Genomic DNA, 55,538 nt, shown 5'->3' with positions numbered 1-55,538 from the left:
ATTCTCGGCCTGCCGCGCCGGGCTGGAGAAGCGCGGATCCTGCGACAGGTCGGGCAATTCCAGCGCCGCGCAGATATCCTGCAGCGGATTGGCCTTGAAGGCACCGACGATGACCACCGCTCCATCCGTGGTGGCAAAGACGCCGGTCAGCGGCATGCCGCCCCAGTTCAGTTCACGATTGCGCTGCAGCCACATGGCCGCTTCCTGCATCTGCATCGCCAGCATCGAGTCATACAGCGAGACTTCCACCTGCTGACCCATGCCGGTCTTCTCGCGCTGCAGCAGCGCCAGCAGAATGGCCTGCACCAGATGCATGCCGGCGCTGTAATCGGCCAGCGCCGTCGAATAGATCGTCAGCGGCTGCTCCGGATCGGGACGGCGCGCCATCACGCCGCTCAGGGCCTGGGCCAGGATATCCTGGCCGCCTTTGTGCGAGAGCGGGCCGCTCTGGCCAAAGCCCGAACCGAAGGCGCAGATGATGCGCGGATTCAGGCTGCGCAGATCCTCGTATCCGAAGCCCATGCGCTCCATGACGCCCGCGCGGAAATTGTTGACCACGATATCCGCATCACGCACCAGGTCGCGCACAATCTGCCGGCCATCTTCGCTGCGCAGATCGATAGCAATGCTGCGCTTGTTACGGTTCAAACTGCGGAACACCGGATTATCCAGTCCGTCCGGGTCGCCTGAAATGGCGGTGCGCGACAGGTCCCCGGAACCGGGACGCTCGATCTTGATGACATCAGCACCGTAATCGGCCAGCACCTGGGTCGCACAGGGCCCCAGCATCACCTGGGTGAAGTCGATAACCTTGATGCCGGAAAGCGGCTGCGGCGCAGTGCCTGTTTTCTGCGTAGACGTCATGTCAGGCGGCCTCTCCCAAAGTCGCATTCTCTGCCGGCCGGTCTCCCGGATCGGCACCCTGTTCGCGCAGCTTGCGCTGCAGCTTGGCGACATCCACCGCCGCAACGTCGACACCGGCCTCAACAGCCAACGCTGCCGCAATACCCGTTGCCTCGCCCATGGCCATGCAGGGCGGGATTTCGCGGGAAACCTTCTGCGCCGAAGAACTGGCCGAATAATGCCGGCCGGCGACAAGCAGGCCCTGCGTTTCCTTGGGCAGCAGGGCACGATACGGCGTGTAATAGTCGCGCCCACGCGCCACGCTGTCGGTGAAGTGCCGGCGCTCGGCGATGTCTTCCTTCGTCACAACGTAGGCGCCTTCCAGCAACCGCGTCTGGCGTATGCCCAACTGCGGCGCGACATCGACAACAACGCAGCGCTCGAAGCCGGGCAGATTCTGGCGGATATAGGATACCAGGGCAGCAATGCGATCACGGCCCATGAAGTCGGCGCGCGTCATGTCTTCGACCTTCAACCCGTCGAGACTGGGCATATGCGGACAGTTGCACCAGACGATGCCGGGCAGCGGCGTCTTGAGCCACCATTTATCCCAGGAACCGCCCATGATCCGCTTGGCCTCGCGGTCGATCAGGGCAAATTTCTCGGGCTCCTCGAACTCGAAGCGCTCCGCCGCCTCGGTATCCACGCCACCAAGGCGGAAAACCGTCGTTGTGATATAGGAACCACTGATGAAGCCGGCACCGGCCGAGGCTGCCACATCGAGGTCACCGGTGGCATCGATCACCACGGTACCCAGCACGGCTTCCGGCCCCGATTTGGTCTGGCTGATCACACCACGGATGCGATTGCCGTCCATGATCGCCTGAGAGAACCAGGAATGCAGACGCAACTGAATACCGGTCTCGCGTACCAGATCGTTCGAGACGCGCTTCCAGCCATCAGGATCGAAAGCCGTGGCGTAACAGATCGGCTGCGGTTTGACATGGGCATGGAAGTTAAAGACGCCCCAGCGCGACCATTTGCGCCACAAGCCCCAGTCGGCGCGCCATTCGGATTCCGGCGGCGTAACGGCAAGACCGAGCGCCTCCATCCGGGCAATGAATTCGCTGCAGATGCCAAGGACCGATTTCTCGTTGCCATTACACATATCGTCGAGGACGAGAACCATGCCACCCGACGCCAGACCGCCCAGATACGGATAGCGTTCGAGCAGGATCACCGACAGGCCGTTGCGTGCTCCCGCCACGGCCGCCGCCAGACCAGCCGGACCGCCACCGACCACGACCAGATCGGCGCGGGCCACAACAGGAACCGATTGGCCGGCCTGCTCGACATGGCTTTCACTCATCATGTCTTCACTCCATTGCATGGGAAACGATCACGGCGTTTTGTCGACGCTCCAGCGCACAACACGGCGCTCGATCATCACAATTGCGCCGAAGAACAGCGCCGAAAATGTCGACCCGACCACAATGGTCGCGTAAAGCAGCGGCGAATCGAAACTGTAGGTCGCCTGGATGATCAGGGCGCCGATTCCGACGGTGCTCCCGATCCATTCACCGACGATAGCGCCGATCACGGCCGTGCTGGCCGCGATGCGCAACGCCGAAAACAGATAGGGCAATGCATTCAGAACACGCAGGCGGAAGAAGATTTCCCGCGGCGTGGCTGACAGGACCTTCATCAGCTCCATCTGCTGCGGATTGATGTCACGCAGACCGCGGGTCATGTTGACCAGTGTCGGGAAAAAGCAGATCAACGCCGCAATGGCGATCTTCGGCTCCATACCGTTGCCCAGAAGCAGAACCAGGATCGGCGCCTTGGCGACCACAGGAATGGTGTTGACCATGACCGCAACCGGGAAAAACGCCTCCTCCACGGTCTGCTTGTGAACGAAAACGGTCGCAATGATGATGGCGACCGTATTGCCCAGCAGAAACCCCAGGAACGCTTCTATGGCGGTCGGCAGCAGATTGCTCATCAGCATGTCGAACCGCGAAACCAGCACCTTGGCCACCGCGATCGGCGACGGCGCGATATAAGGCTTGATCTCGAAAATCTCGACCACCTGCCACCACAGCAGCAGCAGAGCGAGCACGGCAACCAATGGCAACAGGCGTTTGCGCCAGGCCAGTCGGTTCTGCTGCTTGAGGAAGTTCGCCTTTTCAACAGCATCGTCATCGAATGCGGACGATACGGCTGGCGCCACGGCAACCATGCGAGTCATCAGCAGCTCTCCAGTACGCGGCGCAAATAACTGGCCAGCTCAACGAAGCGAGGCATCTCGCGCACGGCCAGACTGCGGTTCTGCGGCAGATCGATGGAAACCAGCTCGCGAATCCGGCCCGGCCGCGCCGCCATCATCAGGACCTGCTCACCCAGAAACACCGCTTCATAGATGCTGTGGGTCACGAACAGGATGGTCGTACCGGTGCTGCGCCAGACCGACAGCAGTTCCTCATTCAGGCGATCCCGCGTGATCTCGTCCAGGGCCCCGAATGGCTCGTCCATCATCAGGAGTTTCGGACCGGTAATGAGAGCACGGGCGATGGCGACCCGCTGACGCATGCCGCCGGACAGTTCATGCGGATAGGCGCCTTCCCAGCCGGCAAGACCGACAAGCTCCAGCAGTTCCCTTGCCGAGCGCGGCCCTGGACGCGCCTTGCCGCCGCCAACCTCCAGCGGCAATTCGACATTCTGCAAAGCCGTCCGCCAGGGCAGCAGCGCCGCATCCTGGAAGACGAAGCCGATCTCACGATTGCGGCGCGCTTCGGCCGGCGCAGCCCCCAGTACACTCAACTGGCCGGCTGTCGGAGCGATCAGATCCGCGATCACCCGTAAGAGTGTCGATTTGCCGCAACCGGAGGGCCCCAGCAGGGTGAGAAAGCGCCCGACCGGCACCGTGAGGTCTATATTGTCGAGCGCGGTGACCGTACCGCGCTCGGTGGTAAAACGCACAGTGATGCCCTGGCAGGAAACCGCCGGCCTGACGGCCGGTTCGGCACTGGAAACGGGCGGCATTGCCGCCATTGCCATGACGCTCACCGTATCACCCGATCTTCGGACGCTTGTCGCGGGTTGCATCCAGAATCGTGGTGGTGGCGACCTTGTCCAGGCTCGGTGCGCCGGCCGAGAACTGCTTCAGGTCGTCATAGAGAGCGATCTGGCTTTTCCAGACATCCATATCCATGGCGCCCCAGCCATTGGCCTTGGTGTAGCCGGTGAAAGCGAATTTCACCATAATATAGGCAGCTTCGATTTCGTCGCTCTTCGTCAGATTCGGGAATTCCTTGAGCAGCAGATCGACCGACTTCTCCGGATTCTCGTAGGCGTATTTCCAGCCCTTGGCCGTGGCACGGACAAATCCGGTTAACAGATCGGCTTTACGATCCACGGTTTCCTTGGTGGCATAATACGGCAGGGCATAAAGCTTCACACCGTTGTCCCAGAGGCGAAGATCGACGCGTTCGTTCCCCAGTACACGCAAGGCCGACGTATTGGTCTGCCAGCCGGCAAAGGCATCCACCTGCCCGGTCATCAGCGGTGTCATGTCGGCACCGACAATCACCACTTCCACCTGATTTTCTGGAATCCCGTTCTTGCGCAGCAGGCCGCTCAGCAGCGGGCGGCCAGTTGCCTGGATACCGACCTTCTTACCGATCATGTCTTTCGGCGAGGTGATCGGCTTTTTCTTCAGCGAGAAGAAGGTATAGGGATGCTCCTGGGCGCCAACGGCGAAGCATTGCACCGGAATGGCCTGAGAGGCTGCCAGCATCAGTGACGGGCTGGAGGAAACCTGGCCGATCTCGTAACGGCCAGACGCCACGACCGCAACACCATCGATGCTGGGACCGCCGGGCTGGATCAGCAGGTTAAGTTTTTCTTCCTCATAATACCCAAGGTGCTTGGCCACCACCTCGCCAAGCTGGTTGCCGCCGCCGATCCAGCCGAGCTGCATGTTAATCGTGGTGGTCTTGGCCTGGGTGTAGCCGATCCGCGGCAACAGGCCGGCAGCCAAGCCGGCGCCGGCCGCCGCCAGCATCTGCCGGCGGTTCATCGCTGCCGTCGCACGGCGCGCAGAAAATTTCGTCATGGTCCCCGTCTCCCTGTCTGGCAGCCCGTCGCCATACGGCAACGCCAGCCGCGCGCATCGTCGTCGCACGTTTCTCGGTCCGGGCCAGGCTTGGTGTTTTATTGGCGAGATCGGGTTTGCCGCCCCGGTTGAGCAAAAGCCTAGGCCTGTCAGAGCGCTCTCGAAAAGAAGAGATTTTAGCTCGTAGTGATGCTATTTTGGCATCACTGAAACCTGCCCTGTTTATGCCATGCATGCTGCAATTTTACGCTACTTCGACCAGGTGGTCCGCCACGGCTCCATCCGCAAGGCGGCCGAAGCCCTCAATGTCGCCTCCTCGGCCGTCAACCGGCAGATTCTGAAGCTTGAGGAGGAGCTTGGAACCCCGCTGTTCGAACGGCAGCGCAATGGCGTCAAGCTGACTGCCGCCGGCGACATCCTGTTGCGCCATGTCCATGAAACCATGGGCAACTTCAGCCGGGTGCGCGACGAGATCGACAGCCTGGGCGGCCGCGTGATCGGTGGTGTGCATCTACTGGCCCTGGAATCGCTGATGGTCGGCCTGGTCCCGGACGTGGTGAAGAGCGTTTCGGCCAAGCACCCCGGCATCACCTTTTCCGCCATCGGCCGCGATACGGCCGACATCACCACCGAGCTGCGGGCCGGCCGCACCGATATCGGCCTGCTGTTCATCGACCGCCGTCTGGCCGGCATCGAGATCGCGGCAGAATTCCCGGTCTCCTTCGGCGCCGTGATGACGCCGAAGCATCCCCTGGCCAAGCGCCGTCATCTCAATGTGGCCGATTGCGCCGCCTATCCGGTGGTGATGCCGGATTACAAATCGATGCTGGAGCCGGTGATTGAGTCGGAATTTCCCCATAGCGGTGCGACCTTCGACTGCCGGGTGATCTCCAACTCCTTCCCCTTCATGGGCAATATCCTGCGGGCCGGTCTGGGCATCGGCTTTTTCTCACCGATCGGTTTCCTCGACGACATCAAGACCGGCCGCCTGGTGCATATCCCCTTCAACGACCCATTGCTAGCGCGGACAGCCATCGGCGCCGTGGTCCTGAAGAATCGTCCCTTGTCTGCACCGGCGGCCATTGTGCTGGATCATATCCGCGAACATTTCCGGCAGTTGTCCCAGGAACTCAGCCGCCTGCCAAAACCCGGCAGCGTAAAACGGCGATCCTGAACCACCGGCAATATGGCTTGGCAGATTGCACAGGCCTGCATAGCATCGCCTCACACTCAGACGAGGCAAGCATGGATATCGACAGACTCCTGGATCAGGCCATCGCCGTTGCCCGCCACAGCCCTAATCGGCCACGCAAGGTCGGCGCCATCATCGTGCTGGCCGATGGTGAAACCCGGATCGAGGCCTGCAACGACTTTCCACAAGGGGTGCGCGACCTGGAAGAACGTCATGGCGAGGAACGTCTGATCTGGATGGAGCATGCCGAGCGCAACGCCATCTTCGCAGCCGTGCGGCGGGGGCTGAGCACCGATGGCGCCTCGCTGCTGTCGACCTATTTCCCCTGTGCCGACTGCGCCCGGGCCATCGTCCAGTCCGGCATTCGCCGGCTGTATACCCTGCCCGCTGATCTGGAAGACCCCGTCTGGGGGGCCACCTTTCTGCGCTCTCAGGTCATTCTGGCCGAGGGCGGCGTGGAGATTGTCCACATCGACCGTGACCTGAAAACCGTACATGCCCAGACATTGGGCAAGATGGCCTGACGACCGTCAGCCGGCTTTTTTGACCGGGCTGGCGTCAGGTTCGGCAATATCGCCCACCACACGGACGCGGACGCGCATGGCATTCCCCGGCAGGTAGGCGATCGGCAGATCCTCGATCTCGACCAGCTTCAGGGTGCGACCATCGGCGCCGCCATGGACCGCTTTCTCTTCGGCCAGGCCCCGGGCCCGTGACAGAGCCTCGTCGCGGCTCAGGCCGCTGAACACCTGGTCGATCTCGCCCGATACCTGCGCAATGGCGGCGCCCACGGCATTGGCGACCGAGGAATGCTCCACATGCAGCACCTTGCCCACACCGGCGAGCTTTTCCGGAATCAGGAAAGCGCCACCACCGGCCGCGATCAGGGTGACATCATCGGCCTGGGTCTTCATCCGATCGACGCCCTCTTCGAGCATCTCGGTCATACGCTTCAGGGCGCTATCGACCAGGCTGCGCGACAGGTGCTTCACCCGCCCCTTGTCGCCCAGATCGATCAATCCGGCAGCGACACCGATATCCGTGCTGGTCAGCGTCTTGCCGCCGAAGACCAGCGCCTCCTGCGGCAGTTTGTAACCGACGCTGCGCGGTCCAACCGTCAACGGATTCTCGGTGATCAATGTGCCGCCGCCAAGACCGAGCGAGAGCAGATCGGGCATGCGGAACAGCGTACGCACACCACCGATTTCCACCACATTGTTGGCTTCGCGCGGGAAACCGTGTACCAGGCAGCCGATATCGCTGGTGGTGCCGCCGACATCGATCACCATGGCGTCTTCCACCCGGGTGAGAAAAGCGGCGCCACGCATCGAATTGGTCGGGCCGGAAGCAAAGCTGTAGACTGGGAATTCAGCTGCCACATCCGCCAGCATCACAGTGCCGTCATTCTGGGTCAGATAGAACGGCGCGCGAATGCCGGCACCGGCCAACGCAGCCTTGAAAGCATCGGTGGTCTTGCGGCCGAGCTCAACCAGACAGGCATTGAGCAGAGTCACGTTTTCGCGTTCCAGTAGACCGATACGGCCGAGCGTATGCGACAAGGTGATGGAGGCTTCGGGATAGACTTCCCGCACGACCTCGGCCGCCCGCAGCTCATGCTCGGCGGTCAATGGCGAGAAGGTAGCGGAAATACCGATGGAACGAATGCCCGCATCGCGGATACGGCGTGCCGCATCGCGTACCGCATCCTCGTCCAGCGGCATGAACATGCGGCCATCGTATTCATGGCCGCCCTCGACCATGAAGATCATCGGATCGACGGTTTCACGCAAATCCTGCGGCCAGTCGATCATCGGTTCCAGCGATTGCGAAGCCGGCAAACTGATCCGGATGGCAGCCACGCGGATCAGGTCGCGCCGTTGCACCACCGCATTGACGAAATGCGTGGTGCCGATCATCACGGCCTCGATGCCGGCGATGCGGTCGCCAGCCTTCTGCAGCAACTGCTTCAGGCTCTGCACAACGCCGGACATGACATCCTGGGTCGTTCCCGTCTTGATGGCGGCAACGACCGTGCTGTTCTCAACCAGAACAGCGTCCGTGTTGGTGCCGCCCACATCAATGCCAATGCGTTTCATGCTGCAAATACCGATTTGAATTCGAGATCGTAACCGAAGGCCCGCGGCCCCACATGCTGCAGGCCCTTGCCGGTGGTCAGCACTGCCGGGGCCGGCAGGGCGATCACAGTGACGCGTTGGCCATAGCGCAGGGTCTCGGTGCCGATGGCGTCACCCGACACCGTGTCCAGCACGCAGATCAAGTCCGGCGTCATCACCACCGCTTCACCATTCACGGCGCCGACGGTGAATTCGTTCTGGAAGTCCAGCACCATGCTTTTGCCGCGATTGGCGTCCAGGCCCTCGATAGTGGCCTTGCCGCGCAGGAAGCCTTCCGTGGCCCGGCGCTGCACGTCGGAAATCTTGCCCTTGAAGACTTCCTTGCCGCCTTCCAGCGCCAGCACGGCAGCAATCGGATCGCTATGCGCCTTGCGCGCCTTCAGAACGGCCTCGCCGATCCGGATCGCCTTGGTCGTGGTGTAGTGGATGCCCCACTGCTTGACTTCCTTGCCGCTGCGCGGCGCCTTGCAGGTGGAGGCAATCGACCCGACCTCGACGCAGATCTTGCGGCTGATCCGCTCCATCCATTTCCAGGTCGTCACCTTGGTGACGAAGGTTTCATGGCCGCGCACATCGCAAAGGCTGAGCGGGTACATCGGCAGGTCGCCAATGGCAAAGCTGGTCATCTGGGCTTCCGGATAGGCCCGGCCCATGGCATCGGCATCCACCACCGGCACCCGCATCTGGGCCGCCACCAGCAGGGGCTGCAACCCGTTGCCGCCGCCGATCTCCACGCTCATTACGGCGCGGAATTTCTTGCCGAGATATTCTTCCATCATCTCGACGGCACGGGCAGCCGTCGCCGGATCGTTCAGCCGTTCCTGCCCCACCAGCGGCGCGCCCATATTGGACACCACGGCCACCAGATCGTCGTCTTTCAGGTCCATCGGGTCCATCAGTGAAACGCGATGACCCTGGGCATATAGCTTGCGCAGGTTCAGGTAGTTGAGATACGGGCTGCCGCCACCGCCGGTCCCCAGAATCCAGGCACCGATGGCCAGTGGTTCGATCTCATGCTCGCCGATTTCGCGCATCATGCGCCCCCAATCCTTATCCCGACTTCTGCCGAATCCAATGGTGGCCACGCTACGCCGCAAATCCCGTACTCGGGTATCAGGATCGATACTTAGTAAAGGCTTGTCCCCCCAGCGCAGAGGGGCTTAGATGACAGTATGATTGCTGAGCGCGGGACGGCATTTTTGCCCACGAATTCATCATTGCTTCGCCGTGTGGCCAGCCTGACCGTCGGCCAGACGCCGCGGGCCGATGTGCTGCCCGACATTATGGCCCATATGCCGATTCCGCTGGAAGTCGAGGAGTTTGGCGCGCTCGACGGCCTCAGCGAGGCCGAAATCGCCGACCTTACCCCCCGTGCCGACGAATACTGCCTGGTCACCCGCCTGCGTGACGGGCGCGAGGTGCTGGTCTCCAAGCCCCGGATCACCGAGCGACTGGAAACGATCTGCCGCTCGCTCGACAGCACGCGCTTCGATCTGGTGGTGATCCTGTCGACCGGCCTGTTCAAGGAATTCGAAAGTCCCTGCCCCATGGTGAACGCCCAGCGCGCCATGGAGGCCTCTATCGATGCCATTGCAGCGGCCGGCCAGACCGTGGGGGTGATCTACCCGACGCACCGGCAGATCGCCGAGAATGCCGGCTATTCGGTACCCGGCCTGTCGCTGCGCTTCAGCTATGCCGAAAGCGGCGTGGCCGACAGCCTGCGCGAGGCCGCCACCGACCTCGATTCCTGCGACCTGATCGTGCTCAATTCGGTCGGGTTCACCGAGGCCGACCGTGGCATCGTCACCCGGCATACCGGCAAACAGGTGATCCTCGCCCGCCGCATGGTGGCCGGCGCCATCCGCCTGCTGCTGGACCCCGGCATGCGAACATCGGCCCCCGCCGTGGAAAAGCCGCGGGTCAACCACGAGATGGATGAGCGCATCGGCAGGCTGACCCCGCGCGAGCGTCAGGTGATGTCCCTGGTGGCGGAAGGGCTGTCTAACAAGGCCATTGCGCGCCAGCTTGATATCAGTCCGCGCACGGTGGAAATCCATCGCGCCAAGATGATGGAAAAGATGGGAGCTGCCTCGGTTGGCGCCCTGATCCGGCTGGTTCTCGCCTCGCAGCACGCCGATCACTGACGGCCGCCCGAACTCTTTCCGGCCCGATTTTTTACCGCAGCGCACAAAAAAGACGCAGGCCCGGCCGGCCGCTTAGGTGTTCATCCGTATTTTGTCCTGTACCGGCCTTCGCATAGCCTTCCTGCTGCAGATCAGGAGTCTCCAGCCAACCGGGAAGGCCGCTTATGTCGCGCACCTCACGTATCGCCTTCGTCACCATCGGCCAGTCTCCGCGCATCGACCTGACGCCGGAAATCCTTGAGCGGGTTGGCAGCCAGGTTGAGGCGGTGGAGTTTGGTGCCCTGGACGATCTCAGCGCCGCCGAGGTGGCCACCATGGCTCCGGCGCCGGGCGAGGCCAGCCTGTGCACCCGCATGCGCGATGGCAGCGAAGTGGTGATCGGCAAGATGCAGACCCGCGACCGCCTGCAGACGCTGTTCGACCGGCTCGACGCCGAGAAATTCGACGCCATCACCCTGCTCTGCACCGGCCATTTCGAGCATCTGGGCAGCAAGACCCTGCTGATCGAATCGCAGCGCGTGGTCGATGCCACGGTCGATGCGCTGTCGCTCGGCTGCCAGAATCTCGGCGTGATCCTGCCCCTGGAACGCCAGGTGAAGGAATTTCACGTCCAGTCCGATGATGGGCGCAAGGTGAAAGCGACCCACTATTCGCCCTATAGCGGCGATCGCCTGGAAACGGCCGCTCAGGAGGTCGCCGATTGCGACCTCATCGTCATGCATTGCATGGGGTACTCCGAGGCGATGCGGACCAAAACCGCCGCCGTCACTAAGAAGCCTGTGCTGCTGGCCCGTCGCATTGTCGCCGGTGCCGTGCAGCAGATCATCTGATTTTCAGAATCCAAGAGGGGAAGGAGTTTCTGCCATGAAGAAATTTGTCATGCTCGGCCTCGCCGCCGCGCTGCTGTCATCTGCGGCCCTGCCGGCCGCCGCCTTCGAGCGGGTCGGCGATCGCAAGGTCATCGTTTTCGGTGGCCGCCAGCAGGTGCCGGTTCTGGACCCGCATGTGCGCTACGACTGGTCGACCCGCATGATGCAGCAGGGCATCTATGATGCGATGGCCAAGTATGTCGGCAACCCGGCCAAGATCGAGCCCTGGCTGGCCGAGAAGTGGGAATCCAGCGCCGATACCAAAACCTGGACCTTCCATCTGGTCAAGAATGCCAAATTCCACAACGGCGATCCGGTGGATGCCGAAGCGGTGCGGTATTCCTTCGAGCGCGGCCTGAAGCTCAACAAGGGCGTGGCCTGGATGCTGAAGGACTTTCTCGACCCTTCGGGCATCGAGGTGGTGGATGCGCATACTGTCCGCTTTACCCTGAAGCAGTCCTACGCACCGTTCATCAGCTGGATTCCGTGGTGGTATATCGTCAACCCCAAGCAGGTGAAGGCCAACGAGGTCGATGGCGATTACGGCCAGAAGTGGCTGACCGAAAATTCGGCCGGCAGCGGCCCGTTCAAGCAGAAGCGCTGGGAACAGAACGTGCTGCATGAACTGGTAGCCGTGGATGACTACTGGAAGGGTTGGCCGCAGGGCGAGAAGAACCGCCCGGCCGGCGTGATCTACAAGATCATCCGCGAACCCGCCGCCCAGAAGGCCGCCGTGCAGCGTGGCGAGGCCGATATCGTCGAGGGCCTGACGCCGGACGACTTCGACCAGATGAAGAAGCAGAAGGGCATCGTCGTGCAGGATCCGGCCGGCATGACCACCTTCGGCATCAAGATGAATACCCAGCAGGGCCCGACCAAGGATATCAACCTGCGCAAGGCGATTGCCTATGCCATGGATTATGAGGCTCTGATCAAGGTCTATAACGGTGCCGCGATCCTGGAAACCAGCCCCTTCCCGCGTGGCATGCAGGGCCATATCGACGTGCCGGATCGTCCGAAGATGGACTTGGCCAAGGCCAAGGAATACCTGGCCAAGACGGCGACGCCCAATGGCGGCATCGAACTGGACTACTATCACGTCGCCGGCCTGGAAGAGGCCCGCCGCATCGGCCTCGTTCTGCTCGATAACCTGTCGAAGCTGAACATCAAGGTGAACGTGATTCCGGAACAGTGGCCGAATATGGTGGCCAAGGGTTCGAAACCGGACACGGCCCCGCATATGACCAGCGTGTTCGTCACACCGATCTCGACCGACCCGGACTCGGTGGCCTACCAGTATCACCGCAGTGCCTGGGGCCAGTATTTCGCCATGAGCCACTACGACAACCCGGAGGTCAACGCGCTGATCGACAAGGCGCGCGGGCTGGGCAAGTGGGAAGAGCGCGCGCCGCTTTATGCCGAAATTCAGAAGAAGATCGTGGCTGACCAGCCGGAAGTCTTCGGCATGATCCAGAACCGCCGCTGGGCCCATCGCGACTATCTGAAGGGCTTCGTGTTCAGTCCGGTCCGGTTCACCGGCGAAGTCGACCTGTATCCGCTCTGGATCGACGCCAAGTAAGCAGCGTAACGTAGGGCGGCCGGCTGCCACGGCCGGCCGCCCGAAACGGAAAGTGCCCCATGCTCCTATTTGTCGGCAAACGGCTGCTGTTGTTCAGCTTCATGCTGTTCGGCCTGCTGACAATCATGTTCATGGTCACCAATGTGGCCCCAGGCGATCCGGCCAAGCTGATGGCCGGCCAGAACGCCACCCAGGACATGGTCGAGACCATCCGCCGCGAATACGGCCTCGACAAGTCATTACCGGAACAGTTCGTGCTCTATGCCGGCGGCGTACTGCGCGGCGATCTTGGCCGCTCCATCGTCTCGACCAAGCCGGTGGTCGACGAATTGCTGCGCTATTTCCCGGCCACCTTCGAACTGGTTCTGGTGGCCATGGGTCTCGGCATCCTCGTCGGCGTTCCCTTCGGCATGCTGTCGGCGGTTTACCGGGACAGCTGGATCGACCATACCGCCCGCATCTTCTCGGTCTCCGGCGTCGCCCTGCCCGCCTTCTGGTTCGGCTTGCTGCTGCAACTCTATTTCGCCGTGCATCTGGAATGGCTGCCGGTTTCGGGCCGGCTTGAACTGATTACGCCACCGCCGGAACCGATCACGCATCTGTACCTGGTCGACAGCCTGCTGCGCGGTGAATTCGACACCTTCCTCGAAGCCCTGCATCACATCATCATGCCGGCGCTGGTGCTGTCCTTCCCCTGTCTGGCCTCGATCCTGCGCGTCAACCGCGCCGAGATGATTGAAGTCCTGCAATCGGATTACATCGTCGCCGCCAAAGCCAACGGCATCCCGGCGCTGCGTATCGTCGCCGTCTACGCGCTCAAGAACGCGATGCTGCCAACGCTCGCGATCATCGGCCTGCGTTTCGGCTGGATGCTGGGTAGCACGGTGCTGGTCGAGACTGTGTTCGACTGGCCGGGCATCGGCCTCTACGCCGTCCAGTCTGCGCTCTACTCCGATTTCAAGCCGGTGCTCGGCGTCACCCTGATGATCGGCTTCTGCTTCATGTTCATCAACTTCCTGATCGATCTGGCCTATGGCTGGCTCGATCCGCGCCTGCGGGAACAGTGATGGCGACCGACCTTCCCCCCGCTGTGGCGCCCATGGGCTGGCGCGAACGCCATGCCGGCACCATCCGGCAATGGCGCCTCTATGCCCATCTGTTCAGCCGCAGCTTCTCGTCGATGCTCGGACTGTTTCTGGTCCTGCTGTTCCTGATCCTGGCCGCCGCCGGGCCGAGCCTCGCACCCTATCCGGAAGACACCATGGGTGCCGTAAAGCTGGACCAGCGCCTCCAGCCGCCCTCGATGACACATCCTTTCGGCACCGACGAGATGGGCAACGACATCCTGAGCCGGGTGATCGTCGGCACCCGAACCTCGCTGTGGATCGGCCTGATCATCACGGGCGTCGCGGCCCTGATCGGTGTGCCGCTGGGCATCGTCGCCGGCTATATGGGCGGCCGCATCCGCGAGGTGATCATGCGGCTCACCGACATATTCCTCTCCGTGCCCGGCCTGGCGCTGGCACTCGCCATCGTCGCCTCGCTCGGCCCCGGCATCACCAACTGCGTGATCGCGCTCTCACTGGTCTGGTGGCCCGGCTATGTGCGGCTGATCGACAGCAAGACACTGGCGCTCAAGGAAGAGCTCTATATCGAAGCCGCACGTGCCATCGGAGCCCGTACGCCGCGCATCCTGTTTCACCACATCCTGCCCAACTGCGTCTCGCCGCTGATCGTCAAGGCCAGTATGGATATGGGCATGGCGATCCTTTCGGCCGCCAGCCTTGGCTTTATCGGCCTCGGCGCCAAGCCGCCGAGCCCGGAATGGGGCGCCATGATCAGCGTGGCACGCAGCTACATGCCCGACTGGTGGTGGTATGCGCTGTTCCCCGGCCTGGCAATCTACCTGACCGTTCTGGGTTTCAACCTGTTCGGCGATGGCCTGCGCGACATTCTCGATCCGAAGAGCCGCGGCCGATGACCGCCCTGCTCGATATCCGCGACTACCGTCTCGACTTCGATACCTTCGATGGCGCCTATAAGGTGCTTGATGGAATTGACCTCGAACTCGTCGAGGGCGAGACGCTCGGCATTGTCGGTGAGACCGGTTGCGGCAAGTCGGTCTTGGCCAAAAGCATTATGGGCCTGCTGCCGGCGCCACCGGCACGGCCGGTATCCGGCGCAATCACCTTTGAGGGCCGCGATCTGCTGAAATCCGGCCCCGCCGACTGGCGCGCGATCCGCGGCCAGCGCATCGCCATGATTTTCCAGGACCCGATGACCTTCCTCAACCCGGTGCTCACCATCGGGCAGCAGATCTGCGACGTCATCGCCGCCCAGCAGTCGACCAAAGCCCCTGCCCAACGCCTGAGCCGTTCTGACATACGCGCCCATGCCACCCGTATGCTGGAACTGGTGCGCCTGCCCGATGCCGCCGACCTGCTCAACCGCTATCCGCACCAGCTCTCGGGCGGTATGCGTCAGCGTGTGCTGATCGCCATGGCGCTCAGCGGCTCGCCCCGCCTTCTGATCGCCGATGAACCGACGACGGCGCTGGACGTCACCATCCAGGCCCAGGTTCTGGCTCTGATCGACGATCTGGTGCAGCGCCTGAAACTGGCGGTCATCATGATCAGCCACGATCTGGGTGCCGTGGCCGCGATCTGCAAACGCATCGCCGTAATGTATGCTGGCACAGTCGTGGAAGACGCGCCCACGGCCGACCTGCTGGCGCAACCGCGCCATCCCTATACCCGTGGCCTGCTCGCGGCCCTCCCAGATATCACTGGCGGCGAGGCAGAACTGACCGGCATTCCCGGCAGCATCCCCAATCTGCTCAACCCACCGCCGGGCTGCCGCTTCCATCCGCGCTGCCCGCTGGCCAGTGACCGCTGCCGCATGGAAAAGCCGCTGCTGCGCGAACTGGCGCCCCGTCACCGTGTGGCCTGCCATCATGCGTGATCCGCTGCTGAAGGCCGAAGGCCTCACCAAACACTACACCGTCAAACGCGGCTCCTTCTCCACCGCCACGGTCAAGGCCGTGGATGGCATCGATCTGCATGTGATGCCGGGGGAGTCGCTCGGCGTGGTGGGCGAGTCTGGTTCGGGCAAATCCACCATCGCCAAGCTGCTGCTGCGCCTGACCGATCCCACCGCCGGCCGCATCCTGTTCGACGGACAGGACATCACCACACTGGAGGGCGAGCCATTGCGGCGCCTGCGGCGCGAGATGCAGATCGTCTTCCAGAATCCGCATTCGGCGCTGAACGGCCGGCATACCATCTTCGATGCCATCGCCGAACCGCTGATCGTGCAGGAAGGGCTGCGCGGCCAGGCCCTGATCGCGCGGGTCGCCAGGCTGATGGATCTGGTTCGCCTGCCGCAGACCTTCATCTATCGCTATCCGCATGAACTGTCCGGCGGACAGAAGCAGCGCGTCTGCATCGCCCGCGCCGTGGCACTCAATCCGCGCCTGCTGATCCTGGACGAGCCGACCTCGGCGCTGGATGTTTCCGTGCAGGCGCAGATCCTGAGCTTCCTGAAGGACCTGCAGCAGGAGCTCAAGCTCACCTACATCTTCATCTCGCACAACCTTGCGGTCGTGCGGTATCTCTGCGACCGGGTCGCCGTGATGTATCTGGGCTCGGTGCTGGAACAGGGCCCTGCCGCCAGCGTCTTCGACACACCGCAGCACCCCTATACCCGCGCCCTGATGGCGGCCGTGCCACGGCTTGCGGCGGCGACGCCGCTCGGCCTGCTCGGCGGCGATATCCCCACCGCCAGCCGCATGCCGCCCGGCTGCCGCTTTCACACCCGCTGCCCCGAAGTTATGCTGCCGCTCTGCCAGTCGCAGCAGCCGGCCCTCGCACCCGTCACGCCGGACCATCTCTGCGCCTGCTTCGCCCGCCAGCCGCGCTGAACCGCGGCCGCATCGCTGCGGAGGATCCGGATGACCGCTGCAATCCCTGCCGTGACCCTGCCTTCGGGTGAAACCGTGCCGGCGCTCGGCCAGGGCACCTGGAACATGGCCGAACAGCCGAAGCTGCGTCAGGCCGAGATTGACGCGCTGCGGCTCGGTATCGATCTGGGCATGACCCTGATCGATACCGCCGAAATGTATGCCGATGGCGGCGCCGAGACCCTGACCGGCGAAGCGATCAAGGGCCACCGCGACGGCGTGTTTCTGATCAGCAAGGTGCTGCCGCAGAATGCCAGCCGGCGCGGCACCATTCAGGCCTGCGAGCGCAGTCTGAAGCGACTGGGCACCGACCGTATCGACCTTTATCTGCTGCATTGGAGGGGGTCCCATCCGCTGGCCGATACCGTTGCCGCCTTCGAGGACCTCCGGCAGGCCGGCAAGATCCGCTATTGGGGCGTCAGCAATTTCGATCCCCGCGACATGCAGGCCCTGCCGCCGGGTGCCGCCTGCGCCACCAACCAGGTGCTCTACAATCTCACCCGCCGTGGCATCGAATACGACCTGCTGCCAACCGCGCAGAAGCAGGGTATGCCGGTGATGGCCTATTCCCCCATCGAACAGGGGCGACTGCTGAAGAACAGGACTCTGCTGGAGGTCGCCGCGCGACATCAGGCGACTGCAGCACAGATCGCGCTCTCCTGGCTGCTGCGTCAGCCGGGCATCATCGCCATCCCGAAAGCCACCGCCGAGCAGCATGTGCGCGACAATCGTGCGGCGACGGGTATCACCCTGACAGCGGAAGACCTCGCCGCCCTGGACCAGGCCTTTCCGAAACCGACCAGGGCGCAGCCGCTGGAAATGCTCTAGACGCCGCGCCCCTACTGATTCAAGGCGGCCCACATCTGCTGGTCGCGCTCTGCCGTCCAGATGCGCGGATGATCCAGCCCCAGCGCTTCGTCATAGGCGCGCGCCACATTGAAGGGCTGGCAGTGGTCGAAAATGGCAAAGTTGCCGAAGCGCGGCCGCATCGCATCGTTGCAGCGATCGAAGGCTTCTTTCAGAGGCAGGCCCTTGGCCGCGCTTTCCGAAACCGAGCCGTACAGCGTCGTCAGGAAGTCGCGGGTCAGTTGCAGGCCGTCGCCCACCGCCTTCGGATTGCCCAGCGCATCGCCCCGGCCGGGCACCAGGGCCTTGGCATTGAACGCCGCGATCTTGTCGAGCGTCTGTGGCCAATCCCTGAAATGGGCATCGCCGCAATAGCAGGCCGAGTGGTATTCGACCAGATCGCCGGAAAACAGCACGCCGGCATCGGGAACCCAGGCCACCGTATCGCCGGCCGTATGCCCGCGGCCCAGATGCATGATCTCGACCCGGCGCTTGCCCATGTAGAGAGTGAATTTCTGCGGGAAGGTCATGGTCGGCCAGGTCAGGCCCGGGATGCTTTCGGCGGCGCGAAACAGACGCGGGAAGCGGCCATATTCCGAATCCCAGTCTTCCTTGCCGCGCTCGACGATCAGGCTGCGGGTCGCCTCCGAAGCGAGAATCTGTTCGGGCCGGTAGGCCGAAGCGCCCAGCACGCGCACCGCGTGGTAATGGGTCAGCAGCACATACTTGATCGGCTTGTCGGTCACCTTGCGGATATACTCGATCACCTGCCCGGCCATCTTCGGCGTCGCCTGGGTGTCGATCACCATCACGCCATCATCGCCGACGATGACGCCGGTATTGGGGTCCCCCTGGGCCGTGAAAGCATACAGCCCCTCGCCCAGCTGGCTGAAGGTGACAACCTTTTCTTCGGTGTCGGCGGTCGAGGCGAAATTCTTCGACATCATTCTTCTCCCTGGGGACTAGAGACTGCGGGCAATCCGGTTCGCGCCCTGGCCAGCGCATCCTTTAGAACGTCAAGGTCGCCGATATGGTTAGCCAGCAGCAGGATCAGCCGCGCATTGGCCATTTCGCTCTGCGCCGGCGTCAGGCCGCGATGCATCTCGATCAGCGCGGCGTAGAATTCATCCGGCTCGGCGATGGCGGGGTCCGTGTTCAGCGTCATGGCTTACCCATGGCACGGTTGAGGGCGGCGCGCACCAGGGCCGGATCGTAATGGCGCCAGCGGGCGCAGACATGCTGGTCCGGCCGCAGCAGATAGGTCGTGCCCTCCCGCGCATCGAAACGCTGCTGCAGCAGGCCAGCGGCATCCTCGACCGCATCCGGCCCGATGCGCAGGACCGGCACCGGGCAATCGGCTGGCGCCTGGCGACCGAAATGCAGCAGGGTGAAATCCCGCCCGAGCTGCTCCAGCAGCCAGCCATCTTTGCGATGCACCCGCACTGGCGCATCGGCGGCCGGCGCGCCCGGCACCATCGGACCGGCGAAGCTGTCGGTATCCTGGGTATTGAGGGTGGACTCTTTCAGCACGGCCGGCACCGACAGGCGACCGCTGTTCACCAGGCGACGGGCAAAGGCACAGTCTTTCGCCAGCTGCAGCGTCGCATCGCGGAAGACCCGGCTGACGGCGCTGGTCGGCGAGATGAAATCGGTGGCCCGCGTCGAATGCAGGATATTCTCGTCGGCAGCGTATTCGCGTTCGGCGGCATAGCTATCCAGCAGCCGATCCGGCGCCGCGCCCTCCAGCACCAGCGCCAGTTTCCAGGCCAGGTTGTCGGCATCCTGGATACCGCTGTTGGCGCCGCGGGCACCGAACGGCGATACGCCATGGGCGCTGTCGCCAGCAAACAGCACGCGACCATGGCGGAATGTATCCATCCGCGAACAGGCGAAGGTGTAGACGCTCACCCATTCCAGGGTGAAGGCGACATCCTCACCCAGCAGTGCCCTGATACGCGGGATGACGCGCTCCGGCTGTTTTTCCGCTTCAGGATCGGCGTCGCGCCCAAGCTGGAAATCAATGCGCCAGACATCATCGGGCTGGCGGTGCAGCAGCACGGACTGATTGCGATGGAACGGCGGATCGAACCAGAACCAGCGTTCGGTGGGAAAGGCCGCCGTCATCTTCACATCGGCAATCAGGAAGCGGTCGTTAAACACCCTTCCCTTGCTTTCCAACCCGAGCTGTCCGCGCACGGGACTGCGGGCGCCATCGCAGGCGACGAGATACCGGCAGCGCAGACGATATGTCCCGTCCGGCGTCTCGATGACGATCTCGGCATGATCCGCGTTCTGGGTGACCGCAACCACCTTGTTGAGCCAGCGGATATCGAGGTTGTCCAGGCTGCCGGCATGATCGGTCAGATAGCCTTCGACATAATACTGCTGAAGATTGATGAAGGCCGGACGGTGATGACCGGGATCGGGCAGCAGGTCGAAGCTGTAGGCGATATCGTCGCGGAAGAAGACCTTGCCGACATTCCACGACACACCCTTGTCGACCAAGCGCTGGCCGCAGCCGAGGCGGTCGAAAATCTCGAGCGAGCGTTTGGCGAAGCAGATGGCGCGCGAGCCCGACGACAGCCGGTTACTGTCGTCCAGCAGCACGACCGGCACGCCGCGCTGGGCCAGATCGATGGCCAGCGTCAGCCCCACCGGCCCCGCCCCCACGATCGCCACAGGGTGCACGGCCGGGATCGCCGCGTCCTGATCCGGCGCGCGGCGATATTCCAGGGTCAGGGTCTGGTAATCGACACCCATCCGCGTTCCACCCGATCCGGATTGCTTCCGGTATCCGTCAATACTGCCCAGCGGACCGCAGAAAAGCGAGGGGTGGAAAAGCAAGGGCCGCGCCTCCTGGAAGGCACGGCCCTGCGGTTTGATCAGAAAGAAACCGACGCGGTCAGCCGACCGCCTCCTTCAGCGTCTTGCCGGCGCGGAATTTCGGCTGCTTCGTCGGCGGCAGATCGATCCGCTCACCGGTTCGTGGGTTACGGCCCGGGCTTGCCGCCCGGGTTCCCACGAAGAAGCTGCCGAAGCCAACGATCCGGACCTCATCCCCGCGGCGAAGCGCCTCGGTGATAAGGTCGAAGACCGATTCCACGGCCCGTTCCGCCTGTTCCTTGCTGAGGCCCGCGCTGTCGCGCACCTGGGCCATCAGGTCCTGTTTATTCACGCTGGCGCCCTCCGGACTGCTGCCTGCGGTCAATGCTTGACCATGCCCTCACGGTCGCCTTCGCCTTCCGGCTCGACCACCGCAGGTTTGTTCAAATCGTCAACGTCTGCCCACTCAATTGGTTTCAATTCCGCCACTAAAGCGTGCTTGAGAACCTCCTCACAGGTGGCCACCGGGACGATTTCGAGACCCTTTTTGACATTGTCCGGGATCTCGACCAGGTCCTTTTCGTTCTCCTTCGGGATCAGAACCTTCTTGATGCCGCCGCGATGGGCCGCCAGAAGCTTCTCCTTGAGGCCGCCGATGGGCAGGACCCGGCCCCGCAGGGTGACCTCGCCAGTCATCGCCACGTCCTTGCGGACCGGGATGCCCGTCAGCACCGAGACGATCGAGGTGACCATGGCCACGCCGGCCGAGGGGCCGTCCTTCGGGGTCGCCCCCTCCGGCACGTGGATATGGATATCCCGCTTGTCGAAGATCGGCGGCTTGATGCCGAAGGCCACCGCCCGGGCGCGCACGAAGGAGCGTGCGGCCTGCACGGATTCCTGCATCACTTCGCCCAGCTTGCCGGTGATGGTCATGCGGCCCTTGCCGGGCAGCATCACCGCTTCGATGGTCAGTAGCTCGCCGCCCACTTCCGTCCAGGCCAGGCCGGTGACCGTGCCGATCAGATCCTCCAGCTCGGCTTCGCCATAGCGGTGACGACGCACGCCGGCATACTTGTCGAGGTTCTTCGGCGTGACCTTCACCGACTTCACGCCCTTCGACAGGATTTCCTTCACCGCCTTGCGGGCCAGGTTGGCCAGCTCGCGCTCCAGCGAACGCACGCCGGCCTCACGGGTGTAATAGCGAACCAAGTCGCGCAGGGCCTCGTCCGTGATCGACCACTCGCCCTTCTTCAGGCCGGCGGCTTCGATCTGCTTATTGATCAGATGGCGCTTCGCGATCTCGATCTTCTCATCTTCGGTGTAACCCGGGATGCGGATGATCTCCATACGATCCAGCAGCGGCTGCGGCATGCGCAGGCTGTTGGCCGTGCAGATGAACATCACGTCCGAAAGATCGTAATCGACCTCGAGATAGTGATCGCTGAAGGTGCTGTTCTGCTCAGGGTCGAGCACTTCCAGCAGCGCCGAGGACGGATCGCCGCGGAAGTCCTGGCCCATCTTGTCGATCTCGTCGAGCAGGAAGAGCGGATTGTTGGTCTTCGCCTTCTTCATCGACTGCACGACCTTGCCGGGCATCGAGCCGATATAGGTGCGGCGATGGCCACGGATTTCGGCTTCGTCACGCACGCCGCCGAGCGACACGCGCACGAAGTTGCGGCCGGTCGAGCGGGCGATCGACTTGCCCAGCGAGGTCTTGCCGACGCCCGGCGGGCCGACGAGGCACAGGATCGGGCCTTTCAGCTTGCCCGAACGCTGCTGCACGGCGAGGTACTCAAGGATACGCTCCTTGACCTTCTCCAGACCGTAGTGGTCGTCGTTCAGCACCTTCTCGGCGTTCTTGATATCCTTCTTGACCTTGCTGCGCTTGCCCCACGGGATCGACAGCATCCAGTCGAGATAATTGCGGATGACGGTGGCTTCGGCCGACATCGGGCTCATCGAGCGCAGCTTCTTCACCTCAGCCACGGCCTTTTCACGGGCTTCCTTGCTCAGGCGGGTCTTCTTGATGCGCAGTTCGATCTCGGCCACCTCGTCGCGGCCGTCCTCGCCCTCGCCCAGCTCCTTCTGGATCGCCTTGAGCTGTTCGTTGAGGTAATATTCGCGCTGGGTCTTCTCCATCTGGCGCTTCACGCGCGAGCGGATCTTCTTCTCGACCTGCAGCACGCCGATCTCGCCTTCCATCATGGCGTAGACGCGCTCGAGGCGTTCCACCACATTGGCGATTTCCAGCAGCTCCTGCTTGTCGCTGATCTTGATGGTCAGGTGCGAGGCGACCGTGTCGGCCAGCTTGGAGGCGTCGTCGATCTGGTTCAGCGACACCAGGACTTCCGGCGGAATCTTCCGGTTCAGCTTCACATACTGTTCGAACTGGTTGATCACCGAACGCGACAGCGCTTCGATCTCGCGACCTTCGCCGACATCGTCGCTCACCACTTCGGCCTGAACCTGGAAGAAGTCGGCGTTCTCGTTGAACTTGACGATCTTGGCGCGCTGGCTGCCCTCGACCAGCACCTTTACGGTGCCGTCAGGCAGGCGCAGCAGCTGCAGCACCGAGGCGATGGTGCCGACCGTGTGAATGTCTTCGGGGTTCGGATTGTCCTGGCCGGCGTTCTTCTGGGCGACCAGCATGATCTGCTTATCGTCCTTCATGACATCTTCGAGCGCCCGCACCGATTTCTCGCGACCGACAAAAAGCGGCACGATCATGTGGGGGAATACGACGATGTCCCGCAGCGGCAGGACAGGGAAGACTTGGGCGCGGGGTGCTGTAAACATGCTTGGCTTCATCCTGAAGGACGGCTATTGGGAGGCCGGAAAGGCGCCCGATTTTGCCGCCTGATGGCAGTTAAGATGGGAATTCCGGCAAGGTCCGTCAAGCCACGGTCCCTGCAACAAAAGGCATAGTGATGATACAACCCGAGTCGCAACCGAACGAGATACTGGAACTGGCCCTGCTTGACGTTCGCGGCGGACAGACCCGGGCCTTTGAAACCGCACTCAGCGAGGCTTTGCCGCTGATCCGGCGCCAACCCGGCTGTCTGAAAGCCGAGATAAGGCCCTGTGTGGAAAACCCAAACAGATACCTGCTGCTGGTGACCTGGGTCACACTGGCGGCCCATGAAACCGGCTTCCGTCAATCGCAGGATTACCGCCGGTGGCGCGCCTTACTGCACGGATTCTACGAGCCTTTTCCCGTCGTGGAACATTACGGGCCGCCACTCGGCTGAGCGCGGCCCGCAACTTATCAACAGGGTTAACGCCGTCAGAAAGCAGCAGTGCCGTCAGGCGCTGACGTCTTCCTGCTTGCGGTCGGCGTAAATCAGCAGCGGCTTGGCGCGGCCCTCGACCACGTCTGGCGCGATCACCACTTCCTCGACACCGTTCATGTTCGGCAAATCGAACATCGGGTCGAGCAGGATCGATTCCAGGATCGAGCGCAGGCCGCGGGCACCGGTCTTGCGGGCAATCGCCTTGCGCGCCACCGCACCGACGGCTTCTTCGGAGAAGGTGAGCTTGACGTCTTCCATCTCGAACAGGCGCTGATACTGCTTGATCAGGGCATTCTTCGGCTTGGTCAGGATGTCGACCAGCGCCGGCTCGTCCAGATCGTTGAGCGTGGCGATCACCGGCAGACGGCCGATGAATTCCGGGATCAGGCCGAACTTGAGCAGATCGTCCGGCTCGACTTCAGCCAGGATTTCGCCCGAGCGGCGCTCGTCAGGACCACGCACTTCGGCGCCGAAGCCGATCGACGTGCCCTTGCCGCGACCGGCAATGATCTTCTCCAGGCCGGCAAAGGCGCCGCCGCAGATGAACAGGATGTTGGTGGTATCCACCTGCAGGAATTCCTGCTGCGGATGCTTGCGGCCGCCCTGCGGCGGCACGGAGGCGACCGTGCCTTCCATGATCTTCAGCAGGGCCTGCTGCACGCCCTCGCCCGACACGTCGCGGGTGATCGAAGGGTTGTCGGACTTGCGGCTGATCTTGTCGACTTCGTCGATATAGACGATACCGCGCTGGGCGCGCTCGACATTGTAGTCGGCCGACTGCAGCAGCTTCAGGATGATGTTTTCCACGTCCTCGCCCACGTAACCGGCTTCGGTCAGCGTGGTGGCGTCAGCCATGGTGAAGGGCACTTCCAGGATGCGGGCCAGCGTCTGCGCCAGCAGGGTCTTGCCGCAACCGGTCGGGCCGACCAGCAGGATATTGGACTTGGCCAGTTCGACGTCGTTGTTCTTGCCGCCGTGGCCGATGCGCTTGTAGTGATTGTGCACCGCGACCGAGAGAACCTTCTTGGCGTGGTTCTGGCCGATCACATAATCGTCGAGCACCCGGCAGATTTCCTGCGGGCTCGGCACGCCGTCCCGGGTCTTCACCAGGGCGGACTTATGCTCTTCACGGATGATATCCATGCAGAGCTCAACGCACTCGTCACAGATGAACACCGTCGGACCGGCAATCAGCTTGCGCACCTCGTGCTGGCTCTTGCCGCAGAACGAGCAGTACAAGGTGTTCTTGGAGTCACCGCCGCTCAATTTGGTCATACCTGCTCCACTGAGCGGGCCGGCGCCGGGCGACGCAGGCCCCTATTCCATCGAATCGTCATCATAAGGAAGCCACGCTCCGCACACAACGGAGATAGGCCCCCGAAGCCCCCACCAAAAGCCCGGAAAGGGGTCACATTACGATGATTTAACGCCCTCAGGCCGCCTGGCAAGCCGACTGGCCGCCCAAGCGCCTGACATAGCGGCGAAAATCGCCGCCGGGCCGTACCGGGAACGAACCGTCCCTTACTTCTTGGGAGCGGTTTCGGGGCGCTTCTCCGCAACTTCGTCGACCAGACCAAAAGCCTTGGCTTCGGTCGGGGTCAGGAAACGGTCGCGTTCCATCGCCGTCTCGATCTTGTCCACGTCCTGGCCGGTATGCTTGGCATAGATGGCGTTCAGGCGGTTACGCAGGTTCAGGATTTCCTGGGCGTGGATTTCAATGTCCGCCGCCTGACCCTGGAAGCCACCCGAGGGCTGATGGACCATGATCCGGGCATTGGGCAGGGAATAACGCATGCCCTTCTCGCCCGCCGCCAGCAGCAGCGAGCCCATCGAGGCCGCCTGGCCGATGCACAGCGTCGAAATCTTCGGCCGGATGTACTGCATCGTGTCGTAGATCGCCAGGCCGGAGGTCACCAGACCGCCGGGGCTGTTGATATACAGCGAGATTTCCTTGTTCGGGTTCTCGGCTTCCAGGAACAGCAACTGCGCCGTCACCAGGGAGGCCACCGCATCGTTGACCGGGCCGACCATGAAGATGATCCGCTCTTTCAGCAAACGGGAGTAGATGTCGTAAGACCGCTCGCCCCGGTTGGTCTGCTCGACCACCATCGGGACCAGCATGTTCATGTAAGTATCGACCATCTTTTCCATGGGACGCCCTGCAACTGAGAAATTTGTTCCCTTAATGTGGCGCAGACCCCCGCGTCCTTCAATGGCCCGGGACTGGGAACTTGCCCAACCGGAGGCCTGTTAGCGTCTCGGCTGACGAAGGAGGTGCCAATGGCCAACTGTGCATTCTGGCAATGCCTGTACACGCCCGGGCATGATGCGGCCTGCCTGGCCCGTCGCGGCACGGACGGCTGGCTGCTGCACGGAACCACGGTATTCCGGCACGAGGCCGGGCCCGCTTCCGTCAATTACGCCGTCGAGATCGACGCGGCATGGCGGAGCCGGCGTGGCACCGTACAGGGCTGGCTGGCTGGCCGCCGGCTGGATCACGTGATCGAGCATCGGCCCGGCAATGGCCCTCTGGGTGGCTGGTATCTCGACGACAGGCTGATCGACGGGCTCGGCCATCTTGTCGACCTTGATTTCGGCTTCACCCCAGCAACCAACCTGCAGCAGCTGCGCCGCGCAGACCTCAAGCCGGGCCAGACCATCGACATGTCAGTCGTCTGGTTCGATCTGAATGAGACTGGCCTGGTCGCGCTGCCCCAGCATTACGAGCGCCTTGATGAGACGCGCTATCAGTATGCCTCGCCGTCGGGACCCTACGAAGCGGTTCTGGAACTTGCGCCGAACGGCTTCACGAAAACCTATCCCGAGCTCTGGCGGATGGAGTCCTGAGCGAAAATGAAAAACGCCGGGCAGGCCCGGCGTTTTCCTTACATTGGCGATGGGATCGGACGATCAGGCGACCGCCTCGACCTCCTTCTGCAGCTCTTCCTTGCTGACCGGCTTGTCGGTCACGGTGGCCATCTCGAGGATGAAGTCGACCACCTTGTCCTCGAAGATCGGGGCGCGCAGGCTGTTGGCGGCTTCCGGGTTCTTCTGGAAATACTCCATCACCTGGCGCTCCTGGCCGGGGAAGCGGCGGGCCTGCTCGACCATCGCACGGGTGACTTCGTCGGGCTTCACTTCGATGTTGTTGACGCGGCCGACTTCCGACAGCAGCAGGCCGAGACGGATGCGGCGCTCGGCGATCTTGCGATACTCGGTCTTCAGCTCGTCTTCGGTCTTCTTTTCTTCGGTCAGTTCGGCTTCCAGGCGCGCCTTGTCGCCGCTGATCTCGGTCCAGATCTGCTGGAATTCCATATCGACCATGCCTTCCGGCACGGCGAAGCTGTTCTGCTCAGCCAGTTGGTCGAGCAGGCCGCGCTTCAGCTTCATGCGCGACAGGCTCTTATACTCCTGGCCCAGGTCGCGCTTGATGTTCTCCTTCAGCTCCTGCAGCGAGCCGAGGCCGAAACGCTTGGCCAGCTCGTCGTCGATCACGACAGCGCCAGCGCCGCGGACTTCCTTCATGGTGCAGGCGAATTCAGCCGGCTTGCCGGCGAGGTCGGCATTGCCGTAATTCTCCGGGAAGGTGACGGTGACGGTCTTGTCGTCGCCGGCCTTCAGGCCGACCAGCTGGTCCTCGAAGCCGGGGATGAAGCTGTTGGAGCCCAGCACCAGCGGATAATCGCTGGCGGTGCCGCCTTCGAACTTCACGCCATCGACGCTGCCCGAGAAATCGATCACCACCTGGTCGCCCTTTTCAGAGGCGCGCTCGACCTTCTCGTAGGTCTTCTGCTGGTCCGACAGGCGGGTCAGGAATTCATCGACTTCCGTATCGGCCGGCTCGACCACCAGACGCTCAAGCTTGATCGCCTTGTAGTCGCCGGCCGGGATTTCCGGCAGCACCTCGATGGCGATGGTGCATTCGAAATCCTTGCCTTCTTCGAAGGTCTGGATGTCGACCTTGGGCTGCATCGCCGGACGCAGGTTCTTTTCTTCCAGGGTCTGCTGAAGCGCGGTGTTCACCGACTCTTCCATCGCCTCGCCCAGCAGGGCGCGACCATACTGCTTCTTCACCAGCGCGGCCGGCGCCTTGCCCGGACGGAAGCCCGGCATGTTGACCTGGGCGCGGATGGTTTCCAGCTTCTGGTTGACGGTGCTTTCCAGCGCGGCGGCGTTGATAACCACCTTGTATTCGCGCTTCAGGCCGGAGGCGCTGATTTCCGTGATCTGCATGACCGAACTACCTGTCTCTTCGTAAGAAATTTCGTGGCGCCAGCGCTGCCGGGAAACTGGTGCGGGCGGAGGGACTTGAACCCACACGCCTTGCGGCACAGGAACCTAAATCCTGCGTGTCTACCAGTTCCACCACGCCCGCTTTTCCCGCGCCGGGGCCGGCGCGAAGGCGGAAGTCTATAGCACGGTCAATACGGCCGCGCGAGGCTTTTGGGGGGTTTTCCGCAGGCCCGGAAAACCGGGATTAACGGATTGTTTCATCTGGGCTTTTTGGCCGGGCGCTGGTCGCAGCGCAGCATCGCCGCGCGCTCGGCGAACCACTTGTCGCTGTAGCCGCAATCGCGGAACTCGTCATAGAAAGGCCCGCCGATCGTGTAATGCACGATGGAGACGTCCTTTTCATAAGGATCGTAGTCGGCCAGGTGGTTCCAGCGATGCGGCAGGTCGCCGATCTGATGGTCGCCGTCCAGCCATTTGAACTGGTGCAGCTGCAGCCCGGTGGCGGTGTTGACGAAATCGGGTGTCAGCGCCGTGCATTTGGCGCAGTTGAACAGCATGACGCTGGACCAGTTCTTCTTCTCGTATTTGGTCTGCACCTTGTCGAGGAACTTCAGGTCCTCGGCCGGCACATGGTTGTGTTTGACCACCTGCACGGCATAGCGCTCGTCGCGCAGCTCCCACAGCTTGGCGATGTCGTCCACCACCGCCATGTCGTCGTCCATGAAGATCGCCCAGCCCTCGAAACCGGCCAGATACGGGGTCAGGAAGCGGGAAAACGAGAAATCGGTCGACTGGATGGCGTCATGCGGGCGCTTGTAGATGCCCTGGAGCTGGTTCAGCGCCAGATGGGTGATGGCCACCGGCTGCGAACTGTTGCGAATGATGCTGTGGGCGGCGACGCTGGAGGCCACCGGGGCCGCCCGGCTGTAGCCGATAAAGACGCGAATCATCCTGACTCTCCCGAAGATCCTCCGTGCTTACCCTACCAAACTCTACCAATTATTAACGGCGGCGGTCTGCCGTTATCCCCGGACGGGTTCCGGATGCTTCCCGATGCTTCCCCCGGCCTTCGTTTGCGTTCGTTTCGCTTCGTTTGGGCTTCGATTGCGTTCGCTTGGCTTCGTTCGGCTTCGTTTGTGTTCGTTTCGCTTCGCATTAACCAGAGCTTCCACCCATGGTGGTAATTTCGGCCTTTGCTCAAATAGAACTTAATGCGAACATTTCAAGTTGCAAAACCTTTTGCCACTTGCCACGGTATCATAATACCATAGCCATGGCCCGCTAGGGGACAGCATCGGGCAAATAGGCCGTACACGAACCATGTTCGTACCGAAACTGATCACCTGCCTGCGCGAGGGCTACAGTGCCACCCTCCTGCGGCGCGATGCGCTGGCGGGGCTGACGGTGGCCATCGTTGCCCTGCCGCTGGCCATGGCGATTGCCATCGCCTCGGGCACCACGCCAGACAAGGGCCTGGTCACCGCGATTGTCGCCGGCTTCCTGATCTCGGCGCTGGGCGGCAGCCGCCACCAGATCGGCGGGCCGACCGCCGCCTTCGTCATCGTCGTCTATGGCGTGATCGAAACGCATGGCTATGACGGCCTGCTGATCGCCACCCTGATGGCCGGGGCCATGCTGATCCTGCTCGGGGCGCTGCGGCTGGGCACGCTGATCAAATACATCCCCTACCCTGTGGTTGCCGGTTTCACCGCCGGCATCGCCCTCACCATCCTCTCCACCCAGGTGAAGGATTTCTTCGGCCTCGACCTCGCCCGTGTGCCAGCCGATTTCCTCGCCCGCTGGAGCGACTATGCGCGCGCAGCACCCAGCATCGACCCGATCACCACCGCGATTGCGCTGGTCACGCTGGGCCTCATCCTGATCCTGCGCAGTTGGAAACCGGCCTGGCCTGCCATGCTGATCAGCATCGTCATCGCAACCGTGCTGGTGCACCTGCTGGACCTGCCGGTCGAGACCATCGCCGATCGTTTCGGCGCCATCCCCAGCCAGTTGCCCGCACCATCGATCCCCGCCGGCATGACCTGGCAGCGCCTGCTGGACCTGCTGCCCAGCGCCATCACCATCGCGCTGCTGGCCGGCATCGAGAGTTTGCTGTCCTGCGTGATCGCCGACCGCCTCACCGGACGGCAGCACAAATCCAATATCGAACTGATCGGCCAGGGTGTGGCCAATATCGCCTCGGCGCTGTTCGGTGGCCTGCCGGCAACCGGCGCGCTCGCCCGCACCGCCACCAATATCAAGGCCGGCGCTGCAACACCGGTGTCAGGGATGCTGCATGCCGCCTTCCTGCTGCTGTTCATGTGGCTGCTGGCGCCGCTGGCCGGCATGGTGCCGCTGGCGGCGCTGGCCGGGATGCTGGTGATCGTTGCCTGGACCATGAGCGAGGCCGAACGGCTGCCGCAATTCCTGCGGGCCACGCGCGGCGAGCAACTGGTGCTCGTCGTTACCTTCGTGCTGACCGTGGTGGTGGACATCACGGCGGCGCTGCTCGCCGGCGTGGCGCTGGCGCTGCTGCTGAAGCTGCCGGCTATGATCCGCGCAAGGCGGCCAACGGACGCCTGACCGCATCGGGCAGATCGTCGGCGATCAGTCCGGCGCCAGCTTCCGATGCCGCCGCACCATGCAGCCAGACGGCGGCGCAGGCCGCCTCGAAAGCCGGCATGCCCTGCGCCAGCAGCCCGACGCAGAATCCGGCCAGCACATCGCCGGCGCCAGCCGTTGCCAGATCAGGGGGCGCATTCGTGTTGATCGCCGCCTGCCCGTCAGGACTGGCGATCACGGTGTCGGCGCCCTTCAGCACGACCACGGCGCGGCTCAGCCGCGCGGCGGCGCGTGCCCGCGCCAGCTTGGGCAGGTCAACCAGATCGGGAAACAGACGCGCGAATTCGCCGTCATGCGGCGTCAGGATCGTGGGTCCCCTGACGGCGGTGAACAGCGCCTTCGGGGTATCGGCAAAGACGGTGAGCGCATCAGCATCCAGCACGACACTGCGTTTGGTGGCCAGCGCCGCCAGCACCGCCTGCCGCGTCGCCATGCCACCGCCATTGCCGGGGCCGAGCAGCAGCGCGTTGCAGCGCGGATCGGCGATCCTGCAGCGCCAGTCGGGGATACCGTCGCAGCGCAGGCGCATCAGCGCATCGGGACCGCCGGCCTGCAATATGGCTGCCTCAGGCTGCGCCAGCGTCACCAGCCCCGCACCGATGCGCAACGCCGCATGGCCGGAGAGCCGCGCGGCCCCGGCCAGCGCACCGCCGCGCACCAGCACATGGCCGCGCGCAAATTTGTGGCCGTCAACCTGCCGCACCGGCAGACGGTGTTTCCACAGCGCCGGATCGTTGCGCCACTGCTGCGGCGCGATGGCGTCCAGAACGCCATCGGGAATGCCGATATCGGCCACATGCAACGCGCCGCAGAGCAGACGGCCCGGCAGCAGCAGATGGCCGGGCTTGGGCCGGAAGAAGGTGACCGTGCGGGTGGCGCGGATCGCCGTGCCACGGATTTGGCCGTCATCGCCATGCAGGCCGCTGGGCAGATCGACGGCAATCACCGGCTTGCCCTTGGCATTCACCGCCTCGACCAGCGCCAGGGCTGCGCCGTCGAGAGGTTTGCTGAGCCCGGCGCCGAACAGCGCATCGACAATGATATCGGCCTGCATGACCTGCACCGGCGTCGCGGCGATCACCGGGCCGGTCCAGCGCTGCGCCATCGTGGCCGCGTCGCCCTTCAGTGCATCGCGCGGCCCGAACAGCAGCAGCCGCACGGTGCGGCCGGCCGCCTGCAGCAGCCGCGCCGCGACGAAACCGTCGCCGCCATTGTTGCCCGGACCGCAGAGGATCAGCACGCTGCCCTGCGGATGATGCCGCTGCACCATGCGCGCCACGGCGGCGCCGGCCGCTTCCATCAGTTGCACGCCCGGCAGGCCGGCAGAAATGGCGGCGCGGTCGGCCGCCGCCATTTCCGAAACCGTCAGCAGGGCGGCATTGGCGTTCATGCGATCTGCGGTCGCGGCTTGTGCCAGTCGGTCGCCGCTTCATAGGCCGCGCCGGCGCGCAGAAGCAGCTCTTCGCGATGCATCGGGCCCACCAGTTGCAGGCTGACCGGCAGGCTGGATTTCGAGAAGCCGCAGGGGATCGACAGGCCCGGCTGCTGGGTCAGGTTGAAGGGATAGGTGAAGGGCGTCCATTCGGTCCAGTAGGCATCGCCCATGCTTTCGGGCGCCAGGCGACCGGCGGTGAAGGGCAGCACGGCAAGGCTGGGCGTCAGCAGCAGGTCGTATGTCTCATGGAAACGCTTCATCAGAACGCCGAGTTTGCCGCGCTCGTTCTGGGCCTGCAGGTATTCCTTCGTGGTGATCTTCGCACCCGCCTCGGCGGTCTTCTGCAGGCCGGGATCAAGCAGCGCGAATTTCTCTTTCGAGAGCGCCATGGTGGCGTTGTGTGCGCCAAGGAACCAGTGCACATGAAACATTTCGATGGGATCGGGGAAACCCGGATCGACCTGCTCGACGATAGCCCCCAGAGCGGCAAACTGCTTCGCCGCCACATCCACGGCCGCCGCGATCTCGGGATCGACTTTGGCAAAGCCCAGCGTCGGGCTGTAGGCGATCTTCAGCCCCTGCACGCCCTCGTTCAGGTTTGACGTGTAGTCGCGGCCATCGTAAGGCAGCGCGAACCAGTCGCGCGCATCGGGCTTCACCATCTCGTTCAGCATCAGGGCCGCATCGCGCACCGTGCGCGTCATGGGCCCGAGATGCGCGACGGTGCCAAACGGGCTGAGCGGCGCGGCCGGCACGCGGCCGAAATTGGGTTTGAGCCCGACGATGCCGGTGAAGCCGGCCGGAATGCGGATCGAGCCGCCCCCATCGGTGCCGACGGCAAAAGCCCCCAGCCCGGCCGCCACCTGCGCCGAGGCGCCGCCGGACGAGCCGCCGGGCGTGAGGTCGGTGTTCCACGGATTGCGCGTTATGCCGGTGAGTGGAGAATCCGTGACACCTTTCCAGCCCAGCTCCGGCGAGGTGGTCTTGCCGAGGATGACGCAGCCGGCCTCGCGCAGGCGCGCGGTGACGGGGGCATCCTCATCCCAGGCCTGATCGGGATCGACGGTCTTCGAGCCGCGCAGGGTCGGCCAGCGCCGGGTCAGGATGATGTCCTTGATCGAGGCGGCAACGCCATCGACGGGGCTGAGCGGCCGGCCGGTTTTCCAGCGCGCCTCGGAGGCTTGCGCATCGCGCAGCGCAGAGCCCTCGTCCACCAGGTTATAGGCGTTGAGCTTCGGGTTGACGGCGGCGATGCGCTTCAGCAGCGCCTGCGTCACCTCCACCGGCGACAGCGTGCCGGTACGGAAGGCATCGGCCTGGTCGGCCGCCGGCAGGTAGCACAGGTCTTCACTCATCGGATATCCCCGGTCAACGCGGCTGGAGGGTCATCGGCAGGCCGGGTGACGGCCGCAGGGTGATCTTGGCCACCGGCGCGACCTCCGCACCCGGCACCAGACGCGCACGCAATTTCTGCGCCAGCGTCGCCAGGATCAGCACCGCCTCGATCATCGCAAAGCCCTGCCCGATGCAGATGCGCGTTCCGGCGCCGAACGGCAGATAGGTGTAGCGGCGGCGCTGCGCGGCCTTGCCCGGGGCGAAGTTCTCCGGATCGAAGCTGTCGGGGTTCTGCCAGTACAGCCGGTGGCGCTGCATGATCCAGGGCGAAACAATCACCATGGTGCCGGCCGGGATGGCCATATCGCCAAAGCGATCATCGGCGACGGCCTGCCGCGCCGTGGTATGGGCCGGCGGGTAGAGTCGCATCGTCTCCTCGATCACCATGCGGGTATAGACCAGCTTCTCGTAATCGCCATAGACCGCCGCGCGGCCGCCCAGCACGGCATCAAGCTCGGCATGCAGCTTTGCCTCCACGTCCGGCGCATGGCTGAGCAGATACCAGGTCCAGGCCAGCGCCGTGGCCGTGGTCTCATGCCCGGCAAGGAAGAAGGTGGCCATCTGGTCGCGCACCTCGCGGTCGTCCAGCGCCGCTCCGGTTTCCTCATCGCGCGCGGCCAGCAGAAGGCCGAGCAGGTCTGAACCCAGATCGCCGCCATTCTGCGTGGCCCGCTCGCGCCGGCGCTGGATCAGGCCGTTGATGATGGCATCCATGTCGGCCAGCGCACGCTGGCCCTCGCGCGCATCGGGACGCGGCACCCAGCGCGGCAGCCCGAGCAGATCCGGGATATTGGGCCGCACTGTGACCTGGTAACGATCCATCGCTGCGCCCACAGCCGAAACGTCGGTGCCGTCATCCGAACCGAACATGGTGCGGGCGATGATATCCAGCGTCAGCAGCATCATCTGCTCGGCCAGGTCTATGCTCTGCCCCGCCGGCAAGGCGGTCAGCCGTGCGGCCAGCTTCGCTGAGAAGTCGGTCATGATCTCAGCAAAGCCGGCGAGCCGGCGCGGCTGGAAGATCGGCGCCATCATGCGGCGCTGGCGCTTCCACTCCGCGCCTTCGCTGGTCAGCAGGCTGTTGCCCAGACCGGGCTCCAGCAGGCGCTTGCCCACCGGATCGCGCTCGTAGTTCGCCGCATTGTCGAGCATGACATGGCGGATCAGATCCGGGTGGTTGGCCAGGATCATCGGCTTGAAGCCGAGACGGTAGAGGATGATGTCGCGCTCGAAGGCGTCTTTCGTGTAGGTGCCGACGGTATTCTCGCGCAGGGTCCGCAGCAGCTTGAACAGCGGCAGGCGCCGGTCGTGCCGTGGCGGAAATGCCGGAATGAAGGGCAGCGTATCGGCGGCGGTCATGCGGTTTACAGTGTCGTCGTCATGCCGCCATCGACGGTGAGCAGATGGCCGTTCACATAGGCGGCCGCCGGCGAGGCCAGGAACAGCGCGGCGCCGGCCAGTTCCTCGGGTTTGCCCCAGCGCCGCAATGGCGTGCGGTCGTTGACGAATTTCACGAACTCGGCGTTCTTCATCAGCTCGAGATTCAGCTCGGTCTCGAAATAGCCCGGCGCAATGGCATTGCAAGTAACGCCCGATGGCCCCAGCTCGGCGGCGAAGGCCTTGGTCAGGCCGAGAATGCCATGCTTGGCCGCCGAATAGGCGGGAATGCTGGCACGGCCCTTGATCGACAGCACCGAGCCGATGTTGATAATGCGGCCATGGCCGCGCCTGGCCATGCCGAGGCCGGCGGTGCGCGAGAGCGCGAAGGCCGCCGTGAGATCGACCTCCAGCACCTGGCGCCAGTCGTCCAGCGTATAGTCGCCGAGCGACTTGCGGATATTGATGCCGGCATTGTTGACCAGGATGTCGAGCTTGCCATGGACCTTCTCGATGGCGGCAATCGCCGCCTCGCCGGCGGGAATATCGGCGACGTCGAAGGCCGCGATCTCGGCCATGCCGTGTTTGCGCACCACCTCGGCTGCCGTTTCAAGGGTCTCGACATGGCGGCCGTTCAGCACCACCAGCGCGCCGGCCTCGGCAAACAGTTTGGCGAATTCCAGTCCGAAGCCCCGGGACGCTCCGGTGATCAGGGCGACCTGGCCGCTGAGATCGAACAGACGCTGCATCATGCCCATGATTGTTCCTCCGCTGCCGCAGAGTTTAGCGTTTTGGGCGTGGGATGCCAGCCTGCCGGCGTCAGAGGAACAGGGCCAACACGCCGGTATAGCCGTAGAGCCGGGCCTGGGCGATTTCGCCGCCGCAATACATGCCGACCAGCGGCAGATCGGGGAAGACGGTCTGGATGCGGGCCAGCTCGCTCGGATTCTGCACGAACTGGTCCTGGCAGCGCGCCATGCAGGAATACCACAGCGCCCCGCGCGGCACGCGGTCGCCGCAGCGGCGCTTGAGATCGGTGAGCATGCGGTCCATGTCGCGGCCCGCACTCTCGATATCGCGGCGACAGAAGAAGATCTGGTCGCCCTCCTCCACCATGGCGCCGATGGCGAGGCCACCGGCCTGCGGATCGATGCCGACGATGTTGCGCACCAGGTAATCCGGCCGGTCGGCGCCGGTGATCGGCAGGCCGACCATCAGGCCGCTGCTGAGCTTGCGCAGATCGGTCAGCGACTGCACGGCGAAGCTGTCGCGCAGTACGTCATAGGCCGGCTTGGAATCCAGTTCGAGAATCACATTGCCATCGGCGGCGGTGATGCTGTGCATCTCGCCGATCTGGGTGCAGCCCTGGGTCAGGCCGGTCAGCACCGGCTGGGCATCGGAGAAAACCAGCCCCGACATGCCGCCCTCGACCGCGCCATCGGCCCATTGCGGACGCGGGCCACGCGCCGCGATCAGGCCGCCAATCAGATAGGCGCCGCAGGCCTCGGCAAAATCCTCGATCAGTTCAGGCAGCGCCGGCACCTGGGGATCGGCATGCACGATGCCGAGCCAGCCTTGCGGCCGCTCGGTCGGACGCTTGAAGATGGTGGCGCTGCCTTCGGGCACGGTGCCGACCAGGCAGGCGACGACGGGCTCGTCGCAGAATTCGGTATCGCCGGCGGCAACGCTGTAACCGCAGGCGGCGATCATGGCGGAGATGCCGGTCGCCTCGGACAGGCGTTTCAGGATTTGCGGCAGGCGGTCGGCCATGCGGTCGCTGACATACACGAAGCCGACATTGGCGGAGTCCGGCAGCGGCATGAGCTGCAGCAGACAGCCATCCACGGCCATCCGCCAATCCTCCGCGGCGCCGACTCCAAGGCGGAATCGCGAGCCTGTGGTCTGTTCGCTCATCGCCGTCCTCCTGTGCTGCCGATCACAGTATAATAGACTGGCGGCTGCCGAAATGGGTCAAACCGTGAAATGATGCAATTGTTCCAGCCGGGAAACTGTCATGTTGCACCGCTTCTGCCTGCTCCTCATCCTGATCGCCTTGCCGGGCCTGGCCGCGGCAGCCGACCTGACCAGCCCGGTCGGGCGCTGGAAGACCATCGATGACGAGACCGGCAAGGAACGCAGCATTGTCGAGGTCAGCGATACCGGCACGGAGCTGCAGGGCCGCATCCTGAAAATCTTCTACCAGCCCGGCGACAAGATCGATCCCGTTTGCGAATTGTGCGAAGGCGAGATGAAAGACAAGCCGGTGATCGGCCTGACCTTCCTCTGGGGCCTGAAGCGTGATGGCAGCGACTGGACCGGCGGCGCCGTGCTCGATCCGAAGAACGGCAAGATCTACAACGCCAGGGTCAGCCTGACCGATGGCGGGAGCAGGCTGCGGATGCGCGGCTATATCGGCACGCCGCTGCTCGGTCGCACGCAGGTCTGGCTGCGCGAAGCCGACTAAATCCCGGAAAGATGTTTCGCCAGCGCGGCTGACAGCCCGATGCTGGGCACCTGTGGCGGCAGCGCGAAAGTGCCGGCCATCGCCTTGTCGAAGTTCGATGCCGCCACCGCCTCGGCCATGCGCATCACCGCGACGGTGCTGTCGATCACCGGCACCGGCACGCGGTCACGGATCATCGGCACCAGGCCGGCCAGACCGGCGCCACCAAGGATGACATGGTCGGCGCCGTCTTTTGCGGCCGCGACGCAGGCATCGGCCAGCAGCGTCATCGCCGCATCGGGGTCGCGTGCGATATCGCCGCCGGTGGGCGCGACGGTCTGCACCGAGGCGAGCTTGTCGCTCATGCCGCGGCTGGCGACGAATTCGCGCAGCATCGGGCCCCAGCGTTCGCCGCCGGTGACGATGCCGAATGCCTTGCCCAGGCTGGCCGCCAGCTGGATCGAGGCATCGGCCATGCCGACCACCGGCACCGGACAGATCTCGCGCAGGCCGTCCAGGCCCGGATCGCCGAAGCAGGCCAGCACCACGGCATCGAAGCCGCCGTCATCTGCCGAGGCCCAGGCATCAAGGGCGGCATGGGCCGCAATGGCATAGGAACTGCGCGTCGCCACATAGGCCGCGCCGAAGCGGCCGGTGACGCCAACCAGCTCGGTACCCGGCGCGACCACGCCGCGCGCCACATCCAGAACCTTGTCGGTCATCGCCTGAGTGGTGTTGGGATTGATCAGCAGCAGTTTCATCAGCCGAGCTCGAAGGTGGTGATCCCGTAGAGGCCCGCCATCTCGACCACGGGCGCCGCTCCCTTATACATGCGCGCCGTCTCGAATGCAGGCGTCAGTCCGGCGGCTTCGGCCAGTTTCACGGCTGCGGGATTGGTTTCGGGCACATCGAGGAAAACCGGGCCGGGGCAGTTCTCGCAGAGCGCTGCGAACAGACTTTCGGCAATCGCCGGCGTTTCGGCATAGAGCGGTCCGATCTTGTGGCCATCGCGGCAGGGCCGGATGGTGCCGAGCCCGCTTAAATGTCCATCGGTGATGCTGGCGAGGCTGCGATGGCCGGGCGCAGACAGCCAGCCGGCCAGGAAACCGTCCCGCGGGGCCGGAAAGAACCTGCGGTCATAGGCGGCCAGACGATCAAAGCCGATTCCGGCCGGATCGAGGAACCGCTGCGCCTTATCCAATTTCGGGATGCCGCCATAGCGGATATTGCGATGGGCCAACGCAAAACCGGATTTGCGGTAGTTGTCCTGCTGCGCCACCACGCCATCGAGGCCGATGGTACGATCACCCAGATGCGCAAGGCCGGCCTGCCACACCGCCATGCCCTTCCCCTTGCCGCGCCAGGCCGGCGCCGCAATATAGAAGCCGAGGAAGCCGTAACCAGCGCCATAGCGCACCACGGCGATGCAGGCGACCGGTTCGCCATCCTGCAGCCCGACCAGGAAGCCATGCGGATCGGCGGCATGAAATAAAGCCGCATCCTGCAGGCCGGGATTCCAGCCTTCGGCCGCCGCCCAGTCGACCGCAGTGTCGAGCTGGGCGCGGCTCATCACCTGAACGCTGAATCCGGCAGACATTGTTTGTTTATACGCCCCTGCCGGCATCCGAGCCATGGCGCGCGCGTCGCCAGCGCACAAAGCTGACCGCCCCCAGCGCCAGAATGATGATAAGGAAGGAAAAGCCACTGGTCACCGTGCCCAGCGCATAGAGCACCGGCGTGGTGACATTGGTGGTCATGGCATAGATTTCCAGCGGCAGCGTATTGTCGGTGCCCGCCGTCATCAGGCTGCGGGCGAATTCATCGTAGGACAGGGTCAGGCCGAACAGCGCGATGCCGATCAGGCTGGGCAGGATGATCGGAATCACCACATGGCGGATCACCTGCCAGGGCGTGGCACCGAGGTCGCGCGCCGCTTCCTCATAGGATTTGTTGAAGCGGTTGAAAATGGCAAACATGATGAGCAGCCCGAAGGGCAGCGTCCAGGTCAGATGCGCGGCCAGGCCGGAGGTGTACCAGGTGGTGTCCCAGCCGAGGATGCGGAACTGCAGGCCGATGCCGAGGCTGACCAGGATGGACGGCACGATCAGGCTGGCAATGGCCAGATAGAAGACGAGCCCTGAGCCGCGGAAGCGGTGGCGGAAGGCCAGGCCGCCGGCCAGCGCAATCGCCACCGTCAGCAGCATGACGATCACGCCCAGCGCAAATGACCGCGCGAAGCTGCCCGCGAAATCGCCGACCATCTGCTTTTCGGTCAGATTGCGGAACCAGTTGACCGAGATGCCGCGCATCGGGAAGGTCAGGCCGCCCTCCGGCCCCTGGAAGGACAGGATGAAAATGGTCGACATCGGGCCGTAGAGGAACAGCACGAACAGGATGAAGAAGGCGCCCAGCGCATAGAAGCTCTTGCCACGCTTGCGATCCTGCATGGCTACAGCTCCTTGCGGATATCGACGATCCGCATCATCGCACCGACCATCAGCAGCACCACGACCAGCAGGATCACCGCATTGGCGGCGGCGGCCGGATACTGCAGCAGCGATATGGCATTGGCCATCATCAGGCCGACCGAGGCGCTCTGGCCGCCGCTCATGAAGCGCACGGTGACAAAATCACCCATCACCAGGGTTACGACGAAGATCGAGCCGATGGCTATGCCGGGCTTGCACAGCGGGATGATGACATTGGTCAGAACCTGCAGGCCACTGGCGCCGGCATCATAGGCGGCCTCCATCAGCGAACGGTCGATCCGCATCATCGAGTTGAAGATCGGCACGATCATGAACAGCGTGTAGAGATGCACGAAGGCCAGAACCACGGCGAAATCGGAAAACAGCAGAAATTCCAGCGGTTCCTTCACGATGCCGGTACCGACAAGGGCGGAGTTGAGCAGGCCGTTGCGACCCAGGAAGGGAATCCAGGAAATCATCCGGATGATGTTCGAGGTCAGGAACGGCACCGTACAGATCAGGAAGCAGGCCGTCTGCCAGGTATCGCTGCGCACATGGAAGGCCAGGAAATAGGCGATGGTGAAGCCGATGGCCAGCGTCACCACCCAGACAATGGCCGCATAGCGCAGGGTATTGAGGTAGGTGCGCAGCGTAACCGGGCTGCCGAGCAGCTCCGTGTAATTGGTCAGCACGAAATCCGGAATGATACGCGCGAAATCATAATCCCAGAAGCTGACCACCAGGATGGTCAGGATGGGCATAACCAGGAAAGCGCCGAAGACGAAAGCCAGCGGCGCGACCTGCAGATACGGTGTGTAGCTGATGCGTTTCATGGAAGCGCCGCGCAGGTTGAAGCCTGCGCGGCGTGTCCTTCAGATCAGGCGGCGATGAACTCGTTCCATTTCTGAACCATGTAGCGGTCCTCATCCATCACGGCGTTCCAGCAGGCGACCTTGCCCATGCGGTTCTCGAAAGAACCGCCATCGCGCACGGCGCCGGCCTTTTCGAGCAGCTTACCATCCGGGCTCATGATATCGGCCTTGGCCGGCTGGCCTTCCATCCAGAAGGCCCATTCCTCAGGCGACATATGCTGCTTGGCGGTATCCAGCACCGCCGAGTAGTAGCCCTGGCGATTGAGGTAAGCGCCGACCCAGCCCGAGAGATACCAGTTGATATACTCATAGGCGGCATCGAGTTCGAGGCCGGTCAGATGCTTGGCGATGCCCAGACCGCCGCCCCAGGCGCGATAGCCTTCGGCCAGCGGCTGGTAGACGCAGGGGATGCCCTTCGACTTCACGGCGGTGACGGCCGGTGACCACATCGACTGGATGATCACCTCGCCCGAAGCCATCAGGTTGACCGACTCATCGAACGTCTTCCAGAAGGCGCGGAACTGTCCGGCCTTCTTGGCCGCGGTCATGATGGCGATCGTCTTGTCGATCTCGCCCTTGGTCATGTTGCCCTTGTCGCCGTATTTGATCTCGCCCATGGACTCGCAGATCATGGCGGCATCCATGATACCGATGGACGGGATGTTCAGGATCGACGCCTTGCCCTTGAATTTCGGGTCCATGATGTCTTTCCAGTTGGCGATCGGGCGGCCAACCAGATCCGGGCGGATGCCCAGCGTATCGGCGTTGTAGATCGTCGGGATCATGGTCATCCACTGGGTCTGCGACTTGGCGAACTTGGTGGAATCCTTACCCTCGACAAAGCCGACCGTGTGCGGCGCGGTGCCCTGGGCGATCACGCTGTCGGGCTTGAGCTTGCCGCTGAGGAACAGCGGCACGATCTTGTCGACATTCTTGATCTTGCTGGTGTCCATCGGCTGCATCACGCCGGCCGGGAACACCTTTTTGCAGATCCAGTATTCGATATCGGCGATATCGAAGGATTTCGGCTGCGTCACCGCGCGCTGGGCGACGGCGTCGGAATCCAGCGCCGTCATCTGCAGGGTGATGCCGGTATCGGCCTTGCACTTCTCGGCAATGGCATTGAGGTTGGACACGCCGGTGCCGAACTGGCGCAGGGTGACATTCTTGATGTTCTGCGCCCAGATGGTGGGAAAGCCGGTGATGGCCCCGCTGCCCGCCGCCAGACCGACACCGGCCGCCGCGCCTTTGAGAACCGTTCGGCGATTCATGCCACGCTTCATTTCCGTCGTTCCTTTATTCTTGCCGGACATGTCGTCCTCCTCTGTTGTCATGCGGCTGGTGCCGCTTGCCTACTCTTCAAGAATGTGAACGCTCTCCTGCGGCCAGGAGACGGCGACGCGATCGCCGAGCGCGACCGGCGCGGCGAAAAACGTGCTTTCATCAACTGCAACCGAGAATTCGTCTTGGTCGACACTGAAACCGGCGTCGCCGTCGGGACTGATCCCGACATGGACAATGCTGCCCAGATACTCCACGGCGCGGACCGTGCCGGCGAAACCCGCCTGCCCGCTGGCAGCCGGCACCAGGGACGCATGATCGGCGCGGACCGACATGCGACGCCGACCCGAACCATTGGCCGGGTAGTCGAGAATGTTGTGACCGCCGATGAAACGGGCGACGAAAGGCGTGCGTGGCCGGTTGAACACATCGCGCGCGCTGGCGGCCTGTTCGATCCGGCCCCTGTTCATCACCACCACCAGATCGGCGAGCGCCATGGCCTCTTCCTGGCTATGGGTGACATGAATGAAGCTGATGCCGAGTTCCTTCTGCAGGCGCTTCAGTTCCTCGCGCATCTTGGCACGCAGGAACGGATCGAGCGCCGAAAGCGGTTCGTCCAGCAGCAAGGCGCTCGGACCGGTGATCAGGGCACGGGCGAGTGCGATACGCTGCTGCTGACCACCGGACAACTGCGCCGGCAGACGTGCGGCATAATCCTGCATATCGACCAGACGCAGCAGTTCCATGGCCTTGGCGCGCCGCTCGGCTTTTTTCACGCCTTTCATCTTCAGGCTGAAGGCGACGTTATCGACGCAGTCCAGATGCGGAAACAGCGCGTAATTCTGAAACATCATGGCGGTGCCGCGCTGGGCCGGCGTCAGGTCGTTGATGACGCTGTTGCCAAGCAGGATATCGCCGCTGCTGATATCCTCATGACCGGCGATCATGCGCAGCGTGCTGCTCTTGCCGCAGCCGCTGGGGCCGAGCAGACAGCAATAGGTGCCGGCCGGAATTTTCAGGTTTATCGAGTCGACGGCGATGGCGTTGCCGTAGCGCTTGAGCACGGCCGCCAGTTCTATATCGCCCTTATTCGCCATTACGGTGTCCGCAGGAGGGTCATTGCCTGGGAACGATGCAAGGCAAATGCCAGCCGGTCGCAGGCGGGCTTTCCGCGCCAACCTGTCGATTGTATGCAATCGATGTATTCAGCCCGGGCAGGGCTGCCCGCACGACTGGTTATTATTTGGGCTTACGCTCAAATTCGGCGCACGCAATGCCTGCGCCTTTACTCCGTCAACACTATCCGGCGCCCCGTCTCCGCCGCCTCATAAACCGCAAGCGTGGTACGCAAGGTCCGGGCCCCATCGCTGGCGTCGATGATCGGCACGGCCCTGCCCCGGATGACATCGCAGAAATGCGCCAGCTGGTTGACTAGGGGGTCGGTCCGTTCAAACGCAAGGCGATCTGCCAGCAGGGGCACATTCCAGCCCCGCTCAGCCCCATAGCGCCAGTGCCGCATGCTCGGCACCGCCAGCGCGCCTTCGGTGCCAGCGATGAAGTAGCAGTCTTCCTGACCGTTCCCTTGCGGAGGCGGATAGGCCGGGTTCTCGCGTGCCGTCAGCTCCCAGTTCCAGGGGGCCGCAGCGGAATCGGACAGCGTGATGGTGCCCAGCCCGCCATCGACAAGCTGGAAATTGATCACGGCGCTATCCTCGACCGCAAAGCCGCGCAGGCGGTTGGCGGTCATGGCCTGCAGCGATGCGAAATCGCCACAGATGAAGCGCAGGTCGTCGATCGCATGGATCAGGTTGATCATGATCGGTCCGCCGCCAGCCTCGCGCCGCCAGGCCATATCGAAATAGGCATCCGGCTTGAGGAAGGTGACGAAAGCCGTGACAGTGGCCAGCCGTCCGATACGACCCTCGCGCACCAGTTTGCGCGCTTCCTGCAGGATCGGGCTGTGGCGGCGATGATGTCCCACCAATGTGGCGACGCCGTGTTTTGCCGCTGCCGCAATCACCTGCCCGGCTTTCTCGGCGGTTTCCGTCACCGGCTTTTCGATCAGCACCGGAATGCCGCGCCGGATACAGGCCATCGCATTGTCGGCATGGGCCACATTGGGCGTGGCGATGATCGCGCCATCCGGTTTCTCGGCCGCCAGCATCGTGTCGAGGTCCGTGTAATACGGCGCGCCCTGCTCTTTCGCATAATCTGCCGCCTGCGGCGCGGGATCGACAATGGCCGCGAGCTGGCAGTCCCCTGACTCCCGTATCCGTTCGATATGGGCGCGGCCGATCAGACCGGCGCCCGCCACGGCGATGCGCAGGCGCGCCGGCATCAGGACACTGCTGCCGGCTGCAATCCGCCACCCAGGAACAGCGCGGCGATGCGTGGATCGGCCAGGATGCTGCTCGCCGTATCCTCGATCCGGGTCTGACCGAGTTCGAGCACCAGGCCGTAATCCGACATCTGCAGCGCCTGTTTGGCATTCTGCTCGATCAGCAAAACGCTGACGCCCCGGTCGCGCAGGCCGGTGAGGATGCCGAAAACCTCCTGCACCATCAGCGGCGACAGGCCGATGGAAGGCTCATCGACCAGGATCAGTTTCGGATCGAGCAGCAGGCCGCGCGCCACTTCCAGCAGCTTCTGCTGGCCGCCCGAGAGCGTCGAGGCCTGTGCGTTGGCCTTCTGCGCCAGCATGGGAAAACGGGTCATCATCGCCTCGACCCGCCCGGCCAGACCGGACTGGTCGGCCAGCGCCACACCACCGAGCTCCAGGTTATGCCGCACCGTCAATTCGGGGAAAATGTTGCGGCCCTGCGGGATATAGCAGACGCCGGCATCCAGCATCTGGCGGGGTTTGAAACTGGTGACGTCGCGCCCTTCGAGGCGGATGCGACCCGACCGGATGTCAAGCAGGCCGAAGATCGCCTTGAACATGGTCGACTTGCCGGCGCCGTTCGGCCCGATCACCGTGGTGATGCTGCCGCGACGGATCCGCGCCGCGGTACCGTTCAGGATCGTCATCTTGCCGTAGCCGCCGACGACGGCATCCAGTTCGAGAATGAAATCGCTGTCGCTAATGAAATCGCCGTCGCTCATGTCAGTGCCCCAGATAGGCTTCGATCACCCTGGGGTCGCGACGGATCGCATCCGGCGGCCCTTCGGCGATGATCCTGCCCTCGGCCAGCACCAGGATGCGGGTGCAGAGCGACATGACAAATTCCATATTGTGCTCGATAACGACGAAGGTGGCATTGCTTTCGCGGTTGATCGCCTGCAGCCGCTCTTTCAGGCTGGCCAGCATGGTGAGATTGACGCCGCCAGCCGGTTCGTCGAGCAGCACCAGACGCGGGCCGGCCATGAAGGCCATGGCCGCATCCAGCAGTTTCTGCTGGCCGTAGGACAGGCCGCCGGCTTTCTCATCGGCCAGATGGCCGAGGCGGAAAAAGTCGATCATCCGGTCGGCATCCGGTGTCAGTCCCGCATCGCGCGGACCGAACAGGCGGCGCAGGCGAGACTGGCGATGCTCCTGCCCGGCCAGGATCAGGTTCTCGCGCACGGTCAGCTGCGGGAAGACCTGCAGCAGCTGGAAGGTGCGGCTGATGCCGCGGCGATTGAGTTCGGAGGGTCGCAGCCCCGTGACCTTTTCACCATCGACCGTGACTTCGCCCTTGCTGGGCACCAGCTGGCCGAGGATGCAGTTGAACAGCGTCGACTTGCCCGAGCCATTCGGCCCGATGATGCCGAGGATTTCGCCCTCATGCACATCGAAGGACACATCCTGCACGGCCTGCAGGCCGCCGAAGGACTTCGACAGGTCGCGGACTTCCAGCACCGCATTCATGACACCGCCTTCACGGCGGCCTGACGGCGCAGGGCCGCGACCAGCCGCGTATAGAGGCCGACGATGCCGCCCGGCGAAAAGGTCATCATCAGCATGACCAGAACGGCATAGATCAGCAGGTAGTAGCCCTGTGCGAAGCGCAGCCATTCCGGCAGCAGAACGGCAACGGCCGCCCCGATGAACGGGCCGACGAAGGACCCGGCGCCACCGACCACCACCATCAGCAGGAACAGGAAAGACGGCCCGAGCGCAAAGGGATTGGGATCGATGAATTCCACCAGCGGGGCATAGAGCGCCCCGGCAAAGCCGCCATAGGCCGAGCCGATGGCGAAGGCGAGCAGCGTATAGAGCCGCACATCGACGCCCAGGCTTTCCGCGCGGATCGGGTTCTCGCGCAGTGCCGTGAAGGCGCGGCCCCAGGGCGAACGGATGATCCACCAGAGCGCAAAGGTCAGCAGCGCCGTCACGCCCAGCACGAACCAGTAAAAATAGAGATAGGGCCGCATGCTGATGCCGAACAGGCTCGGGCGTTTGATATCCGACAGGCCCATCACGCCGCCGGTCAGCCATTGTTCATTGCGGAAGACCAGCCAGGCCAGCACGGCGAAGGCCAGGGTCACAAAGGCCAGATAATGTTTCTGCACGCGCAGTGCCGGCACGCCGAGAACAATGCCGATCACGAAAGCCGCGGCGCCCGAAAGCAGGAAGGCGAAGCCGAAGGGCATGCCCGCCTTGGTCAGCAGCGCAGTGGTATAGGCGCCAATGCCGAGGAAGGCTGCCTGCGCCAGGGTTTCCTGACCGGCATAGCCGACGATCAGGTTGACCCCCATGGCGGCAATCGCCGTCACCAGCCACAGCGTCATGATGTAGGTGCCGTAGCGCTTCAGTCCCAGATAAGGCAGCCCCAGGCCGGTGAGGTCGACCGGAGCCAGGATCAGGACAACGCCAAGCAGAACGAGCAGCGGCAGCAGCCAGCGGGAGGACGCGCTCATACCGCCCGCTCCTCTTTGCGGCCCAGCAGGCCCTGCGGCCGGAACAGGATGAAGAGGACCAGCAGCACCAGCGGTACGGCCTGGCGATATCCGGTGGAGACATAGGCGGCGGCCAGATTGTCGACAACGCCGACCAGCAGGCCACCGGCAATGGCCCCACGCACCTGGTTGAAACCGCCGACGATGGCGGCCACGAAAGCCGCGAGCCCCAGATGCTCGCCGTTGGAGAATTTCACCAGATAGATCGGCGAGATCAGCAGCGACGCCATGGCGGCCAGGCCGGCATTGATCAGGAAGGTGTACATAATCATGCGCTCGACCGGCACGCCGAGGATGCGGGCGACCGCGGGATTCTGCGCCGTGGCCTGCATCTGCCGGCCGGTCCGGGTGCGGCCAAGAAACCACTGCAGGGCGACGATGACACCCAGGGCGATGACCAGCACGCCGATCTGCGACAGCGACAGACGGATGCCGAACAGATCGATCAGCGCATCCGGGAAGATATAGGGAAAGGGCTGCGCTTCGGCGCTGTAGACATCCTTGGCGCCTTCCTTCAGCAGGATGCCCAGCGCGATGGTGGAAATCACCAGCGGCAACACGCCCTGTTTCAGCATGGGATCGACCACCACGATCTTGAACACCACGCCCAGCAGCAACACCGCAACCAGGATGGCGGTCAGACTTGCGGCCCAGAACGGAAAGCCGAACCACTTCATGGCGGCCAGCGCGAAAAAAGCCGGCAGCATGACGAACTCGCCCTGGGCAAAGTTGATGGTCTGCGAGGTCTGCCAGAGCAGGGTGAAGCCGATGGCCGCCAGGGCGTAAATCGCACCGGTAGCAAGGCCGGCGATCACCAGCTGAAGTAAGTCCGTCATGGCCTGTATCCCTGTTGGTGTCGCAGCCTGGCCGCGGGCCGCAGCATCGGAGCCGCGTCCGGCCGGCGGCAAAGCCACCGGCCGGATCGTCGCGATTACGGCTTCAGCTTCGGCAGGGTCTGGGTGATGACCTGCTTGCCGCCCTTCACTTCCGCTAGGAAGCTGATGCGGTCGATCTCGCCCGTCGCATCCCAGGTGCCTTCCATCAGGATGCCCGGGGTCTTGTCCGGCGTGATGGTCAGGCCATGCAGGGCCGCGGCAATCGCCTTGGCGTCCAGCTTGCCGGCCTTCTCGGCGGCAGCCTTCACCATGAAGACGGCGATATAGCCCTTCATGCCGTTGTGATCGGGCTTGTACTTGTACTTGGCTTCGAACTTCCTGCCGAATTCCTGCACGGCCGGGATCGGGGCATCGACGGTGAGGCCGACATGACCCTTCACGCCGTTGGCGGCGTCACCGGCCAGATCGATGACCTTCTGGCCCAGCAGGGTGGTTTCGCCGATCATCGGCTTGTTCAGATTCTGCTTCTTGGCTTCGAGCAGGAACCGGGCGCTTTCTTCTTCATTCAGATAGATAAAGACTGCGTCGGCATTGGCACTCTTGAGCTTGATGACATCGGCGGCGAAGTCGGCCTGGCCGGCTTCGGTCGAAACATCGGCCGCCACCTTGATATTGCGGATACCCAGTTCCTTGATGATGGCGTCGCGGCCGCCCTTACCGAAATCGTTGTTCACATAGACGACGGCGACCGACTTGGCCTTTTCACCATCGCGCAGATAATTGGCCAGCTTCGGCATCGAGACATTCTGGCCGAACGAGGTGCGGAAGATGTATTTCGAGCCCTGCGCCGTCAGATCGCCGGCCTCGCCGCCCATGATCTGCGCCACTTCGGCATCGGCCGTCAGCTGCATGGTGGCCTTCACCGAGCCGGAATAGATCGGGCCGAAGATGACCAGCGGCTTGTCGTCCAGCGCCTTCTGGATAGCGGCACGCGCGACACCGGGATTGGTCTGGGTGTCGACGATCAGGGCTTCCACCTTCTTGCCCAGGATGCCGCCGGCGGCATTCACCTCAGCAATCGCCATATCGACGCCGTTTTTCCAGTTCGTGCCGACAGTGGCGCCGCCACCGGACAGTTCGATGATATTGGGCAGCACAATGGTGTTCTGCGCATAGGCCGGCGTGCCGGCCAGCAGACCGGCAGCGACCAGCGCTCCGACCAGTTTCGGATTGAGCATCGTTTCCTCCTCGTTTTGTTGGCTGAGACCCGGCGAGCCGACCGCAGCAGGGCGCTACTGTGAAACGAGCGGAAGTTAACGTCAATTACCAAGGTATTCCAGTATGCAAACCTGGGGCTATTTTTTGCAGTCGCCCGGCTGCGCCGTCCGCGGTGCCGGGGATCATAATGGCCCGCAGACTTCAAACGCACGCAGGGCCTGCGTCGCTCTGCCTGTCGTCAGGACGGCTTGCGCGGTTCCAGCGATCGCGAGGCTTCGACAAACCAGTCCGGCTTGTCGGTGGTCCAGACTTCGCCCCAGAGATGACCCGCCCCGGTGATCTCGATCGTCTCGCCGGAGATGAAGGCGCCCGCCGGCCCACCGGCAAACAGGATCGCTTCGGCGATCTGCCAGGGATTGCCCGCCTGACGCAGGGGATTGCCATTCTCATAGCGCGCCCGCACCTCAGGCGCATAGACATTCCAGCCCTCGGAGCGGATTGCGCCGGGTGCGATGCAATTCACGCGGATGCCCAATGGTCCCCACTCCACCGCCACCGCTTCGCTGAAAGCGATGACGCCGGCGCGTGCCGCGCAGCTATGCGCCACATTATGCAGGCCGCGCGGGGAAACCACCACATTGACGATGCTGCCGGAACGGCCGGCATCGCGCCACCGGCGCGCAGAGACCTGCATCAGGTTGAACGCCCCGTTCAGATTGGTGTCAATAACGGCCCGCCACCCCTTCTCGCTGTAGTCGATCGCCGCCTGCGGAAACTGGCCGCCGGCGGAATTGACCACGATATCCGGCGGACTACCCCAGGCCCCCTGCATGGCATCATACAGACCTTCGACGGCATCGCGCTGACGAACATCGACCGGCAGGGCGATGCAGTCGAGCCTGCGCGCCGCCATGGCATCGGCAACGGGTTGCAACCGCTCCAGTTTGCGGCCAGCGATAACAATCCGCGCCCCCAGCCGCGCCGCCAGCCAGGCCGTGGCGCGCCCGATCCCGCCACCACCGCCGGCCACCAGTACCGTCAGGCCGGCCAGGGAACCGGCAGCAAGATTGGTCGGGTGGTCTGCCAGCATGGCATCCGACAGCTCCAGGGGTTGTTCGCTCATGATGGTCAGCTCTTCAGAATTTCGCCGCTGATGATCATCTTGCGGACCTCGGTTGTGCCCGCGCCGATTTCCAGCAGCTTGGTGGCGCGGAACAGGCGGTTGATTTCAGACTCCCAGATATAGCCGCTGCCGCCATGAATCTGCACGGCATTGTCGAGCACCTTGTTCATCGTATCGGCCGCATACATCACCGATGCTGCCGTCAGGGCATGAATGCTGCCCCGGCCGCCACCGCCAACTTCCAGGTCGTTGGCCTCGGCCAGCACGCGATAGGTGAAGACCCGCATGGTTTCCACCATCACATACATGTCGGCGATACGGGACTGGATCATCTGGAAATCGGCAATCGGGCGGCCGAACTGCTTGCGGGTGCGCGCGTATTCGATGCTCAGCGCCAGCGCGCGCTCGGAAATGCCGAGGCAGATCGGTGCGATCATCGCACGCTCCAGATCCAGCCCGCTCATCACCACAGAGACGCCACGATTTTCACCACCCACCACATTGGCAGCCGGCACACGGCAATCGTCAAAAACCAGTTCCGCTGTCTGGCTGCCACGGAAGCCCATCTTGGTCAGCTTCTGCGCCACCTTGAAGCCGGGGAAATCCTTCTCGACGATGAAGGCCGAGATGCCTTTCGCGCCGTCGGCGGGATTGGATTTGGCATAGACCAGCAACACATCGGCCACCGGTCCGTTGGTGATGTAAATCTTGGTGCCATTGAGCAGGTAATCATCGCCATCGCGCCGCGCCGTGGTCCGCATGGAGCCCAGCGCATCCGAACCGGCGCCCGGTTCCGTCAGGCCAAGCGCGCCCGTCTTGCTGCCATCGCACAGGCCCGGCAGGTATTTCGTGCGCTGCTCATCATTGGCATTGCGGAAAATATTGTTGAGACAGAGATTCTCATGCGCGACCCAGCTCAGGGCCAAGGCATGGTTCCAGCGCGAGAAGGCCTGCAGGATCAGGCCGCTGGTCATCAGATCGGAGCCGACACCGCCGAATGCCGGATCGACGGTGATGCCGAAATAACCTGCCTTGCCCAGTTTCGGGAAGGCGTCCTGCGGCCACCATTCCTCGTTGTCCATGCGCGCCGCCAATGGATACAGTTCCTGCTTCGCATAGCGATCGGCCGCATCCAGGATGCCGCGCTGATCGGCGGTGAGCGAGAACTGCGAATCCGCTTCTGCAACTGCCATGGGTTCCTCCTCAAAGACTTTTTATTGACCGGTAAAATTCGGCGGACGTTTTTCCTGGAAAGCGCGCATGCCTTCTTTTGCGTCTTCACTGCGCGCCATCGCCGGCAGCATCAGCTGGGCATATTCCAGCGCCTGCCGCACCGCCATGTCGCGCATGGCATGAAACCCCTGCTTGCCGAGCCGTATGGCGGTCGGCGACCGCGCCGCCAGCAGCGTCGTCAGTGCCTCGATGCGCGCATCTAGGTCGGCGGCCGGCACCACCTCGTTGACGATGCCCCAGTCCATGGCGCGCTGCGCCGGGATCGCCTCGCCGGTCATGCACAGCTCCATGAAGCGGCGCAACGGCATGACCCGCAGCATGTATGGCATGATCATCATGGGAAAGAGGCCGATCTTGCTTTCCGGCGTGCCGAACGTGGCCGTATCGGCAGCGATCGCCATGTCGCAGGCGCAGACCAGGCCAAAACCGCCCGCCAGGGCATGGCCATTGACCCGCGCAATGATCGGCAGGTCGCAGTCTTCCATCAGCTTGAACAAATCGACGATGTAGTTTCGCGGATTCGCAGGGTCGACCGTGAAGGGCGCACCATCGGCAGTCGGTGCCAGATCGCCACCGGCACAGAAGGCCTTGTCACCCGCCCCGGTCAGCACGATGACCCGGATATCCGGATTGGCCTGGGCGGCGCGAATGCCATCGGCGATGCCGGTCGCCACGGCCGCATTGATGGCATTCCGGCGCTCCGGCCGATCGATCACGATATGCTGCACCGCGCCCGATGCCCTGAGACTGACGCTCATCGCCCCGCTCCTTCTTCCGCCGGGAAGCTGCCGCCGCCATCGGCACATTGATGACGGCCCACTTCCTCCCGCATGCCAAATGAATTATATTCATTATGAACGACCCCACGACACCGCATGAGCAGGCGCGTATGGCGAAGCCGAAAAAACGACGAGCAAGTCGTCTGCCGCGCGAACGGCGTGAAGCCGATATTCTGGCTGCGGCCCGCATCGTGTTTCGCCTGCGCGGATATGAAAACGCCTCGATCTCCGAGATCGCCGAGCGTGCCGGTATCGTTGAAGGCTCGATCTACCGCTATTTCACCAACAAGCGCGAACTTCTGATCCGCGTCATCGAAGAGTGGTACAGCGGCATGATCGCCGAGGACGAAGAGCATCTTGCCGCCGTCCAGGGCACCCGGAACCGCCTGCGTCATGCGATCTGGCATCACCTGAAGGTGCTGCATGAAGAACCCGGCCTGAGCCGTCTGGTGTTTACCGAGTTCCGGCCCGATGCCGCCTATCGCCAGACCCAGATCTTCGCCCTGAACCGCCGCTACACCACGCGCGTACTGGATATCGCACGCGCCGGTATTGCCTCGGGGGAGTTCCGCAGCGATGTCTCTCCGGCGCTGGTGCGCGACCTGATCTTCGGCTGCATCGAGCATCACACCTGGGCCTTCCTGCGCGGTGAGCGTGAGTTCGATATCGAGAATATGGCAGACACCATCACGAGCCTCGTCTGCCAGGGACTGACCGCAGAGCTGTCCAACACCAGTCCAGTCGCAAAAAAACGGGCGCGTGCACGCTAACGGCTCCGCCGCTTCGCGATAAACGCATCCAGAAGTGCCATCGTCTGCGGCGTCGCCGCCAGTGTCGATACCTGTTCGGCTTCCATGGCAAGTTGCTGCTGCGCACTGGCTGACGGACTGGCAGCCAGAAGTGCCTTGAGCGCCGCCAGAGCGGCCGGCGACATGGCCGCCAGACCGCGCACAACGTTCTCCACCTCGGCCGGGAAGATGGCGTCCTCATATATCCGGGCAACAATGCCCAGCCCCACCGCCGTTTCGGCATCCAGCGCCGGATTCAAGGCCATGATTTCAAACGCGCGGCGCATGCCAACCGCACGTGGCAGGAAATAGGAGAGGCCGCCATCGGGCGACAGACCGGAAGCGCTGTAGGCGCTGGTGAACCGGGCCGAACGCGACGCCAGAATCATGTCGGTGCTGAGCGCCAGGCTGAAACCACCGCCGGCGGCGATTCCGCGCACCGCGGCAATCGTCGGCAGTGGGCCGTGATGCAGCTTCAGAATGCCGTCATGGAACAGCGTCGCCATCTTCAGGACATGTGCCTTCAGATCGGCACGATGGGCGATAAAGTCATCGATATCGCCGCCGACACTGAAGAAATTCCCCTGCGCTTCCAGCAGGACGACGCGTGCACCGCGATCATCCAGGCAGCGATCGACCGCATCGACAAAGGCCAGGCACCAGTCGAGGTCGATGGCATTGCGGCGGTCGGCGCCGGTCATGACAATGCGGGCGATACCATCGGCGATGCTGGTCTGCAGGCGATTGCTTGCGTGCATGCTCCCTCCCCGTTACAGCCGCAGCACGCCGTAGCCCGGCGTACCGAATGGCGCATTCATCGCCGCCGAAATGGCGATACCCAGGGCATTACGGGTATCCACCGGGTCCAGCAGGCCATCATCCCAAAGCTCCGAGGTGGAGTGATAGGCCGACAATTGCGCCTGATAGGCTGCCAGCGTCTGATCCCGCAGCGCCTGCATATCGGCCGACGTCTCGGTCAGGCCGTTGCGTTCCAGCTGCCGGAGTTTGACATCGACCAGCGTGTTCGCGGCCTGCTCGCCGCCCATCACGCCGATCTGATGATTCGGCCAGGCGAAGAGGAAGCGCGCATCGAAAGCGCGACCGCACATGCCGTAATTGCCGGCGCCGAAGGAGGCATGGCACATGACGGTGAACTTCGGCACATGGCTGCAGGCCTGCGCCATGATCATCTTGGCGCCATCCTTGGTGATGCCAGCAGCCTCGTAATCGCGCCCCACCATGTAGCCGGTGATATTCTGCAGGAACAGCAGAGGCGTGTTGTTCTGATTGCACAGTTCGATGAAATGCGCGCCTTTCAATGCGCTTTCATTGAACAGAACACCGTTATTGGCCAGAACGCCGATTTTGTAACCCCAGATATCGGCATAGCCGCAAATTAAGGTGGTACCATAGGCCGGCTGGTATTCGTGGAAGCGACTGCCATCGACCAGACGAGCAATCACCTCACGCATCTCGAAGCCTTTTTTTATCGAATCCGGAATGATGCCGTAGAGCTCGTCTGGATCGTAGAGCGGCGGTTCGATGGCTGCGGAAGGCAATAAGGTTTTCGCCTGGGGCTCCCATTGCGCGACAATCTCACGGCCGATGGCGATCGCTTCCAGTTCGGTGGCGGCCGGATAATCACAGGTGCCGGAAACCCTGGTATGGAGATCGGCGCCGCCGAGGTCATCGGCCGTGACAACGGCGCCCGTCGCCGCCTTCACCAGCGGCGGGCCGGCCAGGAAGACGGCGCCCGTGCCGCGAACGATGACATTGTAATCGCTGAGCGCCGGTATATAGGCACCCCCGGCCGTGCAGTGACCGAACACCAGAGCCAGTTGCTTGATCCCGGCCTTGCTGAGCAGCGATTGGTTGCGGAAGATGCGTCCGGCCATATGCTTGTCGGGGAAAACCTCCGACTGCATCTGCAGAAAGCCGCCGGCGGAATCGCAAAGGTGGATGACGGGCAGCCGGTTCTCGAGCGCGATTTCCAGGCAGCGTACGATCTTCTTGACTGTCAGCGGAAACCACGCGCCGCCCTTGATCGTCGGATCATCGGCATGGATCATCACTTCGCGTCCGGCAACGATGCCGATGCCGGTGATGCTGCTGGCGCCGGGAGATGCGCCGTCATAGGCCATATTGCCGGCCAGAGTCGACAATTCCAGAAACGGCGTGGCTGGATCCAGCAGGCGTTCCAGACGCTGCCGGGGCAACAGCTTACCCTGGCTTTCCAGGCGGTCGATGTCGCGCCGGGGTCGGTCGGTGCGTGCCGCCGCCTGCATCTTGCGCAGTTCCTCCGCCAGCGCACGGTTGGCGCTGTACCGGCGGCGGAATTCTTCGTCGCCGGTGCGGATCGATGAGCGGATGATCCCCATGGCTTACCCCTGCTCCCGTGCCGGTTCCGGTGCCGCAAATGTGACCAGGGCCGCGCCGCGATCAAAGCTGTCATTGCTGCCCACATGGACGGCGGCAATACGGCCGGCCCGCGGTGATGCAATCGTCATCTGCATTTTCATGCTTTCGATGGTCAGAAGCCGATCCCCCTCCTGCACGTCACTGCCGGCTTCGATATGCACAGCCACCACGGTGCCCGGCATCTCGGCCAGGATTTCGTTGGCCGCTGCGGCTCCCGCGCCGCGTTCGCCCGGCAGATCAGCGCGATGCAAGACATAGGTACGGCCGGCGATGCGGAGCCAGGTGTCGTTGCCCTGCACCAGCCGCCAGCCGCGCACGACTGTGCTGCCGATCTCCAGCGCGAAAC

At 63.4% G+C, this 55,538-nt stretch carries 54 protein-coding genes and 1 tRNA gene (2 of these 55 running past the window's edge); 15 read left to right on the top strand and 40 right to left on the bottom strand.

Annotated features, from left to right (window positions below; all coding sequences use genetic code 11):
* The 5 genes in view from AC1ROT_RS19100 to AC1ROT_RS19080 are tightly spaced (at most 27 nt apart) and all read right to left on the bottom strand, a layout consistent with a single transcriptional unit that may run on beyond the window.
* Positions 1–864: the 5' portion of a CaiB/BaiF CoA transferase family protein gene (locus tag AC1ROT_RS19100; protein WP_493000909.1), read on the bottom strand. The gene continues 360 nt to the left of window position 1, outside the view; the window shows 864 of its 1,224 coding nt (coding positions 1–864); the start codon lies at positions 862–864; its stop codon lies off the left edge, out of view.
* 1 nt (position 865) lies between these two features.
* The gene (locus tag AC1ROT_RS19095) at positions 866–2,215 is read right to left on the bottom strand and encodes an FAD-dependent oxidoreductase (protein WP_493000907.1); all 1,350 of its coding nucleotides are present in this window, start codon (positions 2,213–2,215) and stop codon (positions 866–868) included.
* Positions 2,216–2,242: 27 nt separating this feature from the next.
* Complete coding sequence (locus AC1ROT_RS19090) at positions 2,243–3,091, bottom strand: ABC transporter permease (RefSeq protein ID WP_492970957.1); 849 nt, start codon at positions 3,089–3,091, stop codon at positions 2,243–2,245.
* Positions 3,091–3,900, bottom strand: coding sequence for an ABC transporter ATP-binding protein (locus AC1ROT_RS19085; RefSeq protein WP_493001174.1), 810 nt, complete (start codon positions 3,898–3,900; stop codon positions 3,091–3,093). The genes AC1ROT_RS19090 and AC1ROT_RS19085 overlap by 1 nt, the downstream gene beginning before the upstream one ends.
* Positions 3,901–3,913: 13 nt before the next feature.
* Entirely contained in the window at positions 3,914–4,957 is a 1,044-nt protein-coding gene (locus tag AC1ROT_RS19080; protein ID WP_493000905.1) for an ABC transporter substrate-binding protein, read from the bottom strand.
* Positions 4,958–5,186: 229 nt separating this feature from the next.
* Here AC1ROT_RS19080 and AC1ROT_RS19075 point away from each other — a divergent pair, with 229 nt between their 5' ends.
* Together AC1ROT_RS19075 and AC1ROT_RS19070 are read left to right on the top strand one after the other, a co-directional pair.
* Positions 5,187–6,131, top strand: coding sequence for a LysR family transcriptional regulator (locus tag AC1ROT_RS19075; RefSeq protein WP_493000903.1), 945 nt, complete (start codon positions 5,187–5,189; stop codon positions 6,129–6,131).
* 71 nt (positions 6,132–6,202) lie between these two features.
* On the top strand, positions 6,203–6,673 hold the full coding sequence (locus AC1ROT_RS19070) for a deoxycytidylate deaminase (RefSeq protein WP_493000902.1): 471 nt from the start codon (positions 6,203–6,205) through the stop codon (positions 6,671–6,673).
* A 6-nt stretch (positions 6,674–6,679) separates the two neighbouring features.
* Here the strand turns inward: AC1ROT_RS19070 and AC1ROT_RS19065 are convergent, their stop codons facing one another.
* The gene (locus AC1ROT_RS19065; protein ID WP_492970961.1) at positions 6,680–8,245 is read right to left on the bottom strand and encodes a hydantoinase/oxoprolinase N-terminal domain-containing protein; all 1,566 of its coding nucleotides are present in this window, start codon (positions 8,243–8,245) and stop codon (positions 6,680–6,682) included.
* Entirely contained in the window at positions 8,242–9,321 is a 1,080-nt protein-coding gene (locus AC1ROT_RS19060) for an S-methyl thiohydantoin desulfurase family protein (protein WP_492970962.1), read from the bottom strand. The genes AC1ROT_RS19065 and AC1ROT_RS19060 overlap by 4 nt, the downstream gene beginning before the upstream one ends.
* A 180-nt stretch (positions 9,322–9,501) precedes the next feature.
* Here AC1ROT_RS19060 and AC1ROT_RS19055 point away from each other — a divergent pair, with 180 nt between their 5' ends.
* The 8 genes from AC1ROT_RS19055 to AC1ROT_RS19020 all read left to right on the top strand — a co-directional run bounded on the left by AC1ROT_RS19055 (position 9,502) and on the right by AC1ROT_RS19020 (position 17,662).
* On the top strand, positions 9,502–10,428 hold the full coding sequence (locus AC1ROT_RS19055; RefSeq protein WP_493000900.1) for an AroM family protein: 927 nt from the start codon (positions 9,502–9,504) through the stop codon (positions 10,426–10,428).
* A 164-nt stretch (positions 10,429–10,592) separates the two neighbouring features.
* Positions 10,593–11,258: an AroM family protein gene (locus AC1ROT_RS19050; RefSeq protein WP_492970964.1), complete on the top strand. Its 666-nt coding sequence runs from the start codon at positions 10,593–10,595 to the stop codon at positions 11,256–11,258.
* Positions 11,259–11,292: 34 nt separating this feature from the next.
* On the top strand, positions 11,293–12,876 hold the full coding sequence (locus AC1ROT_RS19045; RefSeq protein ID WP_492970965.1) for an ABC transporter substrate-binding protein: 1,584 nt from the start codon (positions 11,293–11,295) through the stop codon (positions 12,874–12,876).
* Between the two features lie 59 nt (positions 12,877–12,935).
* Positions 12,936–13,943, top strand: coding sequence for an ABC transporter permease (locus tag AC1ROT_RS19040; RefSeq protein WP_493000898.1), 1,008 nt, complete (start codon positions 12,936–12,938; stop codon positions 13,941–13,943).
* Positions 13,943–14,857, top strand: a complete 915-nt coding sequence (locus AC1ROT_RS19035) for an ABC transporter permease (RefSeq protein WP_493000897.1) — start codon at positions 13,943–13,945, stop codon at positions 14,855–14,857. Before AC1ROT_RS19040 ends, AC1ROT_RS19035 begins: the two co-directional genes overlap by 1 nt.
* Positions 14,854–15,837 carry an ABC transporter ATP-binding protein gene (locus AC1ROT_RS19030; protein WP_493000895.1) on the top strand — a complete coding sequence of 328 codons (984 nt, stop codon included), beginning with the start codon at positions 14,854–14,856 and terminating at the stop codon, positions 15,835–15,837. The genes AC1ROT_RS19035 and AC1ROT_RS19030 overlap by 4 nt, the downstream gene beginning before the upstream one ends.
* Positions 15,830–16,795: an ABC transporter ATP-binding protein gene (locus AC1ROT_RS19025; protein ID WP_492970969.1), complete on the top strand. Its 966-nt coding sequence runs from the start codon at positions 15,830–15,832 to the stop codon at positions 16,793–16,795. The genes AC1ROT_RS19030 and AC1ROT_RS19025 overlap by 8 nt, the downstream gene beginning before the upstream one ends.
* 30 nt (positions 16,796–16,825) lie before the next feature.
* The gene (locus AC1ROT_RS19020; protein ID WP_493000893.1) at positions 16,826–17,662 is read left to right on the top strand and encodes an aldo/keto reductase; all 837 of its coding nucleotides are present in this window, start codon (positions 16,826–16,828) and stop codon (positions 17,660–17,662) included.
* An 11-nt stretch (positions 17,663–17,673) separates the two neighbouring features.
* On the opposite strand, the gene AC1ROT_RS19015 is transcribed toward AC1ROT_RS19020, so the two are convergent.
* From AC1ROT_RS19015 to lon, 5 genes are all read right to left on the bottom strand, one after another.
* Entirely contained in the window at positions 17,674–18,624 is a 951-nt protein-coding gene (locus AC1ROT_RS19015) for an MBL fold metallo-hydrolase (RefSeq protein ID WP_492970971.1), read from the bottom strand.
* Positions 18,624–18,845, bottom strand: coding sequence for a DUF2783 domain-containing protein (locus AC1ROT_RS19010; RefSeq protein ID WP_492970972.1), 222 nt, complete (start codon positions 18,843–18,845; stop codon positions 18,624–18,626). Before AC1ROT_RS19010 ends, AC1ROT_RS19015 begins: the two co-directional genes overlap by 1 nt.
* Positions 18,842–20,440, bottom strand: a complete 1,599-nt coding sequence (locus tag AC1ROT_RS19005) for an FAD-dependent oxidoreductase (RefSeq protein WP_493000891.1) — start codon at positions 20,438–20,440, stop codon at positions 18,842–18,844. Before AC1ROT_RS19005 ends, AC1ROT_RS19010 begins: the two co-directional genes overlap by 4 nt.
* Before the next feature lie 142 nt (positions 20,441–20,582).
* Entirely contained in the window at positions 20,583–20,855 is a 273-nt protein-coding gene (locus AC1ROT_RS19000) for an HU family DNA-binding protein (protein WP_492970974.1), read from the bottom strand.
* 29 nt (positions 20,856–20,884) lie between these two features.
* Positions 20,885–23,299, bottom strand: a complete 2,415-nt coding sequence (gene lon / locus AC1ROT_RS18995) for an endopeptidase La (protein ID WP_492970975.1) — start codon at positions 23,297–23,299, stop codon at positions 20,885–20,887.
* Positions 23,300–23,430: 131 nt separating this feature from the next.
* Here lon and AC1ROT_RS18990 point away from each other — a divergent pair, with 131 nt between their 5' ends.
* A complete protein-coding gene (locus AC1ROT_RS18990) occupies positions 23,431–23,751 on the top strand; it encodes an antibiotic biosynthesis monooxygenase family protein (RefSeq protein ID WP_493000889.1) in 321 nt (106 codons plus the stop codon).
* A 54-nt stretch (positions 23,752–23,805) separates the two neighbouring features.
* On the opposite strand, the gene clpX is transcribed toward AC1ROT_RS18990, so the two are convergent.
* Entirely contained in the window at positions 23,806–25,068 is a 1,263-nt protein-coding gene (clpX, locus tag AC1ROT_RS18985) for an ATP-dependent Clp protease ATP-binding subunit ClpX (protein ID WP_492970978.1), read from the bottom strand.
* A 246-nt stretch (positions 25,069–25,314) separates the two neighbouring features.
* Positions 25,315–25,935, bottom strand: a complete 621-nt coding sequence (clpP, locus tag AC1ROT_RS18980) for an ATP-dependent Clp endopeptidase proteolytic subunit ClpP (protein WP_492972201.1) — start codon at positions 25,933–25,935, stop codon at positions 25,315–25,317.
* Between the two features lie 138 nt (positions 25,936–26,073).
* Between clpP and AC1ROT_RS18975 the strand changes: the two genes are divergently transcribed.
* On the top strand, positions 26,074–26,640 hold the full coding sequence (locus AC1ROT_RS18975; protein ID WP_493000887.1) for a putative glycolipid-binding domain-containing protein: 567 nt from the start codon (positions 26,074–26,076) through the stop codon (positions 26,638–26,640).
* A 63-nt stretch (positions 26,641–26,703) separates the two neighbouring features.
* Here the strand turns inward: AC1ROT_RS18975 and tig are convergent, their stop codons facing one another.
* The 3 genes from tig to AC1ROT_RS18960 all read right to left on the bottom strand — a co-directional run bounded on the left by tig (position 26,704) and on the right by AC1ROT_RS18960 (position 28,976).
* Complete coding sequence (tig, locus tag AC1ROT_RS18970; protein WP_492970980.1) at positions 26,704–28,026, bottom strand: trigger factor; 1,323 nt, start codon at positions 28,024–28,026, stop codon at positions 26,704–26,706.
* Positions 28,027–28,083: 57 nt separating this feature from the next.
* A tRNA-Leu gene (locus tag AC1ROT_RS18965) sits at positions 28,084–28,168 on the bottom strand.
* A 115-nt stretch (positions 28,169–28,283) separates the two neighbouring features.
* Entirely contained in the window at positions 28,284–28,976 is a 693-nt protein-coding gene (locus AC1ROT_RS18960) for a hypothetical protein (RefSeq protein ID WP_493000885.1), read from the bottom strand.
* 370 nt (positions 28,977–29,346) lie between these two features.
* On the opposite strand from AC1ROT_RS18960, the gene AC1ROT_RS18955 reads away from it, so the two are divergent.
* Positions 29,347–30,609 carry a SulP family inorganic anion transporter gene (locus AC1ROT_RS18955; RefSeq protein WP_493000883.1) on the top strand — a complete coding sequence of 421 codons (1,263 nt, stop codon included), beginning with the start codon at positions 29,347–29,349 and terminating at the stop codon, positions 30,607–30,609.
* On the opposite strand, the gene AC1ROT_RS18950 is transcribed toward AC1ROT_RS18955, so the two are convergent.
* From AC1ROT_RS18950 to AC1ROT_RS18930, 5 genes are all read right to left on the bottom strand, one after another.
* On the bottom strand, positions 30,575–32,038 hold the full coding sequence (locus tag AC1ROT_RS18950; protein WP_493000882.1) for an NAD(P)H-hydrate dehydratase: 1,464 nt from the start codon (positions 32,036–32,038) through the stop codon (positions 30,575–30,577). The genes AC1ROT_RS18955 and AC1ROT_RS18950 overlap by 35 nt on opposite strands.
* Positions 32,035–33,438, bottom strand: a complete 1,404-nt coding sequence (locus tag AC1ROT_RS18945; RefSeq protein WP_493000880.1) for an amidase — start codon at positions 33,436–33,438, stop codon at positions 32,035–32,037. The genes AC1ROT_RS18950 and AC1ROT_RS18945 overlap by 4 nt, the downstream gene beginning before the upstream one ends.
* A gap of 13 nt (positions 33,439–33,451) precedes the next feature.
* The gene (locus AC1ROT_RS18940; protein ID WP_492970989.1) at positions 33,452–34,837 is read right to left on the bottom strand and encodes a cytochrome P450; all 1,386 of its coding nucleotides are present in this window, start codon (positions 34,835–34,837) and stop codon (positions 33,452–33,454) included.
* A gap of 5 nt (positions 34,838–34,842) precedes the next feature.
* Positions 34,843–35,613: an SDR family oxidoreductase gene (locus AC1ROT_RS18935; RefSeq protein WP_492970990.1), complete on the bottom strand. Its 771-nt coding sequence runs from the start codon at positions 35,611–35,613 to the stop codon at positions 34,843–34,845.
* 61 nt (positions 35,614–35,674) lie between these two features.
* Entirely contained in the window at positions 35,675–36,769 is a 1,095-nt protein-coding gene (locus tag AC1ROT_RS18930; RefSeq protein WP_492970991.1) for an FIST signal transduction protein, read from the bottom strand.
* A 100-nt stretch (positions 36,770–36,869) separates the two neighbouring features.
* Between AC1ROT_RS18930 and AC1ROT_RS18925 the strand changes: the two genes are divergently transcribed.
* A complete protein-coding gene (locus AC1ROT_RS18925) occupies positions 36,870–37,319 on the top strand; it encodes a DUF2147 domain-containing protein (protein ID WP_493000879.1) in 450 nt (149 codons plus the stop codon).
* Here AC1ROT_RS18925 and AC1ROT_RS18920 read toward each other — a convergent pair.
* From AC1ROT_RS18920 to AC1ROT_RS18850, 15 genes are all read right to left on the bottom strand, one after another.
* Positions 37,316–38,059 (bottom strand): aspartate/glutamate racemase family protein, encoded by a 744-nt coding sequence (locus AC1ROT_RS18920; protein ID WP_493000877.1) that lies wholly within the window; start codon positions 38,057–38,059, stop codon positions 37,316–37,318. The genes AC1ROT_RS18925 and AC1ROT_RS18920 overlap by 4 nt on opposite strands.
* The gene (locus tag AC1ROT_RS18915) at positions 38,059–38,895 is read right to left on the bottom strand and encodes a GNAT family N-acetyltransferase (RefSeq protein ID WP_492970994.1); all 837 of its coding nucleotides are present in this window, start codon (positions 38,893–38,895) and stop codon (positions 38,059–38,061) included. The genes AC1ROT_RS18920 and AC1ROT_RS18915 overlap by 1 nt, the downstream gene beginning before the upstream one ends.
* Before the next feature lie 7 nt (positions 38,896–38,902).
* Positions 38,903–39,745 (bottom strand): ABC transporter permease, encoded by an 843-nt coding sequence (locus tag AC1ROT_RS18910; protein ID WP_492970995.1) that lies wholly within the window; start codon positions 39,743–39,745, stop codon positions 38,903–38,905.
* Between the two features lie 2 nt (positions 39,746–39,747).
* Positions 39,748–40,599 carry an ABC transporter permease gene (locus AC1ROT_RS18905; RefSeq protein WP_493000875.1) on the bottom strand — a complete coding sequence of 284 codons (852 nt, stop codon included), beginning with the start codon at positions 40,597–40,599 and terminating at the stop codon, positions 39,748–39,750.
* Positions 40,600–40,643: 44 nt separating this feature from the next.
* Positions 40,644–41,951: an ABC transporter substrate-binding protein gene (locus AC1ROT_RS18900; protein WP_493000874.1), complete on the bottom strand. Its 1,308-nt coding sequence runs from the start codon at positions 41,949–41,951 to the stop codon at positions 40,644–40,646.
* Positions 41,952–41,990: 39 nt separating this feature from the next.
* Positions 41,991–43,016, bottom strand: a complete 1,026-nt coding sequence (locus AC1ROT_RS18895) for an ABC transporter ATP-binding protein (RefSeq protein ID WP_493000872.1) — start codon at positions 43,014–43,016, stop codon at positions 41,991–41,993.
* Positions 43,017–43,204: 188 nt separating this feature from the next.
* Positions 43,205–44,257 carry a Gfo/Idh/MocA family protein gene (locus tag AC1ROT_RS18890; RefSeq protein WP_493000871.1) on the bottom strand — a complete coding sequence of 351 codons (1,053 nt, stop codon included), beginning with the start codon at positions 44,255–44,257 and terminating at the stop codon, positions 43,205–43,207.
* Entirely contained in the window at positions 44,257–45,021 is a 765-nt protein-coding gene (locus AC1ROT_RS18885) for an ABC transporter ATP-binding protein (RefSeq protein WP_492971000.1), read from the bottom strand. The genes AC1ROT_RS18890 and AC1ROT_RS18885 overlap by 1 nt, the downstream gene beginning before the upstream one ends.
* 1 nt (position 45,022) lies before the next feature.
* Entirely contained in the window at positions 45,023–45,766 is a 744-nt protein-coding gene (locus AC1ROT_RS18880) for an ABC transporter ATP-binding protein (RefSeq protein WP_493000869.1), read from the bottom strand.
* Positions 45,763–46,758 carry a branched-chain amino acid ABC transporter permease gene (locus AC1ROT_RS18875; RefSeq protein ID WP_493000867.1) on the bottom strand — a complete coding sequence of 332 codons (996 nt, stop codon included), beginning with the start codon at positions 46,756–46,758 and terminating at the stop codon, positions 45,763–45,765. Before AC1ROT_RS18875 ends, AC1ROT_RS18880 begins: the two co-directional genes overlap by 4 nt.
* On the bottom strand, positions 46,755–47,633 hold the full coding sequence (locus AC1ROT_RS18870) for a branched-chain amino acid ABC transporter permease (protein ID WP_493000865.1): 879 nt from the start codon (positions 47,631–47,633) through the stop codon (positions 46,755–46,757). The genes AC1ROT_RS18875 and AC1ROT_RS18870 overlap by 4 nt, the downstream gene beginning before the upstream one ends.
* A gap of 95 nt (positions 47,634–47,728) precedes the next feature.
* The gene (locus AC1ROT_RS18865; protein WP_493000864.1) at positions 47,729–48,871 is read right to left on the bottom strand and encodes an ABC transporter substrate-binding protein; all 1,143 of its coding nucleotides are present in this window, start codon (positions 48,869–48,871) and stop codon (positions 47,729–47,731) included.
* Between the two features lie 218 nt (positions 48,872–49,089).
* Entirely contained in the window at positions 49,090–49,974 is an 885-nt protein-coding gene (locus tag AC1ROT_RS18860) for an SDR family oxidoreductase (RefSeq protein ID WP_492971005.1), read from the bottom strand.
* 5 nt (positions 49,975–49,979) lie between these two features.
* Positions 49,980–51,167 (bottom strand): acyl-CoA dehydrogenase family protein, encoded by a 1,188-nt coding sequence (locus AC1ROT_RS18855; protein ID WP_493000862.1) that lies wholly within the window; start codon positions 51,165–51,167, stop codon positions 49,980–49,982.
* Between the two features lie 21 nt (positions 51,168–51,188).
* Entirely contained in the window at positions 51,189–51,965 is a 777-nt protein-coding gene (locus AC1ROT_RS18850; protein ID WP_493000860.1) for an enoyl-CoA hydratase-related protein, read from the bottom strand.
* A 131-nt stretch (positions 51,966–52,096) separates the two neighbouring features.
* On the opposite strand from AC1ROT_RS18850, the gene AC1ROT_RS18845 reads away from it, so the two are divergent.
* Positions 52,097–52,756, top strand: coding sequence for a TetR/AcrR family transcriptional regulator (locus AC1ROT_RS18845; RefSeq protein ID WP_492971008.1), 660 nt, complete (start codon positions 52,097–52,099; stop codon positions 52,754–52,756).
* On the opposite strand, the gene AC1ROT_RS18840 is transcribed toward AC1ROT_RS18845, so the two are convergent.
* The 3 genes in view from AC1ROT_RS18840 to AC1ROT_RS18830 are tightly spaced (at most 12 nt apart) and all read right to left on the bottom strand, a layout consistent with a single transcriptional unit that may run on beyond the window.
* Entirely contained in the window at positions 52,753–53,532 is a 780-nt protein-coding gene (locus AC1ROT_RS18840) for an enoyl-CoA hydratase/isomerase family protein (RefSeq protein WP_493000858.1), read from the bottom strand. The genes AC1ROT_RS18845 and AC1ROT_RS18840 overlap by 4 nt on opposite strands.
* Before the next feature lie 12 nt (positions 53,533–53,544).
* Positions 53,545–55,152 (bottom strand): acyl-CoA carboxylase subunit beta, encoded by a 1,608-nt coding sequence (locus AC1ROT_RS18835; protein WP_493000856.1) that lies wholly within the window; start codon positions 55,150–55,152, stop codon positions 53,545–53,547.
* Positions 55,153–55,155: 3 nt separating this feature from the next.
* On the bottom strand, positions 55,156–55,538 hold the 3' portion of the coding sequence (locus AC1ROT_RS18830; RefSeq protein WP_493000854.1) for an acyl-CoA carboxylase biotin carboxyl carrier protein subunit. Its footprint extends 127 nt past the window's final position; 383 of the gene's 510 nt are visible here — the last part of the coding sequence; its start codon lies off the right edge, out of view; the stop codon is at positions 55,156–55,158.

The sequence above is a fragment of the Ferrovibrio sp. GW821-FHT12E11 genome (genome assembly GCF_058806975.1).
The sequence above is the reverse complement of the archived record's forward strand: the minus strand, read 5'-3'. Positions and strand labels throughout refer to the sequence as shown.

What these genes read in the sequence shown, in the direction of transcription:
- AC1ROT_RS19095 (WP_493000907.1), bottom strand. Translation starts at nt 2,215, where the DNA reads ATGATGAGTGAAAGCCATGTCGAGCAGGCCGGCCAATCGGTTCCTGTT.
- AC1ROT_RS19090 (WP_492970957.1), bottom strand. Translation starts at nt 3,091, where the DNA reads ATGACTCGCATGGTTGCCGTGGCGCCAGCCGTATCGTCCGCATTCGAT.
- AC1ROT_RS19085 (WP_493001174.1), bottom strand. Translation starts at nt 3,900, where the DNA reads ATGGCAATGGCGGCAATGCCGCCCGTTTCCAGTGCCGAACCGGCCGTC.
- AC1ROT_RS19080 (WP_493000905.1), bottom strand. Translation starts at nt 4,957, where the DNA reads ATGACGAAATTTTCTGCGCGCCGTGCGACGGCAGCGATGAACCGCCGG.
- AC1ROT_RS19075 (WP_493000903.1), top strand. Translation starts at nt 5,187, where the DNA reads ATGCATGCTGCAATTTTACGCTACTTCGACCAGGTGGTCCGCCACGGC.
- AC1ROT_RS19070 (WP_493000902.1), top strand. Translation starts at nt 6,203, where the DNA reads ATGGATATCGACAGACTCCTGGATCAGGCCATCGCCGTTGCCCGCCAC.
- AC1ROT_RS19065 (WP_492970961.1), bottom strand. Translation starts at nt 8,245, where the DNA reads ATGAAACGCATTGGCATTGATGTGGGCGGCACCAACACGGACGCTGTT.
- AC1ROT_RS19060 (WP_492970962.1), bottom strand. Translation starts at nt 9,321, where the DNA reads ATGATGCGCGAAATCGGCGAGCATGAGATCGAACCACTGGCCATCGGT.
- AC1ROT_RS19050 (WP_492970964.1), top strand. Translation starts at nt 10,593, where the DNA reads ATGTCGCGCACCTCACGTATCGCCTTCGTCACCATCGGCCAGTCTCCG.
- AC1ROT_RS19045 (WP_492970965.1), top strand. Translation starts at nt 11,293, where the DNA reads ATGAAGAAATTTGTCATGCTCGGCCTCGCCGCCGCGCTGCTGTCATCT.
- AC1ROT_RS19040 (WP_493000898.1), top strand. Translation starts at nt 12,936, where the DNA reads ATGCTCCTATTTGTCGGCAAACGGCTGCTGTTGTTCAGCTTCATGCTG.
- AC1ROT_RS19035 (WP_493000897.1), top strand. Translation starts at nt 13,943, where the DNA reads ATGGCGACCGACCTTCCCCCCGCTGTGGCGCCCATGGGCTGGCGCGAA.
- AC1ROT_RS19030 (WP_493000895.1), top strand. Translation starts at nt 14,854, where the DNA reads ATGACCGCCCTGCTCGATATCCGCGACTACCGTCTCGACTTCGATACC.
- AC1ROT_RS19025 (WP_492970969.1), top strand. Translation starts at nt 15,830, where the DNA reads ATGCGTGATCCGCTGCTGAAGGCCGAAGGCCTCACCAAACACTACACC.
- AC1ROT_RS19020 (WP_493000893.1), top strand. Translation starts at nt 16,826, where the DNA reads ATGACCGCTGCAATCCCTGCCGTGACCCTGCCTTCGGGTGAAACCGTG.
- AC1ROT_RS19015 (WP_492970971.1), bottom strand. Translation starts at nt 18,624, where the DNA reads ATGTCGAAGAATTTCGCCTCGACCGCCGACACCGAAGAAAAGGTTGTC.
- AC1ROT_RS19010 (WP_492970972.1), bottom strand. Translation starts at nt 18,845, where the DNA reads ATGACGCTGAACACGGACCCCGCCATCGCCGAGCCGGATGAATTCTAC.
- AC1ROT_RS19005 (WP_493000891.1), bottom strand. Translation starts at nt 20,440, where the DNA reads ATGGGTGTCGATTACCAGACCCTGACCCTGGAATATCGCCGCGCGCCG.
- lon (WP_492970975.1), bottom strand. Translation starts at nt 23,299, where the DNA reads ATGTTTACAGCACCCCGCGCCCAAGTCTTCCCTGTCCTGCCGCTGCGG.
- AC1ROT_RS18990 (WP_493000889.1), top strand. Translation starts at nt 23,431, where the DNA reads ATGATACAACCCGAGTCGCAACCGAACGAGATACTGGAACTGGCCCTG.
- clpX (WP_492970978.1), bottom strand. Translation starts at nt 25,068, where the DNA reads ATGACCAAATTGAGCGGCGGTGACTCCAAGAACACCTTGTACTGCTCG.
- clpP (WP_492972201.1), bottom strand. Translation starts at nt 25,935, where the DNA reads ATGGTCGATACTTACATGAACATGCTGGTCCCGATGGTGGTCGAGCAG.
- AC1ROT_RS18975 (WP_493000887.1), top strand. Translation starts at nt 26,074, where the DNA reads ATGGCCAACTGTGCATTCTGGCAATGCCTGTACACGCCCGGGCATGAT.
- tig (WP_492970980.1), bottom strand. Translation starts at nt 28,026, where the DNA reads ATGCAGATCACGGAAATCAGCGCCTCCGGCCTGAAGCGCGAATACAAG.
- AC1ROT_RS18960 (WP_493000885.1), bottom strand. Translation starts at nt 28,976, where the DNA reads ATGATTCGCGTCTTTATCGGCTACAGCCGGGCGGCCCCGGTGGCCTCC.
- AC1ROT_RS18955 (WP_493000883.1), top strand. Translation starts at nt 29,347, where the DNA reads ATGTTCGTACCGAAACTGATCACCTGCCTGCGCGAGGGCTACAGTGCC.
- AC1ROT_RS18950 (WP_493000882.1), bottom strand. Translation starts at nt 32,038, where the DNA reads ATGAACGCCAATGCCGCCCTGCTGACGGTTTCGGAAATGGCGGCGGCC.
- AC1ROT_RS18945 (WP_493000880.1), bottom strand. Translation starts at nt 33,438, where the DNA reads ATGAGTGAAGACCTGTGCTACCTGCCGGCGGCCGACCAGGCCGATGCC.
- AC1ROT_RS18940 (WP_492970989.1), bottom strand. Translation starts at nt 34,837, where the DNA reads ATGACCGCCGCCGATACGCTGCCCTTCATTCCGGCATTTCCGCCACGG.
- AC1ROT_RS18935 (WP_492970990.1), bottom strand. Translation starts at nt 35,613, where the DNA reads ATGGGCATGATGCAGCGTCTGTTCGATCTCAGCGGCCAGGTCGCCCTG.
- AC1ROT_RS18930 (WP_492970991.1), bottom strand. Translation starts at nt 36,769, where the DNA reads ATGAGCGAACAGACCACAGGCTCGCGATTCCGCCTTGGAGTCGGCGCC.
- AC1ROT_RS18925 (WP_493000879.1), top strand. Translation starts at nt 36,870, where the DNA reads ATGTTGCACCGCTTCTGCCTGCTCCTCATCCTGATCGCCTTGCCGGGC.
- AC1ROT_RS18920 (WP_493000877.1), bottom strand. Translation starts at nt 38,059, where the DNA reads ATGAAACTGCTGCTGATCAATCCCAACACCACTCAGGCGATGACCGAC.
- AC1ROT_RS18915 (WP_492970994.1), bottom strand. Translation starts at nt 38,895, where the DNA reads ATGTCTGCCGGATTCAGCGTTCAGGTGATGAGCCGCGCCCAGCTCGAC.
- AC1ROT_RS18910 (WP_492970995.1), bottom strand. Translation starts at nt 39,745, where the DNA reads ATGCAGGATCGCAAGCGTGGCAAGAGCTTCTATGCGCTGGGCGCCTTC.
- AC1ROT_RS18905 (WP_493000875.1), bottom strand. Translation starts at nt 40,599, where the DNA reads ATGAAACGCATCAGCTACACACCGTATCTGCAGGTCGCGCCGCTGGCT.
- AC1ROT_RS18900 (WP_493000874.1), bottom strand. Translation starts at nt 41,951, where the DNA reads ATGTCCGGCAAGAATAAAGGAACGACGGAAATGAAGCGTGGCATGAAT.
- AC1ROT_RS18895 (WP_493000872.1), bottom strand. Translation starts at nt 43,016, where the DNA reads ATGGCGAATAAGGGCGATATAGAACTGGCGGCCGTGCTCAAGCGCTAC.
- AC1ROT_RS18890 (WP_493000871.1), bottom strand. Translation starts at nt 44,257, where the DNA reads ATGCCGGCGCGCCTGCGCATCGCCGTGGCGGGCGCCGGTCTGATCGGC.
- AC1ROT_RS18885 (WP_492971000.1), bottom strand. Translation starts at nt 45,021, where the DNA reads ATGAGCGACGGCGATTTCATTAGCGACAGCGATTTCATTCTCGAACTG.
- AC1ROT_RS18880 (WP_493000869.1), bottom strand. Translation starts at nt 45,766, where the DNA reads ATGAATGCGGTGCTGGAAGTCCGCGACCTGTCGAAGTCCTTCGGCGGC.
- AC1ROT_RS18875 (WP_493000867.1), bottom strand. Translation starts at nt 46,758, where the DNA reads ATGAGCGCGTCCTCCCGCTGGCTGCTGCCGCTGCTCGTTCTGCTTGGC.
- AC1ROT_RS18870 (WP_493000865.1), bottom strand. Translation starts at nt 47,633, where the DNA reads ATGACGGACTTACTTCAGCTGGTGATCGCCGGCCTTGCTACCGGTGCG.
- AC1ROT_RS18865 (WP_493000864.1), bottom strand. Translation starts at nt 48,871, where the DNA reads ATGCTCAATCCGAAACTGGTCGGAGCGCTGGTCGCTGCCGGTCTGCTG.
- AC1ROT_RS18860 (WP_492971005.1), bottom strand. Translation starts at nt 49,974, where the DNA reads ATGAGCGAACAACCCCTGGAGCTGTCGGATGCCATGCTGGCAGACCAC.
- AC1ROT_RS18855 (WP_493000862.1), bottom strand. Translation starts at nt 51,167, where the DNA reads ATGGCAGTTGCAGAAGCGGATTCGCAGTTCTCGCTCACCGCCGATCAG.
- AC1ROT_RS18850 (WP_493000860.1), bottom strand. Translation starts at nt 51,965, where the DNA reads ATGAGCGTCAGTCTCAGGGCATCGGGCGCGGTGCAGCATATCGTGATC.
- AC1ROT_RS18845 (WP_492971008.1), top strand. Translation starts at nt 52,097, where the DNA reads ATGGCGAAGCCGAAAAAACGACGAGCAAGTCGTCTGCCGCGCGAACGG.
- AC1ROT_RS18840 (WP_493000858.1), bottom strand. Translation starts at nt 53,532, where the DNA reads ATGCACGCAAGCAATCGCCTGCAGACCAGCATCGCCGATGGTATCGCC.
- AC1ROT_RS18835 (WP_493000856.1), bottom strand. Translation starts at nt 55,152, where the DNA reads ATGGGGATCATCCGCTCATCGATCCGCACCGGCGACGAAGAATTCCGC.